The following is a 53,870-nucleotide window of genomic DNA, read 5'->3' on the forward strand; positions in this document are numbered from 1 at the left end:
AGACCCCAGCCAACCGGCTAAACCAGCTGCTACAAGCGGCCTAACCCCCAGCGTTGCTCCCACCAATTGACTTTGCCTCGCAGACATTGGTATTAAGTGTCACCTCGGCGGACAACAACCTCTGTTTCGTACGCCTGCGAGGACTTCATTGATCCTCGGAACCAACACACCGCATGCACCGCCGGATCACCGGGCACCACCATGGGCCTGAGGTTGTCCACGATGGACCCCTCGGTGATTGCCTTCCACCGCCAGCTGGCCCCGGAATCAGCCGTGGTGCCCCGGTAGATCTCGTAATGCGGTGTGGCCGAGCCTGTCCGCGGATCCACGGGTGTGGAGATGTACACGCTGTCCAGGTTGTTGGGATCCACGGCGCCCAGCCCTGTGTAGTCCTGCTCGTGCGGCAGCAAGCCGGGACCGGCGACGGCGAGTGGATGCAGCTTCCAGCCCGCGCCATCAAAGCGCGCGTACAGCAGGCGGTGATCGTCGACGTCGAGCATTTGCTCCCGCCGCAGCGGACCGTTCACGTCGTTGGCCCGGCAAGTGACGATCGCGGCGAGTTCCGTGCCCTGCCTGCGAAGGTCGGTAGTCCAGCCGTGGGTGAGGGTATCGCCGTCGAGCGTTGACCCGGCCTCGAAAACGGTGGTGAGGGAGGTCTGGTTGATGCCGGCCGCTCCGATCACGGGTTTGCTGACCACGTTGCCTTCGGCGTCGTGGAGCGCATCGCTTTGGATGTAGCCGTGGTAAATGCTGTTGTTGAAGTCGCGCGGGTGGTGGTCCGTGGTGATGAGGTCGATACGGTCAATGCCATTGGAGACGTACCGCGTGTACCCGTTGACGTAGCCAATCTTGGGGCGCGTGAAGAGTTTACCGCCGTAGTTCCAGGTGCTGCCGTCGTCGTCGGAGACCATCAGGGTGGGGTCGTCGTTGATGGCGCGGACAAAGTTGTAGACCCGATTCTCCGCCGTTAGAGCGTGAAGGTTGGAGTACGTCGCGCCGCGGCCATTGGCCAGCTCTGTCCAATCGAACTGCTGCTCAGGCTCCCACTCGGAAGCATCGTGCGGGCGAACGGAAATCCGCCACCGTGAGTAATTGTCCGTTTTGTGCTTGGCGTACATGGCCACATATCGCCCGTCCGGACGGATCAGGAGTGCCGGGGCGTTGTGGTCATCCGACTCCAGGCGTTCATGGAGAACGTTGATTTTTCGCTCGCCCGTTGCCAGGTCCAGGACCGTGATCTCGATGTTCCCTCCGCGGTCCAGCCCTCCCGGTCCCTCCGGGGAAGCGACTGACCCGAGCAGCAGGGTGTTGTTGGTGGGATCGATCAGTGCCCGCTCATCCTGGAACCAGCACCAAGCCCCATTGTTGTTGAGGACTAGTGGCTCTTGCGGGGATGGGGCGTGGTTGTCCATGGGAATCCTTTGCGGCGTTGCATCGTTTCAAAAGCCATCCTACGCACCGAGATGACAGATAGTGGCAATCCAACTCGCGGGCATTGTCATCAAGTGCCCTCTCGGCGAGGGCTGAAGCGGAGACTAGTCTGGGCGCATGACCAATCGAGCCAATGAACTCACCGCACTTGTTACTGGAGCAACTGCCGGGCTCGGTGCCGAGTTCGCCCGTCAGCTCGCCGAGTCGGGACACCACCTGGTCCTGGTGGCAAGGGACGAGCAGCGGTTGAAGGAAAAAGCCGCGGAGCTTGAACGCGACTTCAGCATCCTGGCAGAGGTGCTGCCCGCGGACCTGACCACCGACGTCGGCGTTTCGGCTGTGGCGGACCGCCTCCGGGACGCTGCGAGGCCGGTGGATGTGCTGATCAACAACGCCGGGGTGGGGCTCTTGAAGTCGTTCGAGGACAACGAATTGGCCGAGGAACGCCGCCATTTGAGGCTGCACGTCCAAACGCCCATGGAACTGTGCCATGCCGCGCTGGAAGTGATGCTGGCCCGCGGCAAGGGCCGGATCATCAATGTGGCCAGTGTTGCCGCCTTCGCCAACCGAGGCACCTACTCCGCAGCCAAGGCATGGCAGGTGACGTTCAGCCGTTGGGCCAACACCACGTACGCCAAGTCCGGGGTGTTGGTCACCGCCGTCTGCCCGGGCTTCACCCACACCGAATTCCACGACCGCATGGGCATGGACAAATCGGTGGCCCCCCGCTTCCTGTGGCTCACCGCGGAGCGTGTGGTGCGGGAAGGCCTGGAGGACAACGCAAAGGGGAAGGGCGTTTCCATCCCCACCAAACGGTACAAAGTGGTCAGCTTCTTCGCTCGCGTTCTTCCGGCAAAGCTGACCGCCGGACCACCGCGCCGGCCGCTGGAGCCCTAACTCCCGTTCGCCAACGCGTCGACAAGCCGCGCGAGTGGATCCGGAGCTTGGCCCGCTGGCAGGGCTGCCACCAACAGGGGCGCGTAGCGGATCTTGTTCCCGCTGCGTCCACCAAAGAAACGGCGTAGTTGCGACGGAACCGGTTGTCCTCGTTGCGAAGGCTGGCGTTGGAGCAGCCGGAACGACGTCAGCTCACCCTGGGCGTCGATGACACCGAGCACGGCATCAATGCCGAGGCAGCGTATGAGTTCGTCCTCAAGATCAGCACGGCAAACCTGGAATCCGAGTTCGTCCAAGGGGCCCGCGCCGAGTCCGGCCCGGCCCAGCGCGCGGGCAACGCCACGGGACTCGCCCTCGTCGCACAGCCCAAGGAGCCGGTGGTTTGCGCCGGCCGGGCCGTAAATATCGAGGTAACGGACAATGCTGGTGGCGCCTCCCATGGGGACCACCGATACATGCGCCGCGTCCAGGTCATATCCGCGACGGCGCGCGAGCATCTCGACCGCGAGCCGGTCGCTTTCGCCTTCGACCAGGACAGTCGTCGCCTGCATTGAACCAGTATGCCGCAGGCAGCTGAAGACGGGGCCCGTGGATGTCAGGCCGGGAGTGCCTTGGTGCGCGGCTTCCGCACGAACACCGCCACCGAGATTCCGACCACTGCACCTATGAACGTCTCAATGGCGCGTTCCATCACCAGCACACCCGGGTCCATCGGAGCCGCAAGCTGCGCGATCAGCAGGACTACCGGCGTGAAGAACACCATCGCCCAGCCGTAATGCCGGGCCATGAACAGCTCCGTGGGGAACTGGCAGAGCATCACCACGACGGCCAGGACCAGGGCGGAATGGCCGGGGAAGTACTGCAGTGGCGACAACGGACCAGGGAAGAGGACGACGGCGACCACCGCCAAGCCGAGGAACGTCCCCACAATGCGGTGGATGCCCCGGTGGACGCGGCTTGGGAGGTCGGCACCGGCCAGCGGCACTGCGGCTGCAGCCATGGCCCAGTGCGGGTGGCCGCTGCCGCTCAGAACACCGATGGCGCCGGCCGCGCTCACCGCCAAGGAGTAGCGCGCGGCATGGACCAGGGCTGCATGGCGAAGCGCGCCCCGGAGGGCAGGGGCTTCCCGCGCAGCACCGGCCACCCAGGTGCGGCGCCGGAACCAGCCGGCGAAACCGACCACCAAGGAGAAGGCAGCCGAGGCAGCTCCGATGAGTACCGCCGTCGTGAAGGGCACGCTGGTGGGGACGGAAGCGCAGGCGCCCAACGCGAGGATGCCAAAGAACGGTCCGATCGGTTTGAGGCGGACGCGGTCCGAGTACAGGGACCCGGCACCGGCAAACAGGGTAGCCACCAGCACCAGCCACCACGAATGGATGTGGTTCACGGACAGGAAAACGCCGATCGTAAGTCCGCCCACCAGGATCAACGCGGCCTGTGCCTGGTGCTTGAGCCGGAGTTGGTGGGGCTCGTTGCGGCCGTACATCCCCGTGAGCGCACCGAAAACTGCGTACAGCATGAGGTCGGGGCGGCCGACGAGGATCAGGAAGAGCCCAGGCAGCGCAACGCTCAGGGCGACCCTTACGGCGGAAAGACGATCGTTGTTCGCCCGGCCAAGACGGTGGAGTTCGCGGGCGTGCATCAGAAGCGCGGGCACAGGGAACACCACCAATCATTCAGGGTTTGCTTTCGAAATTATCAGGGCTGTCCGTACGCCGCCATAAGCCCGGTCACAACCCGTAGTGAACCGGGGCATGCCGAACCGGGAACGTCTGGGAAGATCGAGGTATGCCTGTCGCTTTCGTTTGCCGCACCCGCTCCAGCATGTCGCCGCAGGAGCTGTTCGACCTGTCACGGAACATAGACGCCCACGTGGGGTCGATGACCAAGAGTCGTGAGAAAGCCATCGCCGGGGTGACGTCCGGGTTGATCTCGGAAGGCGAGACCGTCACCTGGCAGGCCTGGCACCTGGGAGTCCGGTTCCGCATGACCAGCCGCATCGTGCGGATGGAGGCTCCGGCGTCGTTCTCTGACGAACAGGTGAAGGGCCCCTTCAAGTACCTCCGCCACACGCATGAGTTCCGGCCCGAGGGCAGCGGGACACTGATGGTGGACACGATCGAATTCGCGGCGCCGTTCGGACCGCTGGGCCGGCTGGCGGAAAAGCTGGTCCTCGCCCGGTACATGCAGAACCTCATTGAAGAACGTAATAAATTCCTGGTGGCTCCTCCCGCGCTGGACGCACGGCAATGATCCGGCTGGCCCACTCGGACGACCTGCAGATGATGCAGGACATCGAGCGCGCCGCGGGGGAGACTTTCCGGCAGCTCGGCATGGACCAGATCGCGGACGACGAGCCTTTTCCCGTGGAAACGTTGGGCGCCTACGCGGCAGCCGGACGTGCTTGGGTGCACGTCGACGGACTCGACTATCCGGTGGCGTACTTGCTGGCCGACGTCGTCGATGGAAACGGCCACGTGGAGCAGGTCAGCGTCCACCCCGACTACGCACATCAGGGCATCGGCCACGAACTGCTGCACGCCGCGCGGATCTGGACGCGCGGCCACGGCATGCAACGGCAAACATTGAGCACGTTCCGGGATGTGCCCTGGAACGCTCCGTACTATCGTCGGCTTGGTTTTGAAGTGCTCGACGCCGGCAGCTGGGGTCCGGAGCTCACGCACCTCATGGAACACGAGGCACAGTTGGGGCTGACCCGTTGGCCGCGTGTGGCGATGTGGCGTCCTGCTGTTCCTCCGGTGTAATTATTCAGCTACGAGTTCAACCTCGTAGCTGTCGGTGTTGAGCAGGTAGGCGGCGTAGTGGTCCGGACCGCCGGCATGCGGATACTTGGACTCGAACATCTCGTACCAGCCCGCGTCCGCACCGAGCGACCGGATCCTGTCCACGTTCTCCCGCGTGCCTGCGTGAAAGGCCACGTGGTTGACCCCGGGATCGGTCCGGCGGTGGGCCGTACCCGTGATGGCATCGGTCTGTTCCACCACCACGTACGTCCCGCCGAGCTTCCAACTGCACCCGGTGGGCCACTGCTGGAACGGCTCGTAGCCGAGCTGGCCCAGGAGCCAACCCCACTCTTCCCTGGCGCGTTCAAGGAACGGCACCCAGATTTCCAGATGGTGGATCGAGCCGACAGACCCCGGGGATTGGGCAGTTTCCTCACGCATGCGCCGAGTCTACGAGGTCCGCGCCCGTTCCACATCCGCCGCGCTCGCCGCGTCGCCGGAGGCACGGAGCCCGGCAATCACGCCGTCAACATCCGCTGGAGTACGGTTCTGGCTGAGTTTGGTCTTCGCCTCCACCCGGGTAATCACAAGTTCGACGCCGACAATCGCCCTCAGTTGTCCGGCAATGAACCGCTCGGGTGCTTCATCCACCGTCCACGGCCGGGGCATGCCGGCCTCGTGCTGCCCGGAGAGGCGACGGACATGCCGGCCCAGCCATTCGGCGTCGTCATGAACAACAAGCTCACCGTAGACGTGCGCTGTGGAGTAGTTCCAGGTTGGCACCACACGGCCGTGCTCGGCCTTCGACGCGTACCACGAGGGCGAAATGTACGCGTCCGCGCCTTGGACGATCATCAGGGCTTCACCGGTAACGGGGGAGGACCATTGGGTGTTGTTCCGGGCCATGTGGGCCTGCAGCGCCCCGTGCTCACCGACCGCCGGCTCGTACACGAAGGGCAGGAGGGTGGCGAGCAGCCCGTGCGGCGTCATGGTGACAAGGTTGGCGGCCCCGCCGTGGTTGAGCAGATTGGCCATGGCCTCATCGGATGCCGCGAAATGCGCTGGGGTGTACATGTTTTCTTCCTTTCAGTGCGTTCAGGATTTCGACGGCGGGTTGAGCCTTACGCGGACAGCGGCTCCCGCGCATAGGACCACCGCCAGTCCACCCACAACGGTGGTCCACGTCATCGGCTCGCCCAGCAACAGCCCGGCCCACGCGATGCTCATGACGGGTTGGACCAGTTGGATCTGGCTGACCTGGGCCATGGGACCGATCGCGAGTCCGTGGTACCAGGCGAAGAAGCCCAGGAACATGCTCACGACCCCCAGGTAGGCGAAACACAACCACTGGACGGGTGACGCGGCCGGCATTCCGGAACCCAGCGAGACCAGTGTCAGCACGATCATGACGGGGGAGGCCACCACCAATGCCCAGGAGATGGTCTGCCAGGCGCCCAATTCACGGGCCAGCAGTCCGCCCTCCGCGTAGCCGATGGCTGCAGCCAGGACAGCACCGAGCAGCAGGAGATCAGCCCAGTGCAGGGAGCCGAATCCGCCGGACTGGACCAGGGCGAAAACCAAGGCGGCTACGACACCTACTGCCGTGAGGATCCAGAACAATGGACGGGGGCGTTCCCGGCCGCGGATCACCGCTATCGTGGCGGTGGCGGCGGGCAGTAGCGCGATCACGACAGCACCGTGGCTTGCGGAGGTGCTGGTGAGGGCGAAGGTCGTCAGCAAGGGGAAACCTGCCACGATCCCGCCCGCTACTACGGCCAAGCGGAACCATTGACGGCCGCGGGGGAAGCGTTGACGGGTCAAGCCCAGTGCCAGCGCGGCAAGGAGGGCCGCAACCACTGCCCTTCCAGCTCCGATGAAGAGAGGAGACATGCCCTCTACAGCCACGCGGGTCAGCGGGACCGTGAAGGAAAATGCCAGGACGCCGAGGAGCCCCCACCAGATGCCGGTCGAGGTCTTGGTGGATATCACTGGCCGCGAAAGTGTAGTAGCGCTACTATTGTGACTCATGAACAACGATAGCAGTTCCCGGATCGTCTCGCGAGTAAAAGAGTGGATCGCCGGAGCCGCTCCGGGAGCAAAACTGCCATCTACCAGGCAACTCGTCGCGGAGTACCAGGCGAGCCCCGTAACGGTGCAAAAGGCGCTGCGAAACCTCACTGCGCAAGGCCTGATCGAGAGCCGGCCGGGCGTGGGGACGTTCGTTCGCGCCTACCGCACGGCCAGGCCCTCCGACTACGGCTGGCAGACAGCCGCCCTGCGATCGGCCCAAACGGCCAGGCCACTGAACTCCGCCGCCATGCGCAGCGCCTCCAACGACGTCATCGCTTTCCATTCCGGCTATCCCGCTCGGGAACTCCTGCCGGAGCGGCAGGTCCGCGCCGCGCTGACCCGCGCAGCCCGGGGCGATGCCGCGTTGTCGCGGCCCCCTGCGCAGGGTTTTCCGGAACTCCAATCCTGGTTCGCGCAGGAGCTCGGTACCTCAACGCCGGTGGGCGTCACGCCTCCCCAGCCGAGCGACGTCGTCATTCTTCCCGGGAGCCAAAGCGGACTGAGTTCGATTTTCCGCGGCCTGGTTGGCCACGGGCAGCCGCTGCTGGTGGAGTCGCCAAGCTACTGGGGAGCGCTGCTTGCCGCCGGGCAGGCGGGCGTGAACGTCATTCCTGTCCCCAGCGGCCCGGAGGGGCCGGACCCGGACGAACTGGACAGGGCGTTCGAGGAATCCGGGGCGAGGCTCTTCTATGCCCAGCCCAACTTCGCCAATCCCACGGGCGCCCAGTGGTCCGCGGAGCGCGGCGAGGAAGTGCTGCGGATCGTTCAGCGCCACGGGGCTTTCCTTGTGGAGGACGACTGGGCCCACGATTTTGGCATCACGGCGCCGTCGGTGCCCGTCGCGGCAAAGGACGACTCCGGGCACGTCGTCTACATCCGCTCCCTGACCAAAAGCGTCTCGCCATCCATCCGGGTGGCTGCGATCATCGCCCGCGGCCCCGCCCGTGAACGGATCATGGGCGCCCAGGCTGCCGAGTCGATGTACGTCAGCGGGCTGCTGCAGGCGGCAGCGCTCGACGTCGTCACCCAGCCCGCGTGGCAAACGCACCTTCGCGGGCTCAGTCATCAGCTGCAGTCGCGGCGCGACCTCCTGGTCACCAGCCTCCGCGAGCACGTACCGCAGGCGCACCTGAGCCACCTTCCCAAGGGCGGTTTGAACCTGTGGCTGCGGATGCCGGACGGGTTCGACGTCGAGCAGCTCACCAAGGATTGCGAAGCGGCCGGCGTCCTGATTGCGGCCGGGACCGAGTGGTTCCCGGCAGAACCGGAAGGCCCCTACATCCGGCTCAACTACGCCGGTCCGAATCCCGGTCGATTCCCTGAGGGGGCACGGATTATCGGCGAGGCAGTGGCTGCACAATCGGGGCTTTAACAGCCGCAGCCACCAACCTCAAGGAGAGCGCCTTGGGGCTGGTGGCTGCGGTGGGCGGCAGCTGCCGCGAACTATCCGTGACGCTTGGAGTGAGCGTCGCTATGCAGAAGTTGCAGGCAAAGGGGGCCTACGCGGGGGTCAGGTCCGACTTGCCTTTACCAAACACGGCATCATCGATCGGCTGGCCGTCGAACGGCATCTCGTCCAGGTTGATGAGCGGGTTGGTGTCCTGCGTGGCGACGAGCTCGCGTGCTTCAGCCTGGGTGTCCACGCTGGGCATGGAACCCGGCAGCGGGCGCTGGGCCGATTCGCGCAGGAAGTAGATGGCGATGGCGCCCACAATGGATGTGGCCATCAGGTAGTACGCCGGCATCATGTCATCGCCCGTGCCTTCGATCAGGCCCTGCACGATGAACGGTGTGGTTCCACCGAAGATCGCAACCGAGAAGTTGTAAGCGATGCCCATTCCGCCGTAACGGCTGGACGTCGGGAACAAGGCCGGCAGTGCCGAGGCCAGGTTGGCGATGTAGAACGTCACCGGGAAGGCGATCAGCGCAAGGCCGGCCAGCGTGGACCAGATCTCGCCGATTCCGATCAGTAGGAACGCGGGGACGGAGAACACGATGGTGCTGCCTGCGCCAACCCACAGGACCGGGCGGCGTCCGATGCGGTCGGACAACTTACCGGTCAGCGGGATGCAAACAGCCATGATCACCAGGACCGGGATGGTCAGCAAGGTGCCGTGCACGGGGTCGTAGCCCTTGGAGTCAGTGAGGTACGTGGGCATGTAGGACGTCAGTGCGTAGCCAACCGTGTTTGCGGCGGCCGCGAGGATCATGGCCAGCACGATCTGGCGCCAGTAGGCCTTGACGATGCCGATGGGGCCCTTGGCGACTGCGGCGTCCTGCGAAGCTGCGTCCTTGGCGGAAGCCTCCTGCGCGTCCAGGGTTGCCTGGAACTGGGGGGACTCTTCGATCTTGCTACGGAAGTACACCGCGATGAGGCCCAGAGGACCAGCAATTAGGAACGGAATCCTCCAACCCCACTCCTCCATGGCGGCCTGTCCCAGCGTGAGCTGCAGGACCGAAACCAGGGCGGCGCCGAGGGCGAAGCCGATGTAGCTGCCCATATCAAGGAAGCTGGCGAAGTAGCCGCGGCGCTTGTCCGGGGCGTACTCGCTGACGAAGGTTGTGGCACCGGCGTACTCGCCACCGGTGGAGAAGCCCTGGATGAGCTTCAGGATCACCAGCAACGCGGCGGCCCAGATGCCGATCTGCGCGTAGCCGGGAAGGAGGCCGACGGCGAACGTACTTGCCGCCATCAGCATCAGTGTTGCTGCGAGGACCTTCTGGCGGCCCACCTTGTCGCCGAGCCAACCGAACACGACGCCGCCGAGGGGGCGGGCGATGAAGGTTGCGGCGAAGGTGCCCAGAAGGAAGAGTGTCTGGACGGACTTGTCTGCTTCCGGGAGGAAGACAGGGCCCATGGTTGTGATGAGGTAGCCGAAGACACCGACGTCGTACCATTCCATGGTGTTGCCGACGATGGTGCCGCCGAGTGCTTTGCGCAGCATCGGCTTATCCACCACGTTGACGTCCGATTCTTTCAATCGGCGCTTCGGGCGAAGCTTCGTTTTCTTTGCTGCGGTCTTAATTGCGTTTGCTGCGTTCGTGGCGGCCGGGGTGTGGCCTGCCAATACCTGGTTCCCGGTGGCGTTCCTTGCGCCATCCGGAGAGACGGTGTTGCTTTGGTCTGTGGGCATTTGGGCTTCTCCTAGGGAGGTCATTTGCTTGCGACTTCTGCTGCCCCGCTCTGGGCAGGGTTTCAATTTTACGCGGTTCAGCCCCAAAACCCGAGTTGAGATCCTATTTTTGGCCCCTGAGAGGGTGCAAATTGCCTAGGTGTGTTGCATCTCATTACCGGCTTTTGCCCTGTAAGGACGCGGAAGTCGGGTGGTTTTTGCCCCGCGAGGCGCGTTGTTACCAAATTGTTTAGCTATGCCCACTTAACAGGGCCATTTCCGGCCCTAAAAGTGACGAATCATCCCTGGCCGGGTGCAGCCCCCACCACCAGTGTGGCATCGAGATCCTCATCCGTCACCACGTCGGCCATCAACCCCGAGGCGCTCAGGAGGGCGGCCGTTTCGACGGACTGCTGCCGCGATGTCTCGATCAGGAGCCACCCGCCCGGCGCCAACCACCCAGGCGCTTCAAGCGCCACCCGACGGTGCACATCCAAACCGTCAGCGCCGCCGTCGAGCGCCACAGCGGGCTCGTGCAGCCGCGCTTCCGGAGGCATCAGGCTGATCGACTCCGTGGGGACATAGGGAGCATTGACCAGGAGCACGTCAACCCGGCCCAGCAGCCGGCGGGGGAGCGGATCGAAGAGATCGCCTAAGTAGGCAGTGCCGCCACGAGGCTCCAGGTTGTGCCTGGCGCACGCCACCGCGGCAGGGTCGATATCCGCGGCGTGCAGTTCGCAGTCGCCCAGAATGTCGTTGAGGGCGGCACCTATCGCTCCGGACCCGCAGCAGAGATCCACGACGACGGCACGGCGCCCAACGATTGACCGACGGGCTTTGAGAGCCGCTTGTCGCACCAGGAACCCGGTGCGACGCCGGGGCACGAACACCCCCGGATCAACAGCTATCCGGGTCCCGCAGAAATCCACCCATCCGAGAATGTGCTCCAGTGGCAGTCCGGCGACGCGCAGGTCCACCATCCGGTTGAGCTCCTCCGGATGGGTGGCGGCATCGATCAGGAGACGGGCCTCGTCCTCGGCAAAAACACAACCGGCATCGCGAAGGGCAGCGACGATCGACGTAGTCCGGATCACGAGAGTCATGCTAGCCGAGGGGTTCACAAATATGGAGGATCGCGGTTAGGGTATGACGCATGGGAACACTGATTTTTGAGTAGACAGGCCCGTGCTCTGCTGTGAGCACGCCCTGCCTGACAGAAGACAAAAATCCACGCCTGTTGAGGCTTGCCTCCATGCCGTTCCCGTTGTCGACGCCTTTTCTCGAACCGAACGCCACGGGATACGTGTCTCTTCAGGACTCACTTACTTCCAGGAGTCCATATGACTGCCAACCCGACAGATAACAACAAAACCCCCGCTGCCGGCGGTATCAAATCCAAGCTGACCGACGCCCAAAGGGCGATGCTGGCCAGTAAGTCCGGCGGTGGCGCACCGGCCGGCTGGCAAAGCACCGGTAAGGGGCACAAACCCACGGCCGCGAGCGGTAAGCAGGCCAAGACCGAGAAAAAGGTCCGCTGGTAAGTCCAGCGGACAGGCGCACTGGAAAGGAAGAACCATGACTGCGAATCACAATACTGAGAGCATCGATCCTGAGGTTGCAAGCCACTTGGTGGAGTCCATGGACATGGCTCCCATGCCCGAGCCAACAACCATTGCCGTGGCCTTGGGTGCGGACCCAAGCAAGCAGTGGCCTGACGGAAACGGCAAACGCCGCCACCCGAAGGAACGCGACCAGGCCCACGGACGCATGGGCCAGGGAGCAGCCGTGACGGCGATCCACCGGACCAGCCGCCCGCAGATGCCACACTCCTCCTAGCCGCACCAAGCAGCACGGCCAGCCCAACCGGGGGGGACAGCAAACGTCGTATTGACCCGTCAGTACAGCGTTATCGATCCCCCTGGTTGGGCTGGCTGACGTCTGAGGGGGACTTGTCCGGACGCCAGCCCCGCCACACCGGATGACGAAGCCTGCCAGGGCCTGTCCAGTTGCCGAAAGTCACCTCGGCCACCAGCATCGGCTTCACCCAGTGCGCTCCGGCCGCGTCCTCCCTCGGAATGTCTTTGAACGGGGAGTCATCCACCATCAAGGGCTCCAACTGCTCCATGATGTCCCGCAGCTGCCAGTCCTTGAACCCCGTGCCCACCCTTCCCACGTAGTGCAAGGTGTCGCCGTCGGGAATGCCCAGCAGCAACGCCCCGAAAGTTCCGCTTCGGGCGCCTGCGCCGGGCCGCCAGCCGCCCACCACCACTTCCTGGCTCTGCTCCAGCTTGAGCTTGATCCACGAAGCACTGCGGCGGCCGGCCACATAGCGGCTGTCGGCTTTCTTGGCCATCACGCCCTCCAGGCCCAGATCCGCGGCGCTGGTCATGAGGTCGTCGACGTCGTGATCCAACACGGCGGAAACGTGAACCGGGCAGCCGCCGGGCATGCGTTCGGCGAACGCGTCCAGCCTGTCGCGACGCTCGACGAAAGGCAGCCCGCTCAAGTCCGCGCCGGCGTCGTACAGCAAATCAAAGAGCATGAGCTGTACCGGCACCGAGACCCGGGCACGCTCGATGTCGGCCGTTTTGACCAGGTTCATACGGAGCTGCAGCCGGCCGAAATCCGGCCTGGACCCCTTGCCGAGGGCCACGATTTCGCCGTCCGCCACGAAGTCACCTTCGGGCCAGCACGCGCGGTCCGTCAGTTCAGGGTAGGCCGCCGTGAGGTCGTTCCCATTGCGGCTCATCAGGCGGATCCGGCCCTCGGATCCGGTGATGATGGCCCGGATACCGTCCCACTTGAGCTCATACAGCCAGTTGTCGCCGCGAAGATCAGCGGTGGTCCCGGACGTGGCGAGCATCGGAGCGTAGTCGCGCAAAGGCTGTGGTTCCTGCTTGGGCTCGGGCGCTGACTCCGGTTCCGGCGGGGCCTGGCGCTGCGCTGCGGGCGCGGTTGCGGCGGCCCGCCTGGCGCCCGGCTGTTCTTTCATCAGGTGGATCAGCCAGCGGTCGCCCGTATTGATCAGGGCCAGGCGTTTGGTGCCGCCTAGTCCACCACCCGGCTCGCCCGTGAGCGTCGCGATGACTTCCTTGCCCTCGCGCCACTTCTCGCACGTGAACTCGCCGCGGTCCCAAATGGTCATGGTTCCCGCCCCGTACTCGCCCTTCGGAATGACCCCGGCGAACGTTGCGTACTCCATGGGGTGGTCCTCGGTGTGCACGGCCAGATTGTTCCGCTCGGACGTTTCCGGGACACCGCGGGGCAGCGCCCAGGAAGCCAGGACGCCGTTGTGCTCCAGGCGCAGGTCAAGATGGTAGCGGCGGGCGTGGTGCTCCTGGATCACGAAGATTCCGCCGGCCGGCGCAGGATCGCCCGGCTTGGGCTGCGCGGAGGGAGCAGGGCCCTGCGACACCGCAGAAGCAGCCGCCGACGACGGAAACGGCTCCGGGGTTTTGCCCGGATCGCGCATCCCGACGTATTTGGCGAGACGATTCCCGACCGTTACCCCGCGCTCGCGGCCACCGCCCGACACAGCGGACGCGCCGGCGTCGTCATTGTCGTCCTCGCTATGCGGCGGCAAGTGCCGGTCCGAAATGGGCGCGAAGTGGTCCTTGCCCGAACTGACCCGTTCCATCACTTCCGTGTAGTCCAACTGGTCAAGGGAAGGAGAGGCCAGCTCCTGCCACGTCCGGGGAGCCGCCACCGTTGGTTGGGCTCTGCCACGCAAGGAGTACGGCACGATCGTTGTCTTGTTCCCGCTGTTCTGGCTCCAGTCCACCAGGACCTTGCCCTTGCGCAGGGACTTCTTCATATCGCTGACCACGAGGTCAGGGTGATCGGCTTCCAGGGCGCGCGCGAGCTCATGGGCGAACGCGGACACTTGCTCGGATTTCAACGTGCCGTCGAGCCCTGTATAGAGATGGATGCCTTTGCTTCCGCTGGTGACGGGGACAGGTTCCATGCCCATGTCCTGCAGGATGGAACGGGCCAGGGTGGCCACTTCCACGCACTCGGGCAGTCCGGCGCCGGGACCGGGGTCCAGATCCAGGACGAAGCGGTCCGGCCTGAGGGGCTTGCCCGCAGCATCCACCTGCCATTGCGGAACGTGGATTTCCAGGGACGCGATCTGGGCCATCCACGTGAGCGTGGCCAGGTTGTTCACCATCGGATAGACGTTGGTGTGGTCCGAATGCTGGATGGCGGCCCGGGGGATCCAGCGTGGCGCTGAGTCCTCCAGGTTCTTCTGGAAGAACACCTCACCGGGATGTTCGGCCGTGCCCACGCCGTTGACCCAGCGTTTGCGCGTGACGGGCCGGTTGGCCGCGGCGGGGATGAGGAAGGGGGCCACGGTGGCGTAGTACTCAAGGACCTCAGCCTTGGTGGTCCCGGTTTCCGGGTAAATGATTTTGCCCAGGTTGGTGAGGGTGAGTTCGTGGCCTTCCACGGTCACCCGCTCCTGCTGCTTGCCTGCCACCTCTTCTCCTCCGCTGTGTTGTGCTGTTGACTGGGTGCATGAGGGCTATATGGAAGGGATCTATCGCGTTCGGTCTGGTCAACGTACCAGTGAAGCTCTACAGTGCCACGGAGGATCACGACATTGGCCTGCACCAAGTCCACAATAAGGACGGCGGACGCATCAGGTACCAGCGTAAATGCGAAATTTGCAGCGAAGTCGTAGCTTACGAGGACATCGACAAGGCCTACGAGGAAGAGGGCCGCACCGTGGTCCTCACCGCCGCCGAGTTGAAGTCCCTGCCGGAGGAGAACAGCCGCGAAATAGAGGTGGTGGAGTTCATCCCCGCCGAGCAGCTGGACCCGATCATGTACGAGCGCAGCTATTTCCTGGAGCCTGATTCCAAATCGCCCAAGGCCTACATGCTGCTGCGGCAGACGCTGGAGGACACGGACAGGATCGCGATCGTCCAGTATGCGCTGCGCCAAAAGACCCGGTTGGGGGCCCTTCGCGTGCGTGGAGACGTGCTGCTGCTGCAGGCGCTCCTATGGGGTGACGAAGTCCGCGAAGCCAAGTTCCCGTCCTTGGAAACAGACATCAAGATTTCCGACAAGGAACTGGAAATGTCCTCCGCACTGGTGGAATCCATGGCCCACGACTTCGACCCGGATGAATACACCGACGACTACCAAGCCCAGTTGAAGACACTCATCGAAGCCAAGCTCGAAAAGGGTGAGGCCCTGGACACGGAGGCCACCTTCGGCAACGTCGAAGGCGAAGGAGAAGGCGGCGACGTCATCGACCTCATGGAGGCCTTGAAACGCAGCCTCGACAAGAAACGCGGCAAGGAAAAAGCGTCCGACGACGACGCTGCCGCCAGCAAAACTGCCGGCAAGCCAAAGGCACGGGCGAAGAAAAAGGCGTGAGTCCGGCGTCGGGCATTTAATCGCTTGATACGCAATTGGGTAGCAGCGCCGGAAGGTACCGGCGCTGCTTTCCTCTTGCGTGCCTGGCTCAGCCCTTGACTGAGCCCGCAGTGAGACCCTGGACAATGAACTTGCTGGCGAACGCGAAAATCACCAGCGTGGGTACCACTGTCAAAACCGCGGCAGCGGACATGGAACCCCAGTCAATGTTGAAGCTGGAGATAAAGCCGGCCAACGCCGTCGGGATGGTCTTGTTGCTGTCGCTGTTCATGAGTGTCACGGACAGGAACAACTCGTTCCAGCAGTTGACGAAGTTGAAGACGAAACTTGCCGCAATGCCCGGAAGCATCACCGGAACGATCACCCTGAAGAGCGCGCTCAGCCTCGAACAGCCATCAATCATGGCGGCCTCTTCCAAAGCGTCGGGGACGTTCTCGAAGAAGCCGCGGAGCATGATGGTGCAGAACGGGATGCAGATGGCGATGTAGATCAGGATCAGGCCGGTCTTGGAATCCACCAGCCCGAAGTCGGTCATCATCAGGTACAGCGGGCCCAATGCAATGAACCCGGGAATCATCTGCGTGATGAGGAACGCGCCAAGCACAGCCCCTCGTCCGGAGAACTGGAACCTTGCCAGGACATACGCGGAGAGCAACGAGATGAGCGTGGCCACCGACGACGCCACCAGTGCTACCACCAGGCTGTTGAGCATGTACTGGCCAAAGTCGGACTTCGTGAAAAGACCGATGTAGTTGTCCAGCGACAGCTGCCGTGGCCAATAATCCAAGGGCAGCGAATAGATGGCCCCCGGCTCCTTGAGGGATGTCACCACGATCCAATACAGCGGAAAGACGGTGACGATCAGGCACAGGCCCAAAAAGACGACCTTTGAAACCCGGCCGAAGAGCGAGGGAGTGTTGATCATCGGTCTGCCTTTCGGAAACGGACAGCCATGAGGTAGAAGGCTGCAAACAGCATGAGGGTGACCATCACGATCAACCCCAGGGCGGACGCCTTTCCGTAGTCGCCCTCCTGGGTAATTTTGATCATGTACGTGGTGATGATGTGGGTCTGGTCGGCCGGTCCGCCGCCTGTCATGGCGAAGATGATGTCGGGGAAGTTGAAGATCCAGATCACCCGCAACAGGATGGTCAGCGCCAGTGTCGTCGAAATGCTTGGCAGCGTGATGCTGAAGAACGTCCGTACCTTGCCCGCACCATCCAAAGCGGCTGCCTCATACATTTCGTCGGACACCGACTGCAGCGCCACGAGGATCATGATGGCGAAGAACGTCACGCCGTACCAGATGTTGGCAATGATGATCGCTGTCATCGCGAAGCCGGGGTCGGACAGCCACGGAATAGGCGAACTGATGAGCCCCGCCTTCATCAGAAGGTCGTTGACCACCCCGAACTCCGCATTGAACATCCACCGAAACAGCATGCCGATGAGGAAACCCGACACCGCCCACGGGAAGAAGATCATGGCCTGGTACGCCCCGCGCATCCGGAACCGGCGCTTCAGGAACAGTGCCACCGCGAAGCCAATGACCACCTGCGGAACCAGGGAGCCAACAACCCACACCACCGTATTGCGGACAATCGTCCCGAACTCGGGGGCATCGAACAGGCTCTGGAAGTTCCCCAAACCTACCCAGGAGGTATCGGAAAGGTCGTTCAGGTTCCAGTTCCGGAAGGCCATCTGGCTGCCGGCAATCATGGGGTAGTACGTGAAGATCCCCACGAAGACCGCAGCCGGAGCCAGGAAAGCCAGCAGGGTCAGCGCTGTCCGGCCGCTGAACCGTCGCTTGGACGGGTTGCCCCTGCCCGGTTCCGACAGCGCGGCTTTCCGCCCGGAAGGGGGCGGTGCGGCCTGCTTGACGTCGAGAGTCACCGGAAGCTATCCCTTCATCTTTTCGGTCCAGTAACTGTCCCAACTGGACAGCAGGTCAGACGTGGACATCTGCCCCGTGAGGACGCGTTGAAGTTCACCGTCGGACTTCTTGATCCATTCAGTCCACCAGGAGACGCTGCGGGGCTGGATCGCCGAGACGTACGTATCAGGGTTCTCAGTCATCTTGACGTAGGCAGCCCATGGTCCGGTGCTGTAGAAGGTGTCCTGCGCTGCGGACTTCAGTGTGGGCACCAGGCTGTTGTCCTTGCTGAACGTAGTGGCAGCATCTCCCTGTGCCAGGTACTTGATGAGCTTGACTGCCTCGGGCTTGGACTTGGATGACTCAGCGATGCCCCAACCCGCCGAAGCCACGGGCTGGATTGCCTTGCCGCCTGGTCCTACCAGCAAGGGTGCGACGTTCCATTGGTCCTGCTTGATGGACTGTGACTCTTTGACGGTGGCAATGACTTCGGGGTCCTGGAGCAGGAAAGCCGTGGAGCCGTTGCTGAAGCCCTGCACCATTTCGGGGTAGCCCCAGGCTACCGACGACGGCGGGGAACCCTTCTTGAACAGGTCAATGTACAGATCCATGGCTTGCTGGGCCTTGGGGGAGGAGAAGATCGTCTTGCCGTTCGTCAGCTTGAAGGCGTTTTCCCGGTCGATCTCGTCTGCCACGTATGCCTCGATGATGGCGACGGCGTTGGAGTTGGCATTGGTGCCGCCACGGAAGGCGTAACCGAACTTGTTTTCGGCGGGTTTGTTAAGTGCCTCGGCCTGCTTCGCCATCTCTTCCCAACTGTTCGGAGGGCCGTCGAATCCGGCCTCCTTGACCAGGTCCGAACGGTAGAAGAGGGAAAGGCCGTAGAAACCGTACGGGATGTAGTACGTCTTGCCGTTTTGCTTCGAGTACGTGACCGCGTTGTCTGTCAGGTTGTTCCAGCCGTCCCAGCCATCGAGGTCCTTGGTCATGTCGTAGAGCCAGTTGTTGGCGCCGAAGGAACCCACTGTGATGTCACGGGCTTCCACCACATCGATGCCCTTGCCGGACTGGAGCATCTGCTGGATCTTCTGGTCCGCCTGATCGGTGGGAGGCGAAATGAGCTCCACCTTGATGTCGGGATTGGCCTGCTCGAAGCCGGAAATGAGCTTCTTCAGGGTTTCCGTCCGGGTGGGGTTCGTCAGGCTTTCCACCATCTTCAAGGTGACCTTGCCATCGGCCGCTGACTGGCCGCCTCCACACCCGGCAAGTGCAAGAACTGCCGCCAGGCCTGCTGCCGCAGACGCCATAATTCTGGATTTCACGTGGGTCCTCCGTTGATTGGTTAAGTGATTGCACCGGCTGAGCGGGTGCGGGTGGGGTCTAGAGGGAACGGGCAAGCCCGACGAGTTCCGGGACTGCCTTTTCCGCGAATATCTCGTAGTCCTTGGGGGAGTTGTACAAATGCGCCGAAAGCCGCAGGAAACCTTGTCCGTTGAACGTGGTGATGGCAGTTTCGATGTCCAGGTGGTCTGAGATGTAGCCGCGGACCGCGTGGGAATCCTCGTGGGTAGTGGCGAGCCCCTCCGGCAGGCGGATCAGGCGCAGGGGTCCCACCGGCATGCCGACGTCCACTGCCGGGTTCTGCCCTGTGGCACTGGCAAATGCCTCGCTGATCAGTGATTGGCCATAGTCGCACAACTCCTTGGCGTAGCTGCGGAAAGCTGCCCAGCCGTATCGCTCCTCTATGGTGTCGAAGGCGGTCCGGGCCGCCATCCACGAGGTCACGTCCTGGGTTCCCACGTGGTCGAAGTTCTCCGGGAAGCTGTACGGGAACCCCCACGAATCGATCAACGGTTCCAGTGCCTGTGCTTCTGGTCCGCGCGCCACCAACGCTGCAGTACCTCGTGGCGCACAAGCGAATTTGTGCAGGTTACCAACCCAAAAGCCCTCAAAATCGGGGACCGGGAACTCCAGAACTCCCGGAGCGTGGGCGGCATCCACCAGCACAGGTACACCCAGGCGGGAAGCCGCGCGGGCGATTCCCTCAACGGGGAAGGCCCGGGCAGTTGCGGAGGTGATGTGGTCCACCACGATCAGAGCTGTCCTGGGCGTTACTTCCGCCATGACCAGGGCGCAAACTGCCTCCGCATCCGCCTCGAGGGGTATCTCTGCGATCCGGACCTGGCCGCCGCACCTGCGGGCTACCCGCTCTGCGCCCTGCAGCACCGCTCCGTAGGCGTGGTTGGTGGTCACGATTTCGGCGCCGGGAGCGAAGTCCAGTGAGTTGTAGACGGCACTGACGCCCGCGCTGGCGTTGTGGACCAGCGCCACGTGTTGCGGATCGACCCTGAGGAACTCTGCAATCTCCCGTCGCGCCGTGGCTACCAGCTCGAATTGGCCCATGAACCACGGACAGGGGTTCTGGTCCATAAGCTTCTTGAGCTTCAACTGATGTGCCTGGGCAGCGCGGGGAACGGACCCATATGAACCGTGGTTGAGGTGGACCTTGGACGGTGTAAGGCTCCAGTCGGCCATTGCGGGCTGGCCCTCGGGGGTCAACATCGGGCGGGGGACTGTGAGGGGTGCTGGGAACACGGCGTCCTTCGTCGGAGGAATGGGTCAACGCTCTGTAAGTTACATCACAGCTTTGACCAAGACAACGGACAATCCAAAATAGTCATAAGATGACTCTGTCGTTTTCTGGTGATATTTCTGCCTCATCAGCCCATGTTTGAGTCTAAAGGTACGATGTCTTGAACAGAAGGCATGACAATGCCCTCACTCAGCTGCCCGGACGCCCCGGTGCGGTAGCGTGATACCGGAATCTGGAGGAGGCGACGTATTGGGTGCTGTCGAAACGGCGATGCAGGGCCTGAGGAACAAAATTGCCTCGGGTGAACTCGCGGCTGGTCAGAAATGTCCTCCGGAAGCGGAGTTGGCGGCGCAGCTGGGCGTATCGCGGAGTTCCCTCAGGGAGGCAGTGAGGGCGATGTCGGCACTGGGCGTCATGGAATCCAGGCATGGCTCGGGAACGTACGTCTCGTCCCTGGAGCCCACGGTGATCCTTCAGAACTTCGCCCTGCTGGTGGACCTGTTGCCGTTGGACGGTCTGCTGGAACTCTTCGAGATCCGCCGTCTCATGGAATCCCATGCCGCTGCGGCGGCGGCTGCCAATGCCACTCCTGAAGTCCTGGCGAAGTTGACCGCGCTTGTAGAGAGCATGGAGGCCACGGTCGACCCCGGCGAATACTCCGAGCTGGATTCAGAGTTCCATGAGGAAATCTGCCGTGCGGGCGGCAACTCGACGCTGAATGCGCTGGTCAGGCTTTTCCGCTCCCGAGGCGGGCATTTCCACATTTTCGACGGCGAGGACGGCGCGGCCGTGCGCAGGGACAGCACTGCAGGCCATAGTGCGATCGTGGCTGCGATCGCCCGGCGTGATCCCACCATGGCGGCGACAGCGACGGCCGCACATATCGCTCAGACGGAGACCTGGCTCAGGAAACTAAGGCCGGAGCCCCGGCTCTGACGTTGCCATGGCCGGGGCGGGGGACGAGTTAGTGGTTCCGGGGTCAGTGGTTCCGCAGCATTGAAATGAGTTCGGACTTCTTCTTGTCCGAGTAACCCTTCAGGCCGAGTTCTTTGGCGCGGGCTTTCAGTTTGTCGACGGTCCAATCGTCATAGTCCCCTGATTTGCCTCCCTTACGGCCCACGTCCTTGCGTCCCCGGGCTGCCGCTGCGTTGGAGATCCGGGCTGCTTTTTCCTTGGAGGCTCCGTCGTCGCGCAGTTCCTCGTAGAGTTCAGGGTCTTTGATGCTTGGGTTCTTCTTTTCCGGCATGTTCAGGTTCCTTTCCCTGAGTTTGTGGTCATGTGATACTTCGGAGTTCGTGGCAGCTTCCAGGGCGACTCACTCCTCCTTGTTGTGTCCGTTGCTGCTCATTCCCCGGCGGTAGAGCCACAGGGGCATGCCGACCACCAGCAACAGCAACGTCAGGACGATGAAGCCGCCGGCCACAATGCCTGCGGTCCTTCCAGCTGTGAAATCGAAGACCAGCGTGGCGGACCCTACGATCAGTAGTGCGACGCCTCCCAAGGCCCATTTGGTGACAATGTCGGCGCTGGAGACGAGTGTGGCCTTGAGCCCGCGGCGGAAGAGTCGCCGATGAACGCTGACCGGAATGACGATGAGCACTGTAGTGAGGGCAGCCACCATCACGTTGAACAGGTAAAGGCCGCGCTGCCAGTCGTCCAGTTCCCCGAATCGTGACTGGAACGGCAGTGTCAACAGGAAGCCACCCAGGATCTGGACGCCCGTTTGCAATACCCGCAGCTCCTGGATGAGTTCCATCCAGTTGCGGTCCATGCGTTCTTCAGTGGACTCGTTCCTGCCGATTCTGGGAACTTGTTCCTGTTCTGCCATTCGCATGCCTCCGCAGCTGTGTGGTGGACGCCGGGGATGTGCCGGACTACGGTCGGACTGTCAGCATTCCTCGAACTCTTATCGGGGCCTCAACGGATTTCCAAGGAGGAAGAAAATGAGTCAGGACGAGCACCGCGTGGACCCGGACAGCGAGCCCGGCGGCTACGGTACGCCGACTCCCGAACAGGAGATGCCCGGCAGCGGCGACGGGCGCGAAACGCCGGAGCGGCCGGCTGAAGGAGTTCCCGAAGTGCCGGGTGACGAGTTCCCCACGCCCAAGGATCCGGATGCTGCGCCGCCGTCAGAGGCTACAGGGCAGGAGCCTGAGGGAGGGTAAGGGCGCCTGAGGGCCGTCCCTGCGTGCAAATGATGGGCGCAGGTACAGCCCTCGTTGACCTGTCGGAAGTCCTCGGTGGTGGTTATACGGTATGGCCCCGGCGTCCCGACATGAAGCTCAGCAGCCACCCGATGGCCGCGATGACGAGAAGGACAACGCCTACCCACAGCAACCAGTTCAGGGCCTGCGAGAAGCCGCCCACAAGAAGAAGAACAATTGCTACTACACCAGCAATGATCAGAAGCGTATTCATGGTCAGCACATTCCTTTCCGGGGAAATCATTGAATAATCGCCGATTCCCAACTATGCATTCCGGTTTTACTTCGATTTAGTTATGCCGGTACTTGGAGGCGTTCCGCAGCCTCGAAGTGCCTTTGCCCCCGTCGGCCGGCGTTTCATCGGGTGATGAAGTTCGCCAGCTGTGAACAGTAACACTCCTCATTGTACTACTAAGCACCCTTATGAAAGGCTTATTGCAGTCGTCACCTGATGATTGGGCAGTCGCCGCAGAAATCTTGCGGCGCGTTTTTGGCTCATATGAAAGTCCATGAGAGGAACACATGAAAGCGTCACAGCAGCTTGCAGACAACCTTCAAATCGTCCTGACAGACCTCATCGAGCTGCAGCTCCAAGGAAAGCAGGCACACTGGAACATCGTGGGACCGAACTTCCGCGATCTTCACCTCCAGCTGGACGAACTCGTCCTGGCCACCCGCCAGTTCGCTGACGACACCGCCGAGCGCATGCGTGCCCTCCATGCCCTGCCGGACGGCCGCAGCGCGACCATCGCCAAGGGCACCCGCCTGGAGGAATTCCCGGCAGGCCTGGTCAACACCAAGAACGCCGTCAAGCTGGTTACCGACCGCGTGGAACGCGCTGTCCAGACCATGCGCGACGTCCATGACGAGGTGGACGAGGAAGATCCCACGACGGCGGACCTGCTGCACGCGTTTATCGCCCGCCTTGAGCAGCTGGTTTGGATGATCAACGCAGAGATCATGAACGCCGGCGCTGCCGTTACCGATCCGGACGAAGCCTGAGCATCAACCGGACCGGCTGAAGACAGAGAGCCCCGCGACCATGCCGCGGCTGAAGAGAAGCGACCTTTCCAAGCCCGGCATCGTCCGCCGGAAGGTTGGTACGGGGTTCAGCTACCGCCACCCTGACGGCAGTCTGGTCAGCAAGGAGGATCGCCAGCGCATCAACGCGCTGGCGATCCCACCTGCATGGACCGATGTGTGGATCAGTCCCTACGAGCATGGCCACATCCTGGCCACGGGAGTGGATGCTGCCGGACGGAGCCAGTACATCTACCATCCTGGGTGGCGGGAACGTAAGGACACCGAGAAGTTCATCCGTGCAGCCAAACTTGGCCTGGTGCTGCCAACGGTCCGCCGCAATGTGACGGTCCATCTCCAGGACGCCGCGGATCCCCGGCAGCAGACGCTCGCAGCAGCTGTACGGTTCATGGACCTTGGCGCGCTGCGCGTAGGTTCCGAGGTCTACATGAAGCAGAACGGTTCCTACGGACTCACCACCCTCCGATGCCGCCACGCGCGGGTGGCGGGCCCTGACGTCTTCCTTAAGTTCCCCGGCAAGAGCGGCCAGCTCTGGGATACCTCCATCCACGATCCCGCTTTGGCGGCCTTTTTGGAGCCACTGGCGGACCGTCCCGGCAAGGAGCGGCTGCTTGCTTACCAGGCCAACGGCACCTGGGTGTCGGTGGATGCGTCCATGATCAATGAATACCTCAGGGGCATCTCAGGGGAGGCGTACACCTCCAAGGATTTCCGGACCTGGAAAGGCACTGCGGCCGCCGCCCTCTGCCTCATCAAGTCCGGGCATAAGGGAACCCCCAGGCAAGCCATTGTGCGGGCCATCAAAGAGGCCTCCGAACTCTTGGGCAACACGCCCTCTGTGGCGCGTTCCTCCTATGTGGATCCGCGGATTATCGAGGGCTACCTCTCGGAGGAGCTTAAGGACGTCAAGCCAACGGAAGCGTCGGTTGCCGCCTACTTGAACGGCGAAACATCGAGTTAAACCGTGCCTCTCGAGAAGGCCTGTTCGTTTTTATGAGTACACTCGTACTAATAAAAATTGATGGACGTGGCGTCTGGGGGCCGTAAGTGATTCTGTTGGCAATCGTGGTGTGTGAAGTTGCGTTCTGGGTGGCGATCCTTGCCGGGCTCGCAGCACGGTATCTGCTGCGTCGTCCCCGCCTGGGCGGAGCCCTCCTGATCCTTGCTCCGGTTATTGATGCCATCCTGCTTGCCTTGGTCGCCGTCGATTTGCTGGGCGGCGGTACAGCCTCATGGCACCACGGACTCGCCGCGGTCTACATCGGTGTCTCTGTCGCGTACGGCAAGCGCATGGTGGCTTGGGCCGATGCGCACTTCCAGCACCGGTTCGCGGGCGGACCTGCGCCGGAACGACTCACTGGAACCCGCTACACCATCAAATGCTGGCGGGATGTGCTCCTTACCGGGTTGGCGGTTGCCATCGCAGCGGCGACCCTTGGCGCGATTATCTTCCTCGTCAACGACGCCGAAAGAACCGCAGCGCTCTCGGACTTCTTCCGCATCCTGGGCATCATCTTCGCCATCGACTTCCTCTGGGCTTTGAGCTACACGATCTGGCCGAAGAAGGCCGCCCGCGACTTGCCCGCCGCTACGCCGTCGCGCTGATTCCATGCCCCGGAGAATCGATGCAGAGGCACGCAGTTCAGCAATTGCGGAAGCTTCCCTGCGTGTCCTCGAACGTGATGGCCTTTCGGGCCTTTCAGTGCGCGGGGTGGCAGCGGAAGCGGGCATCGCAGCCGCTTCGCTACGGCGTGCGTTTGCCACGCAACATGCCCTGCGGGAGTTCTGCCTGCAACTCATTGAGGACCGGGTCACCGCCCGAATCGCCGCCCTTGAGCTCACTGGCCGGGCGTTGGTTGATGGCTTGCTCCTGCAGTTGCTTCCTCTCGACAAGGAACGGCGGCTGGAACTCGTGGCGCAGGTCCAGCTTGGTGTCCTCTCACTGACGGATAGTGCACTACGTCCTGCCGCGATCAGGCTCAGCGAGGGAGTGGACCGCGTGTGTCACGCTGCCCTCCAGCTCCTGGTCGAAGCGGGACAGTTCAACCCGACGCGCGACCCCGGCTATGAAGCCCAGCGCTTGCGTGCGCTCCTTGATGGGATCGCGATGCACGGATTGTGGAGCGGTGAACTTCCGGAGGCGGGTCCGATGCTCCGGGTGCTCTCGCGCCATCTCGACGAGCTCGCGGGTCCGTAGCACCTTAGGCAAGCAGAGCACCCCGGACGCGCAAAAGTACTTCGGACATGCAAAGAGCCTGGCGCCACCCATATCCGGGTGGCACCAGGCTCTTTGCGTGTCGCTGAGGGGTTTGGGTGTCCCTACTCGGCGTCGTGGTCCGTTTCGAGGATCTTCACCAGGCTGTCCAGTGCTGCGTCCGCACCTTCACCTTCGGCACGCAGCACCACCACGTCACCGTGGGCAGCGCCCAGGCTCATCAGGGAAAGGATGCTGGCGGCGTCCATGGCGTCGTCGGCTGGCTCTCCCGGGCGGGCGATGGTGACATCGATATCCAGGTCTCCCGCAGCCTCGGCGAAGATGGCTGCCGGGCGGGCGTGGAGGCCGACGCGGCTAGCGATGGTGGCTGTACGTTCAGGCATTGGTGCTCCTTTGTGGTGGTGGGTGGCTTTGTGGGAAGTCTAGACGCTGACGGTTGCCGGGGTGGTTTCTGCCTCTACCGGCTTCTTCACGGCCCAACGCTTGAGGGCGATGACTAGCAGCGCAGTGATGACCACGCCGACGGCGATCGAGAGGAAGAACAGGAGGAAGTTGTCGATGGCGAAGAAGACGAACAAACCGCCGTGTGGAGCCTTGGAGGTGACACCGAAGGCCATCGACAGGGCACCGGTGACGGCGCCGCCCACCATGCTGGCCGGGATGACGCGCAGGGGGTCGGCTGCGGCGAACGGGATGGCGCCTTCGGAGATGAAGGATGCACCGAGGAGCCAGGCTGCCTTGCCGTTTTCACGCTCTGCCAGGGAGAACAGCTTCTTGTCGAGCACAGTGGCGAGGGCCATGGCCAGCGGCGGAACCATGCCTGCAGCCATGACGGCTGCCATGATCTGCCAGGGAGCCTGGTTGCTGACACTCGCAGCACCGAGGCCCGCAACGGCAAATGCGTACGCAACCTTGTTGACGGGACCACCGAGGTCGAAGCACATCATGAGGCCCAGGATGATGCCGAGGACCACAGCTCCGGCTCCCGTGAGGCTGGAAAGTCCGGCATTGAGGGCGTTGGTCAGATCCACGATCGGACGGCCGAGGATCAGGAACATCAAACCGGACGCCACCAGGGACGCGAGCAGAGGGATGATCACCACGGGCATCAGGCCGCGAAGCCAGCGCGGGACGTCCAGCTTGCCGATCTGGTAGGCCACGTAGCCGGCCAGGAGACCACCAACGATGCCTCCCAGGAAGCCGGCGCCCATGAAGCCGGACACAGCACCGGCTACAAAGCCGGGGGCGATACCCGGGCGGTCAGCGATGGCGTAGGCAATGTAACCGGCCAGTGCGGGAACCAGGAACCCGAGGGACAGGGCGCCGATCTTGAACAGGACTGCGCCGATGTAGGCACCCAGCGGACCCCAGGCGTTCTCGGGGAAATCGGTGGGGAGGTTGAAGATGCTGTTTTCAACAACGATCTTGTCGGCGAAGTTGGTGATGAGGTAACCGCCCATGAGGAAGCCAAGAGCGATCAAAAGGCCGCCACCCGCAACGAACGGAATCATGTAGCTGACGCCGGTGAGGAGTGCGCGCTTCAGCTTCTGGCCGATGTGCTCGCCCTTTTCCTCCTCGGCACGCTCAGCCTGCTCTTCGGCACCGAAGTGCGGAACACGGCGTGCGTGGGGGTCGACGGCGGCAGCCAGGGCTTCCTCGACCATCTTGGTGGGCTCATCGATGCCACGCTTGACCGGAGCGTTGATGACCGGCTTGCCGGCGAAGCGCTCCTTGCCGCGGACGTCGACGTCGACGGCGAAGATCACGGCGTCGGCCGCAGCAATCACTGCCGGATCCAGCGGCTTGGCGCCGGAGGAACCCTGGGTCTCGACCTGCAGGTCAACGCCCATTTCCTTGGCAGCGGCAACCAGCGAATCAGCCGCCATGTACGTGTGTGCGATGCCGGTTGGGCAGGCGGTCACTGCGACGATGCGCTTGGGTGCGGCAGTCGTCGTCGTGTTTTCTGCGGGAGCAGCCGCAGCGGCGGGCGCAGCAGCCGGCTTGTCTGCCAGCGCTCCATCGACGAGGTCCACAATGTCCTGCTCGGTGGCTGCCGCCCTGAGTGCTGCGGTGAAGTCCTTCTTGATCAGTGAACGTGCCAGCTTGGAGAGCAGCTTCAGGTGTTCCTGGTCTGCGCCGTCCGGGGCTGCGATAAAGAAGATGAGGTCAGCCGGGCCGTCCTTGGCGCCGAAGTCCACCTTGTGGGAGAGGCGGGCCATGGCGAGGGCAGGCTCCGTGACGGCGGCCGAGCGGCAGTGCGGGATGGCGATGCCGCCGGGGACGCCGGTCGCCGTCTTCTGCTCGCGGGCGAAGGCGTCGGCAAAGAGCCCCTCAACCTCGGAAGCTCGGCCGGAGGCGGCAACTTTGCCTGCCAGGACGCGGATGACGTCGGCGGGGGAGTCGCCCAGGTTTTGGTCGAGGGTGACCAATTGTGGGGTGATCAGCTGGGTCACTGTGATTCCTTCTGGAGGGCCGTGATGGTTACGGCGTCGGGGGTTGTCTGGTGGACTGCCGGGACAGTGGAGCCCGGCAGCGAAGCAGCTGCGGCACCATGTGCCACGGCTTGACGGAGGCAGTCCTGCGCGGAACCGCCCTGGGTTGCGGCCAGCAGGTAGCCGGCAAGGGAAGAATCCCCTGCGCCCACTGTGCTGACTGCCTTGATCGGCGGATGCGTGGCGAACCACGCTCCGTCTGCGGTCACCAGGACTGCGCCCTTGGACCCGAGTGTTGCGAGAACGGCGCCTACACCGCTGGCGACGACGGCGGCTGCGGCTTGGGCGGCTTTGGCCGGGTCCGCTTCCAGTTCGTCAGCTGTGTAGACGTTGGTGAAACCGGCGGCGGCGGCGAGCTCGGCAAGCTCTTCCGCGTTCGGCTTGAGGAGGTCGGGCTTTCCTGCGGCATCGCCCACCAGGGCCGCCGCAAGCGGAGCTCCGGAGGAGTCGATGGCGATGCCGGGGGCGGCCGTTCCATCAGCGTTCGACCGGAGCCGACGCGCGATTGTGGCGTAGAAATCCGCGGGCACCCCTGGTGGGAGCGAGCCTGCGAGAACCACCCAGCTGGCGCCACGGGAGCGCTCCAGCAGCAGCCCGATCAGGGCTTCCTGCTGTTCGCCACTCAGCTCCGGGCCGGGTTCGTTGATCTTGGTGGTGACCCCATCTGGTTCGGTGAGCGTGACGTTGCTGCGCAGCGCCTGACCGATGGGCAGCGCCGCAAAGGGCACGCCGCCGTCGTGCAGTCCGGACAGGACGGGGTCTGAATCCGCGCCGGGAAGGACTGCCAACGTTTCGAGGCCCGAGGCCACGAGCGCCCGGGAAACGTTGACGCCCTTTCCGCCGGATTCCTGGTGGACGGCCACCGCGCGCTGAACTTCGCCGCGGGCCAGGGCGCCCGGGAGTTCCACCGTGCGGTCCAGGCTGGGGTTGGCGGTGAGCGTGACGATCATGCGATCACCACGTCGACGCCGGCGTCGGCCAAAGCCGCTGCAAGTTCAGCCGAGGGCTGCTGGTCAGTAATCAAGGTGTCAACATCCTTCAGGGTGGCGAACTGGACCAAGGTTTCGGCATCCAGCTTGGACGAGTCGGCCAGGGCTACAACGCGGCGGGCAGACTGGACGAAAGCGGCTTTCACCGCGGCTTCCTCGGGATCCGGCGTGCTCAGCCCGAAGACGGCGTGGATCCCGTTGGCGCCCACGAAGGCGATGTCCGGACGAAGCCTGTAAGCGGCCTCCACGGTGGACTGCCCGACGGCGGCCTGCGTGAGTCCGCGGACACGGCCGCCGAGGATCTGGAGTGCGACGCCCTGCGTGGAGGAGAGCTTGCCGGCAATCGGAATCGCGTGGGTGATGACCACGAGCTCGTCGTTCCCATTGGTGGACGGAGTCCGCTGGGCCAGCAGGTCCGCCAGGGTTTCAGTGGTGGAACCGGCGTCGAGCAGGATGCTGCCGGTGGTGGGTTCCGGGATCAGTGCAAGAGCGGCGTTCGCGATACGGAGTTTTTCGGCCTGGCGCTGCACTGCCCGCTCCAGGATGCTTTCCTCGCGGGTGCTCAGGCGGTCGGAGGGGACTGCGCCGCCGTGGACGCGGCGGAGATTTCCGGAAACTTCAAGGGCCGCGAGGTCGCGGCGGATGGTTTCGGTGGTGATGCTGAAACGGTCTGCGAGGTCCGTGACGCTCACGCGTCCGCGCTCTGCGACGAGTGCGGAGATCAGTTGCTGGCGTTCTTCTGCGAACACTTACCCTCCATTGCGGTAAAGCCAAGTTCGTTGCGGCCACTTCCGTGACTGCTGTCACAACGATGTGGAATTGCTTGACTCTATCTTTGTTTATGTTGGCAAGTCAATAGAAACCAACATAAACAAAGATCGCTGCTGCGTCCGAGGTGGTCCGGGCGCGCACCGGGAGGGCTCCGGAGACGACGAAAGGGCATGTCGCGCTCCCTGTAGCGCGACATGCCCTTCTATCGGATCCTGACTGGGGGATATGCCGGGATCCGGTCTTGTTGGGTGCGGAACAGCCCTAAAGCGAAGGGGGGTTCCCTGGTCCCGGGGGCGGTGGGACTGCCGGTCCCGGGGTGGGTTCCGGGACGGGCGGCGGGCCCGGTTCCGGCAACGGTACGGGCTCAGGCGTAGGCCCGGGTTCCCGGGTTGGATCGGGGTGTGAGGGATCCGTGGGGAAACCGCTCATCATCAAGCGCTCCTTCTCCGGGACGAATGCGTCGGGCGGAGGCTTTGCGGCGTGCTGGAAGGGTACCGGCTGGAATCCCATCCGGACCCCATGTAGTCGATGGGCAGGTTGTCCGGGTCAGGTGGATCCGGCAGCTTGTGCTTGCCGGGTTGACCATGCTGGTTATGCTGGCCAAGGCCCCGGGTGGCTGTGGAAGACTCTCTTTTCTGTGATTCTGCGTGCATGCTGTCCCTTCCTGTAGCTTCAGAATTGGTGCTGCTCCTCATGGCTGCGCCCGTCACGTTCAGTCCGGAATTTCCATCCGGAAGCCGCAGTGGCATCCAAGAATCCTCGTGTTGATGAGAACCTCGTACATCCGCAGCTGCCCACCCGGTTTCAGGACGAGGGGAGTTTGAATCCTCCGGAGCTCGCAGCTGCTGGTCTTCATGGGTTCGCCGCAGTGAAGATACTGACCGCCGAACTGAAGTACCCCCTGGGAAATACCGGGTCGGTTGAGTACCGCGGCAACCCTCTGGACAGACGCGATCTGCTGGTAGGAATACCTGCAGACATGGCACTCGTACGCCACGTCCACCAGGTTGGGCGCGGGCGGATAGTGGGACTGGATCGAATTCACCAGGAGGTGCTTGTCCGTATTGCACCGGGTACACCAAAGACGCTCATCGGGCGGTTGGTGGGCTTCGTCCGGGACTCTGGACGCTGGCTGGGCCGGCATGGGTGTCTACCTCGGCATCAAAAAATGCGGGTCGCCCGTCTGCATGAGCTGTAAAGCCTGGTCCTGAAAATGCGGGACTGTAGCTAGATTGTGCACATAGGTGCACGGCATATGCAAGGATTCTGTTGTCATTCCCCAAAGGGGTGACAGGCAGTGACCCGGCGATCGTAAACTAAGGCATGGACGAAATGAACGTTGAATTGGCGCTGCCTGATGCCGCCTCGGCGCCCGACGAAGTTTCGGTGCCCGAGCAGCTTCAGGACCTCGTTATCGATAGCGAAGACGTCGGTGGATTCCTCGGAGAGCTTGCTGTGTTTTCCGCGGCGGCAGTGTCCAACGCGGTGGGTGTGAACGTGCACTGTGGCATCACATTGAGCAGGCGGAGGCGGACGGCCACGGTGGCCGGAAGCACCCCTGAAGCCAGATTGATTGACGAAGTACAGCAGGCGTACGGGGACGGCCCATGCCTGGAAGCAATGCGTAGCCATGCCACCGTGCATGTGCCCGACACCTCCACCGAGGGGCGCTGGCCCGACTACTGCAAGGTCATCGCGGACCGTGGCCATCTTTCGGCACTCTGTGTCCCTTTGGAGCTGGACGAAGGTGCAACCGCGGCCCTTAACTTCTTCGCTCCGCGGATCGACGCTTTTGACGCGGCCACCATCCGGGACTGTGAGCTCTATGCCAGCCAGGCCGAACGCTCATTGCGCCTGGCAGTCCGGATCGGAGTAAAGCAGCAGCACGCCGATGACCTCCAGGATGCGATGCAGTCCCGCACCGTGATCGACCTCGCGTGCGGCATCATCATGGGGCAGAACAGATGCAGCCAGGACGACGCCTTCCAGATCCTCAAAAAGGCCTCAAGCGCCCGGAACCAGAAGCTGCGTGACGTCGCCGAGTCGCTGATCAAGAGCGTTGCGAAAGAGTCACCCGTGGCTCATTTCGAACCCTGAGGGATAGCGCCCCGAGGGTCTGCGGCCAGCCGGTGACTTGTGACGCAAGCCACTGGTGAACTACATTTTAGGTGGGTTAAGCAGATAGCCCTTGGAGCCTCATGACGTGGTGCCATCCCGGATGGTCCAAGAACTGCACTTTCAGCCGTGGCCATCATCGGCCGGCTCGCAGCGTCAATGCATGCGGCTCCTTGGAGTTGTAAAAGGAGAATGGCAATGACGCTTGGTTCCCTTCCTGTCCCGAAACCTTCACAAGGGCCCGAACCTGCCCAGGCCGGAGTGCGGCCATGGTGCACTGTCTGCGGCACCGATTCCTACATTTTTGTTGAGACCGTGGTGGAAGCCGAACCACACCAGACGGAAGTGGTCGACGTCAGCTACACCTGCAGCGAATGCGATACCTTCTACGCCCACCCGGTCCGCCTGGCAACGCTGGTGCCGGAGATCCAACAGGAATTCCTTTCCACTGCAGCAGCAGGACTGTGGTTCAGCTGCACACATTGCGGCGACCCCATGACGCTGGGACGTCCTACTGAACGCGTGATTGAGGCCCCCCGGAGCACTGAAGATCCTGAAAGCCCCAATCTCCTTGAGGTCTACTTGCAGACCCAGGTCCTGCATTGCCGTTGTGGTTTCCAAATGGAGGTTCCGCGCCACGTTGGGTAACCACCGTCTCTGAATAATCCATAGCGGGAGGGGTGGGTCTGTGCGCACGTTTGGTGTCGAAGAGGAACTTCTGATTGCCGATCCTTCGGACGGCATGCCATTGGCCCTCGCCACAGACATTCTGGACGTGGCGGCTGCCCACGGCGGGGATGTTGACGGTGACGCCGCTTCCCTGAAGTCCGAATTCAAGCAGGAGCAGATCGAGGTCAACTCCCGCCCTTGCCGGACGGCTGCTGAGCTCAGGGCTGAAATCCGTGCCGGCCGGGCCTTGTCCGACAAGGCGGCCAGAGCCGTGGGTGCGCGGGTGGCCGCGCTGGCTACCCCGCCGGTATTCCATGCGACGCCCACCTTGGGCAATCAGCGCTACGCTGCCATGGGCACGGAATTCGGCCTGATTTCGCGTGAGCAACTCACATGCGGTTTTCATGTCCACGTATCCATCGAGTCGCCTGAGGAAGGCGTTGGAGTCCTGGACCGCATGCGGCACTGGCTCCCCGTGCTGCTTGCCCTCAGCGCCAACTCTCCCTTCTGGATGGGGGCCGACACCGGCTTCGCGAGCTATCGAACACAGATCTGGAACCGGTGGCCTACTGCCGGTCCCATGGACGTATTTGGTTCGGCCGATGGATACCGCGCAGTCCTGGGGGCGCTGCTGGGCACGGGAGTTCCCATGGACGAGGGCATGATCTACTTCGACGCCCGCCTTTCCAGGGGCCATCCAACTGTCGAACTCCGGATCGCGGACGTTTGCCTCTACGCAGAAGACGCGCTCACCCTGGCGGTGATCGCGCGCGCCCTGGTGGAAACCTCGGCCGCTGAATGGCGGCGGGGCGATCCGCCGTCGAGTGCTTTGACCCAGGTCATCCGCATGGCCAACTGGAAGGCGAGCCGCTTTGGCATCAACCGCGAGCTGCTTCACCCGCAGGACCAGAGCCCGGTTGCTGCTCCGGAAGTTGCCGGCGCCTTGCTGCGCCACATCAAGCCTGCCCTGGGCAAGGCCGGAGACCTGTCGCTGGCGCGGGCCGGGGTGGCCTGCATCCTCCGCCGCGGTTCAGGCGAGCGGCTGCAGCGCCAGGCGTACGCGCGCCGGCGGCGGCTGTCCGACGTCGTGACCGCAGCCATCGCCTCCACGCACGAGTACGGGGAACTTTCGGACGCCGGGCTGCTCAGCCACTAGCAGTCGAAGGCCCGACGACGGCGGGCCGGGGAGCCGCCGTCGTCGCGCCTTGTGCGGGCCGTAGCCTCCGATGAAGTGCCCGGACGGTCAGCCCTGGTTGATGCGGATCATGTTGCCGGAGGGGTCGCGGAAGGCGCAGTCGCGCGGTCCCCACGGCTGGTCGATCGGTTCCTGGAGGACCTCTGCGCCGGACGCCCGAAGTTTCTCGAAGGTGGCGTCGAGGTCGTCCGTGCTGAAGACGAGCATCGGCATGACGCCCTTGGTGAGGAGTTCCTGGATGGCGTCGCCGTCAGCCTGGGAGCGGCCGGCGTGCGGCGGGGAGAGGACCAGTTCGAGGTCGGGCTGGGCGTCGCTGCCCAAGGTCACCCAGCGCTGGCCATCGGAGCCGACGTCGTTGCGGACCTCCAGGCCGAGCGCGTCGCGGTAGAAGGCGAGCGACTCATCGACATCGTTGACAGTGACGTGTGCGTACTTCAATGAAATGTTCATGAACCACACGCTATTGCAGCTTGGGAGCCTGCGCTTCTTCAATCCTGCTCAGGTTGGTGTTGCCCTTCCTGTCGGGGCGAGTGTGCTGTTTGGCGATGCAGTTCGGCATGGCTTTCACGGCGTGGTGCTCCCGGGAGCGGTACTCGCTGGGCGTGATCCCTACGATTTCAGTGAAGCGGCTGCTGAAGGAGCCCAGGGAGGTACAGCCGACTTCCATGCAGGCATCCGTAACGCTGGTCCCGGCACGAAGGAGGGCCATGGCCCGTTCTATCCGCCGGGTCATCAGGTAGTTGTAGGGCGATTCGCCGTATGCGGCCTTGAACTGGCGGGAGAAGTGCGCCGGTGACATGAGGGCGCCGGCTGCCATGGTGGGCACGTCCAAAGGACGCGCGTACTCGCGGTCTATGAAGTCGCGGGCGCGCCGCAGATGGGCCAGATTGGCCAGTTCCTGCGGTGTCATGGCGTCAGTCTACTAGGCTCATGCCCATGGAATCAGTGGTCTGGTCAAAGCCCGAAAACCAGCGCAAGGGCACTCCTTTGCTGGTGATGCTGCATGGTTACGGCACCAGCGAGCAGCGCATGGTCAACCTTTTTGACCAACTGCCCACGGAGTTCACCTGTGCTGCGTTGCGGGGGCCCAAGGTTATCGGCGACGATTACGGGTGGTTCCTGCTGGACTACTTCCTGACCAACGACTTCGCGGATGTGATTGCCTCCACAAATGCGGTGTTCGACTGGATCAACTCCGTGAAAGACAACCACAGCAGCGTGAGTTTGCTCGGCTACTCACAGGGCATGGCCATGGCCAGCACGCTTCTGCGGTTGCGGCCCGCGTCGTTCAAAGCCACCGTCGGCTTGTCCGGATTTGTCCTGGACAACGACCTGCTTGCCCTGAGTGAATCATTCGACACCCCGCCGCCGTTCTTTTGGGGAAGGGACAAAGCGGACCCCGTGATCAACGAGGACGCGATCGCCCACACGGAGGAGTGGTTGAACGCCAACACGGCATTGACGGTACGTACTTATCCCGGGATGGGGCACCGGATAGACCCTGTCGAATTGGTGGATGTCAGTGCTTTCCTGAAGTACTACGTGCTGGGCTAGGGCTGGATTAGAAGGCATTCCCACCCCGGAATCAAACCTGCTGGTGAGATTCGCGTCACAATTTCGCATTCAACCGCACTCTATTGAATGACAAAATTGTAAGCGCTTACACTTTTGGCTGGTGACCCGGTCCGGGACACACGCCAAAGCGTCAGGCGAGCATGGAAAGGGTTGAGGCCGTGTTGCATGGTTAGGACTCACAGGGTGACAATCCAGGACGTAGCCGTCCTTTCCGGGTTGTCCATTTGCACGGTATCGCGGGCACTCAGGAAGCTCCCCAACGTTTCCGAAAAGGCCCAGTCGCGGGTGGCTGAAGCTGCCAGCAAGCTCGGCTATAAAGCCTCGGCCGCCGCATCCAGATTGGCCGGCGGAAACACAGGGTCGGTGGCGATCGTCGCCCCCACCGCCACATCGTGGTTCTTCTCCCAGGCCGTGGAAGCTGCAGAGGAGGTTCTGGGTGACAGTGGCTACGACACGGTCCTGATCAGCCTCCGCAACAAGGCCACTGTCCGGAAGCAGTTCTTCGCGGATCTTGAAAACCTCGCGCAGAGGGTCGACGGACTGCTGTTGCTCAACATTGACCTCGACCCCGGAGAACTGGAAGCGTTGGAAGCCTGCGGACTGGCAGTGGCCAGCGTGGGCATGCGAAATGTTCCGTGGGACAATGTAGGTATCGATGACGAACACGCTGCCTGGCAGGCAACCCAACACCTGCTGGGGCTGGGCCATTGGAACTTGGCCGTTCTCTCGAGCAATGAACACTCCGTTGTGACTGAGACTCCTCGGTTCCGTGGCTTCCGGCGTGCGCTGGATGAACACCACCTCACCGTTCACCCGGACCTTGTGGTGGCTTCAGGGCCAGGTATCGACGACGGGCGGCGGGCCATGACTGAGCTCATCACCCGCGGCGCGAAGCCCACGGCAGTGTTCGCCCACTGTGACGAGGCCGCGTTCGGTGCATTGACCGCGCTCCGGGAATACGGCTTGTCCGTGCCGAAAAACGTGTCCGTGATCGGAATAGATGACCACCCGATGAGCTGGTTCCTGGGTCTCAGCACCGTGGCGCAGCCGGTAGCTGACCAGGGCGCCTTCGCTGCGAACCTGCTGTGCGAACGACTCCTGAATAACGAATCCCCCCACCAACCCTCCACCCACTTGCTCGATACCAAGCTCATCGAACGCAAAACCACGCGCCACAAGCGCTGAACGGAACTATGCACATGACTGACCTTCGTAATGCCTGGACCGGCGCCTCGGCGCTCCTGTTCGATCTCGACGGCGTGCTGACGCCCACTGCCGTGGTGCACGAGCAGGCGTGGCAGGAACTGTTTGACGGTTACCTGGCCCGGATCGGGCACCAGGAGGGCTACCAGGAGAGCGACTACTTCGACCACATCGATGGCAAGCCGCGCTTTGACGGCGTCCGGGACTTCCTCACCTCCCGGGGCATCACGCTCCCGGAAGGCCCAACGGACGACTCGCCCACGAACCAGACCGTCCAGGGGCTCGGCAACCGCAAGAACGCCATCTTCAACGAAATCGTGGACACCCGGGGAGTGGAGCCCTACGAAGGTTCCGTCAAATTCATCAATGCGGCCTTGGAACGGGGACTCAAGATCGCAGTCGTCTCCTCGTCAAGGAACGCTCCTGCCGTGCTGAAGGCAGCGGGACTCGACCACAACTTCGAGGTAGTCGTCGACGGCCAGGTGGCCGCCGCCGTCGGACTTCCCGGCAAGCCGGACCCGGCCACCTACGTGTATGGAGCAGGCCTGCTGGGCGTACCCGTGGAGGAATGCATCGTGGTGGAAGACGCCGTGTCCGGGGTGCAGGCCGGCGCGGGAGCTCCCTTCTACGCCGTGATCGGCGTGGACCGTGGTGCGGGCCGCCAGACCTTGCTCGATGCCGGCGCCACGCTGGTGGTCGACGACCTCAACGAACTTCTCTGACCCTACTTTTTCGAAGGACTTCAACAGCCCATGGCACTCATCAGCTCCGATCGGCTGCGTTTCCCCTGCGAGCCCTGGAAGCTTGTGGAAAACATCCACGTACCCGGTGACGAGGGAACGTTGGAAACGCTGTTCGCGCTCGGCAACGGCCACCTCGGCATCCGTGGATCCCATTCCACGGCGGGAGACAGCGAGCTTCCCGGCACGTTCATCAACGGTTTCCATGAGATCTGGGACATCAAGCATGCCGAAAACGCCTATGGATTCGCACGGACGGGCCAACGGATCGTGTACGTACCGGATGCCAACAACTTCACGGTGTCCATTGATGGCGAAGCCCTGAGCCTTGCCGAGTCCACGGTGTTGGACTATCACCGCAGTGTGGACTTCTCCACAGGCGTTTACGAGGAACGCATCGTGTGGTCCTGCCGGTCCGGCGCGACCGTCACCACAGTGGAGCGCCGCGCGGTCGGCTTCGATTCACGCGGATGCCTCGGCCTTGAACTGTCGTTGTCAGCGGACCGCGACGTGTCCGCGGACATCACCTCCGGCGTCGTGAACCGCCAGGACCAGCCTGTGGAGGACCACTCGGTCCATGACCCGCGGCGTTCGGGGCGGCACGCCGGGCGGGTACTGCTGCCACTTCACCTCCAAGGCGCCGATGGTTCGCTCCGCCTTGCCTGGGAAACGTCGGAGTCGCGCCAGCGCGTGGCGATGGCCGTCGACCACTGGATTTCGGCCGAAGGCCAGCCGTTCGAAACGCTGGTGGCGGAGGACGAGTCCTCCGTCCGTTACGTTCTGGCAATCCACGACGGCGGCACTTTCCGTTTGGAGAAGACGGTCAGTTACGTCGTGGCCGGGTCGGCCGGGGATGCCGAGGACCGTGGCGAGAGCCTGGCCGCTGAGGCGGAGGCCAACCTGGTCCCGTTCTCCGAGATCCTGGCCCAGAGCAAAGCGCATTACGACGAGTACTGGACCACTGCTGATGTATCGATCGGCGGCCAGGCCGAGATGCAGCAGGCAGTGCGCTGGGGTCTGTTCCAACTCGCGCAAGCCACTGCCCGTGCCGGTGTGGCCGGCATTCCCGCGAAGGGGGTCAGCGGCTCCGGCTACGAGGGCCACTACTTCTGGGACCAGGAGATCTACCTCCTGCCTTACCTGACCTACACCAACCCCTGCGGCGCCAGGAAAGTGCTCGAATCACGCCACGCGATGCTGCCGGATGCGAGGGTACGGGCCAAGGAACTCAGTGTGGACGGTGCGTTGTTCCCGTGGCGCACTATCAACGGCCTGGAAGCGAGTGCCTACTATGCGGCGGGAACTGCCCAGTTCCACATCGCCGCCGCCATTGCGTTCGCTGCCAACCGCTACCAGTGGGCCAGCGGCGATGACACGTTCAGCGCAGAGCTGGGTGCCGACCTGCTGATCGAGACGGCCCGCATGTGGGCCTCGCTGGGGTTCTTCGGCAAGGACGGAATGTTCCACATCCACGGCGTCACCGGGCCGGACGAGTACACGGCTGTGGTGAACGACAACCTGTACACCAACGTCATGGCACGCTTTAACCTCCGGGCAGCGGCCGCGCTGGAACACGAGGGCATCGCCGAAACCGAGCGCATGGTGTGGAGGCAGGCCGCTGAACGGATGTCCCTCCCGTACGACCCCCACCTCCAGGTCTTCAGCCAGGACAACGACTTCATGACTCTGGAACCCTGGGACTGGAATACGCCCAAGTCCAAGTACCCGTTGCTCCTGAACTTCCACCCGCTGGTGATTTACCGCCACCAGGTCCTCAAGCAGGCTGACACGGTGCTGGCCATGTTCCTCCAGTGGCAGGACTTCACCGCTGAAGAGAAGCAGCGCGCTTTCGACTTCTACGATCCCATCACGACCGGCGACTCCACCCTGTCCGCGTGCGTGCAGGGCATCATGGCGGCCGAGGTCGGTTACGGGGACGTCGCGTTGCAGCACTTCACCGAGGCCTTGTTCATCGACCTCGACAACTCGCACGGCAACACCATTGACGGCGTCCACATTGCCTCCACCGGCGGCATCTGGAGCTCCTTGGTCTGTGGTTTCGCAGGAATGCGGGACCAGGGCGAGGTGCTGCGCTTCGATCCCCGGCTGCCTGTTGAATGGGACGGCTTGTCCTTCCGGCTCAAGGTGCAGGGCCGCCTGCTGGCCGTCGAGCTGGAACAAGGGTCCATTGCGTTGACCCTCGTGCCTGGCCCCGACTACAGCGAGGAGCCGTTGCAGGTGAAAGTGCGGGACTACGACGTCACCGTTGGTACCGCCACCGTCCAGGTGCCGCTGGAGGACGTTCCCGTCCCGCCGCCGTCGATCTTCCCCAGCGTTTTCCCGACGGCGGGTCTTCCGATCATCCGGTAACCCGTTCAGGAAGCCCGCGACGTGTGGTCTTCAATCAGGCCACTCGCCGCGATTTCCCGCAGCGAATAAATGGCTTTGGCGGCCGTGGCCCTGTCCTGGAAACAGATGGAGAGCGCGAGTTCAGTCCCGTCGGCATCGACGAGGCGGACCCGGCAATCACCGCCTGATTCGTCGAACAGTTCAAAGTGGCCGGCCATTTACGCCGCCCCCTTCCTGGTGGCGGGTGCCTCTGCTGCGGGCGCCTGCGGGCGGCCTTCCGCGGTTCGACGCCGGTCCAACTCGCTGTTGATCAGTTCCAGCAGCGCTTGGGCCGGCTCGGACAGGTGGTGGGTGTCCGGGGAACCCAGCTGGTCGCAGTGAAGGAGGACGTGGCGGATCCTCTCCAGTTCGCGGGAGGGCACCAGCGGCCAGCGGTGAAAAAGCTGCCTTACGGCTATGGCACCCAGCAGGGCGTCGGGTTTGTTGGCTGCACCATGGCTTCCTTGGGTGACTGCTGCTCTTCGTCGAGCAACGGAGGCCGCGGAAGCTGCGACACCATGGGTGAGAAGAATGTTGGCTTTGAAGGAATTGGGGGCCATGAGGACCTCCCTGATGAGAGCGATGAAAGCCGACTGCGTGACTCTGAATCCAGCTTACAGAATGTGAGTTATGTCATGTCAATCGTTACGCGCGGTTGCCGGGACCTGCAATAGTGGCAGGATGACCGACCAGCAGGAGCTCTGGAACGAAGAAACCGCGCAGCAGTACGACACCCCCGGTGAAGGCATGTTCTCGCCCGACGTGCTGGGTCCCACCGTTCAGGTGTTGTCGGAACTCGCCGGTGACGGTGCCGCCGTCGAATTCGCGATCGGTACCGGCAGGGTGGCGGTGCCCCTCGTCGAAGCAGGCGTGCCCGTGAGTGGCATAGAACTTTCCCACGCGATGATCCGGCGGCTGCGGTCGAAGGCAGACGCGGCCACCATCCCGGTGGTTCAGGGCGACATGGCCGAAGCGCAGGTGCAGGGCGAGTTCACGTTGGCGTACCTGGTGTTCAACACCATCGCCAACCTCCTGACCCAGGAGGAGCAGGTCCGCTGCTTCCAGAACGCGGCCAGGCATCTGGCGCCAGGCGGTCGTTTCGTCATTGAGCTGTGGGTGCCGCAGCTGCGCTCACTGCCGCCCGGACACGGTGGAACAGTTGAAGTGAGCCAGCCTGGTTACCTCTTGGTAGACAGCTATGACGTTCTTCGCCAGCATGTCATCTCCCACCACGTGCGCTTCGGGCCGGGCCTGTCCGACGGCAGGGATGCGCGCATCAGCCGGACGCCACACCGCTACATCTGGCCCAGCGAACTGGACCTCATGGCGCGGATAGCCGGGTTCCAGCTCGAATCCAGGTGGGCGGACTGGGACCGCAGCGACTTCACGGCCGAGTCCAGGAGCCACGTGTCGGTGTACCGGCTCGTGCACCGTTAGGGTCAACCTGGCTCTGACCAAGCCCATCACGGGTTGTCCGGGTGCGGGCCTGTCAAGCGGTCTGCAGTAAGGCTTCCGGGCCTTGCCATAGGCCCGGTGCCCTGTGCAGTCGCCACGGACCCGGGTATAGTCGGCCCATGCCTTCATTGCGTCGATTTACTTGCCTCCGACCGGTCTCCGGTCGCGAGGGCTGTTTGGCGCGCGCCTAGGTCCTGGCACGGAGAAGGTCGGGGGAGGAGACCTCCACCCACACCGAACCCAAGGACCAGCCATGCCTTCATATCTCAAACCCACAGAACTCCATGAAGCCCTGACCATCCGGGACCTCTCCAATCCGGACCAAGGCCCGCACGCCATGCAGCAACTCCTCCATGACACCGTGCGCGGCCTGTGCGGGCAGTGGAACGTGTCGGAGCGGATCATCCGCCATAGTCCGTTGGTCAGCGTTTCCGACAATTACGATCGGCTCGGGTTCAGCGCCGCGGACGTCACGCGCGACCAGAAGTACTCCCGCTACATCAGCCCTACCGTCATGCTGCGCAGTCACACCTCCGCGTCCATCCCGTCGTTGCTGCGTTCGCTGGATCCGGATGGGTCCCTCGACGAGCTCTGGGCAATCCCCGGCGTGGTTTATCGTCGGGACGCCATTGACCGGACCCATGTAGGGACGCCGCACCAAGTGGATTTGTGGCGCGTCTCTTCCAAGGAGACGCTGACGGCCTCCCATCTAGGGGAAATGGTTGCCTCGCTGGTGAACGCTGTGCTGCCGGGCGCGGACTGGCGGACGGTTCCGGCAACCCATCCCTACACGCACAACGGCCTGCAGCTCGATGTGCGTATGAACGGTGAGTGGCTGGAGCTAGCGGAGTGCGGGCTGATGGCCCCACAGCTGTTCCTGGATGCCGGGATGAACCCCGGTCACTGGTCGGGACTGGCTCTCGGGATGGGCATGGACCGGGCCCTGATGCTCCGCAAGGGCGTTCCCGACATCAGATTGCTCAGCTCGGACGATCCCCGGATTCAACAGCAGATGCTGGACCTCTCACCGTGGAGACCGGTGTCCCACATGCCGTCCATCAGCAGGGACATCTCAATCGTCGTTGCCGCGGATATGGATGGCGAAGTGCTCGGAGACCGGGTGCGGACGGCTCTGGGTTACCGGGCGGAGGACCTGGAAAGCGTCGAACTGATGGCCTTGACTGCGTACCACGAGCTTCCTGCCAGAGCGCGGGACCGTTTGCAGATCCTCGCCGGGCAGGCCAACGCGCTGATCCGGCTCGTCTTGCGGCCTCTCGGCCGCACGATGACGGATCCGGAAGCCAACCAAGTCCGGGACGATGTCTATCTGGCGTTGCACGAAGGCCCGGTGAAGGAGCTCATCGCAGGCTGAAGCAACCCGTGCCAAGGCCGCCGGGCTATTGCAGCGGTGAGGAGGAACTCCGGGCACCTGCCCCGGCCAAGGCCACCCGGGTCCTTACCGCGATCGCAGCACCCAGGACCAGTGCAGCTGCGACGGCGGCCGCGACCGCCGTCGGAAATGACTCAGGTGCGTCCGAGCTGCGCCCAACCGTGATCCATACCAGGCCCCACGCGATGGCCCCAGCGAGGGCGAGACGGCCATGGCCCTTGATGGCCAATGCGATACCAATGACCGCCACCACCACCAGCACGGCAACGGACCACACCTCGGGTTGCAGGCCGAATCCGGAGAATCCGGCAGCCTTCAAAGCGGCAGCGATATTGGCGCACACCGCCACGCTGGTCCACCCAAGATAGAGGCCCAAAGTTCCGTCCACCACAACGGCCTCCACCCATGAGGACGCGCGGGTCCGGCTGTAGCGGAGAAACGCCAGGACGAGGGTCGCAAGGAGTGCCAGGATCACCAGGACGCTGACAAAAAGCCATCCCGCCTGCACTGACAAGATCCATGCCGCATTCAGGATCATCGACGCGGCAACCACCCAGCCCAACGCCCGCTGCCGGTTACTGGAACGCTGGGACGGCAACCACTGCCACACGGTGTAAGCAACCAGTCCGGTGTAAACCACGGACCAGATGGAGAACGCGGGCGTGGCCGGCGCCAGGAGGGTGGAATCAGCGGCCAAGGCACCGCCCGCGGCCTGGGCAATGGGTGTGCCGCCAAAGACTCCGACTCCGATCATCGAGCCAACAATGCAGACAACCAGACTCGCCGTTACAGCGATCTGTCGTGTGGGATCGGGGCTTCCGGTTGCCATATGCTGCGCCTCTTTCCTGATGGGATGTGCGGATTCATGCATTCGGGGTGTCCGTGACTTAGTATCAAATTGCTAGTGAAGCGAGCTTTATGCTTATCGAAGGAACATCGGATGGATTCGGAAGGCCACGCAAAGGGCTATTGGTACGGGAAAGACCCCGGGCAGAAGGCCATCGCCATCGATGTCCTGAACGCGCTGCGCGACTATCGAGCCTCCGAACAAGCGATGCGCCGCAGGACCCGCTCGTCCATGGGGATGGGCGAGAAAGACTTGCTGGCCCTGCGGTACCTTTTTGAGGCGGAAGCCGACGGCAAAGTGATGAAGCCGAAGGACCTGGGCGACAAGCTGGGAATAACGTCGGCGTCCATGACCACCTTGATTGACCGTCTGGTGGAGTCCGGCCACATCCGCCGTGAACCCCATCCCACCGATCGTCGGGCGCTGATCCTGAAGGCCACCCCGGGATCGGACCAGGAAGTCCGGCACACCCTGGGCGGAATGCACCGCCGGATGTTGGACGCAGCGTCTGCGCTGAGCCCGGACGAGTCACGGGTCGTGGTGGATTTCCTGCAGCATATGCGGGAGGCGTTGGACACCATCGACGAAGAGCCCGGAGAACCGTCCGGGTCATGACGTCAGGCTCCACTGCAGGATGAAGATCAGGGTCACCAGGAATCCTGAACCGTAGTTGAGCCAGATAAACCGCCGCCATGCCACATTGGTGCGTGCCGCCGTCGTATCCGTGACGTTCCAGTACGGTGCGCAATTAACGATGTACGGGACGGCGATGATCGCCGCCAGCGGCCCGGGCCACGGCGTGGCCAGCATCGCGAGTCCCGCAACAAACCACAGGACGACGGCGAGCCGCACCGTCCGGCGGGCACCGATGACCGTTGCGATGGAGCCGATGCCCGCCTGCCGGTCGGGCTCGATGTCCTGTACGGCGCCGAAGGCGTGGGCAGCCATGCCCCAGAGGAAGAACGCGGCCAGCAGAAGGAGGAGGCCGGGCGTCACCTCGGCACCGGCGAGGGCCAAACCGACGACGGCGGGACTCACGAAGTGCGTACTCGACGTCAGCGAGTCCAGGACGGGGCGTTCCTTGAAGCGGAGTCCCGCCACGGAGTAGGCCACCACGGCGAAGGCACTCACGGCCAGGCTCAGCCACACTGCCGGTCCGCCGGCGAAGGCGAGGACCAGCAGGAACGGCACGTTGGTGATGGCGGCGAGCCACAGCATTGGCCGGTGCAGCTGCGGCCGGAGGAGTGCGCCTTCGATGCCGCCCTTGCGCGGATTCTTGAGGTCCGATTCGTAATCAAAGACGTCGTTGATGCCGTACATGGCCAGGTTGTAGGGGATCAGGAAGTAGAACGTGCCCACGATCAGGACCCAGTCGATTTCGCGGGTGGTCAGGAGCATGGCCGCGGCAAAGGGATACGCCGTGTTGATCCAACTGACCGGCCGGGACGCCAGTATTGCCTGCGGAACCAAGCCTGTGAGGTCGGATTTTGCTCCGGCACTCCGACGGCGGGTCAGCCACATCCACAGCCCGGGAAGCACCACGACGCCTGCCAGCGGATAGGCGAAATCCTCGATGGGTGCCAGCCCGGCCTTCAAGCCAAGAATGTGCGAGGCGTCGTAGTGGAAAAGCTCCATGCCGATCATGACGGAGTCGAACACCGCGGTCAGCACAGCCAGGGCGGCGAACGCCAGCCCCACGGCTTTCCAATGCCTGGAGGTCTCGCCCTGCCGTGTACCCCGGCGGGCGAAGATCACGCCGGCGACGGCTGCCGCGGCGATGAATGCAAGTGCGAGCCACAGGTACGTCATGCGTTCTCCCGCTCCCGCTCCGTTTGCCTCGCGGGAGACCGTTCCAGCAACCGCCGGGCGCCCGTGTACAGGACCATGGTGCACAGGGTCAGGAAGAGCAGGAACACGGGCTCCTCAATGGGCAGTTCGGGAGCGATCAACAGGCCCGTGGCTATGGTTCCTTCGCCGCGGAGGAAAATCCCCAGTCCGATTCCGGCCGCGTCCCAGCCGAGGAAGAACAAAACCCCGACGGCGGTTACGATCGCCGCTGCCTTCGCGTCATGCCAGAAGAACAGGCGGAATCTGTGATCCAGCAGCAGCATGCAGGTGATGCCGAGCAGCAACGAGGCCAAGTAGAGGACTCCCATCAGCCAATCCTGCTGGCTACAGGCCTCACGGTGACAGGGCCGGTGCTGTGGTCGCCGCGGATCCTCTTCAGCACCAGCTCGGCGCTGATCAGGCACATGGGCACCCCCACGCCAGGGGCCGTTGTGGCGCCGGCGTAGTAGAGGCCCTGCACGCGCTTGGAGGCATTCTGGGGCCGGAACATGGCGCTTTGTCCCAGTGTGTGGGCCGGTCCCAGCATGCCTCCGCGCCATGAGTTGTAGTCACGGGCGAAGTCCGCTGGTCCTGTTGTCTGCCGGACCACGATCCTGTCGCGAAGGTCCGGGATGCCTGCCCATTGGGCGATCTGGTCGATCGCAGCGTCGGCGGTTCGTTCTATGAGCACATCTCCCGCTCCGTCCGGCCCGCCGGCTCCCAGTGCGGGATCGGCCGGGATGGGAACCAGGACGAAGAGGTTCTCGTGGTCCGTGGGCGCTACGGCGGGATCGGTTGCGCTGGGTTTGCAGACATAGATTGACGCCGGGTCCGGAATGGCCGGGTTTTCACCGAAGATGGAAGCGAAGTTTGCCTCCCAATCACGGGTGAAGAACAAAGAGTGGTGCGGCAATTCAGGGAGCTTGCCCTTGACTCCCAGCATCACCAGGACTGCTCCCGGACCGCTGGTACGCCGCTGCCACCAGGAACCGGGGTAGCTGCGGTCCCGCACGCCCAGCAGTTGGGTTTCGGTGTGGTGCAGATCGGCGCCGGAGACCACGAGGTCCGCCACGCTGTAGTGCTCGTTCCCGGAGGTGTCACGCCAGGTCACACCGGTGACTTCACGGCTGTCCTTGCCGGTCAAAGCGGCCGGAAGCTTGACGCCGTCGAACCGTCCCACCTTCTTGGTCCTGCTGACGGCGCGGGTGGTGATCTTGAGGGCCTCGGCGCCGGTGTGGATCCGAACCCCGGCCTGGACTGCCAGATCCTCAAGCCGGCCCACGAGCTCCCAGAAGCCGCCCATAGGGTATTGCACCCCGTCGCCGAGGTCCAGCGCACTCATCAAGTGGTACATGGCAGGAGCATCGGAAGGGCTGGTGCCCAGGAAGACGGCCGGATAACCCAGGACCTGCCGCAGCACAGGATGCTGGAAACGCCGGGCAACGTATTTGTCCAGGGGCGTCAGCAGAAGCTGCGCAAGCTTGGGCAGGCTGCGCAGCACCTCGGGTTGGAGCAGTCCTTGCAACCTGGTGAAGGGGTTGTAGAGGAAGAAGCGCTCCGCCATGTCGGTGGTGTGCCGCGCCGATGCCAGATAGGTGGCCAGCTTCCTGGCGCTGCCGGGTTCCACGTCCTCGAACGTTTCCAAAACCTGTTCGCTGCCCAAGGGGACGGTCAGCGTGTCCGGCCGGACGCCGTCGAGGTTTGGTTCGCTGAACACGCGGTACGCGGGACTGAGCGTGCGGAGATCCAACTGTTCCGCAGTGCTGGTGCCCAGAAGCTCGAAAAAATGGTCGAAGACGCCGGGCATCAGGTACCAGGAGGGGCCCGTATCAAAGCGGAAGCCGTCGCGCTCGAGGCTGCCGGCGCGCCCGCCAACGCGGTCACGCTGCTCAAGGAGTTGGACTTCGTGTCCTTCGTGGGCGAGGAGGGCGGCGGTGGCAAGCCCAGCGATGCCACCGCCGATCACTACTGTCCGGGTCATCGGTGCAGCTCCATCCAGGTTGAGGTGACTGCCCGCGCGGCAAGGCCGGCCTTCACGGCATCCGGGACGCGTACCCGTGAACGGTAGAGCTCGTCCACGGTGGTCTGCTCGATCCTGTCCGTCAGGGCTGTGAAGAGGGAAAGGGCGCTGCGGACAGCGGCCCGGGCATCGCGCGGCAGCAAGGGGATGACGGCGTCGGCGTCGGCCAACTGGGCGCGGATGGTGCTTACCCATTCCACGCGGTCGCGGTCCTCAAGGTGCTCGGAGGTGCCCAGGTAATTGCGTCCCAGACGGGTGGTGTCATCGGCCAGGTCGCGCAGGAAATTGATGTTCTGGAAAGCAGCCCCCAGCCGGCTGGCGCCATGCTGCAAAGCCGCGGCGTCGCCGTCGTCGATGTTTTCATCCCGCATGAAAACGCGCAGGCACATCAGCCCTACAACCTCGGCGGAGCCGTGGACGTAACCCTGGTGGGCGTCGGCGTCGAAACGCAGGGGGGTCTCCGGGGTCCCGGTGCGCCCGCCGAGGTCCGTGCGCATGGAGTCGAAGAACGGATCAATGAGCGACTCGTCAATACGCGCCGCGCGGGCAGTCTGCGCGAAGGCATGGATGATGAGGTCGCTGCTGTAGCCCAGCTTGACGGCCCGGTGGGTCTCGTCGATGAAGTGGGCCAGGGCATCGCACTGTTCCTGGTAGCTGAGGCCGGCCTCCGCGGTGACACCATCCACGAGTTCGTCCGCGACGCGCACCAAGGCGTAGATGTTCCGGACATGTTGGCGGTGCCGCCGCCCGAGCAGCCTGCACGCCAGCCCGAACGAGGTGGAATACGCGGCGATCACCTGGTTGGCGGCCCGTTCGGCCGTCCGGGTGAAATGGGTGAATGATGTGTCTGAGGCGAGGCTCATGACTGCCGTCCTTCCAATTGCCCGGCAAGGTCCAGCAACACATTGCACACGCCCTGCGGGATGGTGCTGGTCAGCAGCTCGTTGAAGGCCCGCATCTGCTCCTCGATGAGTCCGTTGACGAACGTTTCCGCCCCGCAGTCGGCCAAGTGTCGGCGAACGTATTCGCATTCCGAGCCGTTCAGCTCCGGCCTGCCGAAGAAAGGCTCAATGTCCGGCCAGGCCGCCGTGGTTCGTGCATGGGCGATGATGGCCGTTTCTTTTCCCTCCCGCAGATCCGAAAAGGGATCCTTGCCGTGCCGGCGGGGGTCCCCGAACGTTGACAGGAGGTCGTCCTGGAGTTGGAAGGCGAGGCCCAGATGGCGGCCTGCCGTGGCGAGCGCATTTTCGACGGCGAAGTCCGCGCCTGCCAGCGCGGCTGCGGCCCGCAGGGGAAGTTCGAAGGTGTAGGTGGCGGTTTTGTAGCCGCACATCACCAGGATGGTCTCGAGGTGGGGGTCGATGATGCCGTCCCCGAGGCCCACGTCCAGCTGCTCACCGGCCACTGTTTCGTTGATGGTGTGTTCCAGGAGATCCAGGAGCCGCAGCCTCAGTGCATGCGGGAGGTCTGCCCTGGCGAAGGCCTGGTGGGTGGCGGCGAGGAGCATGTCCCCCATGAGGATGCCACCGGTTTGGGCCCAATGGAGGTCGCTGCCTTCCCGGGCGCCTTCACCACTGTTGGTCCGGGGAAGTGACTGGGTTTCTGAAAGCGACTTTGCTTCTGCGAGGAGGGAGCCGATGAGGTTCGGGTGCCCGCGCCGGACCAGGTCTCCGTCGATCACGTCATCGTGGAGCAGGAAAGAGTAGTGGAGGAGTTCGATCGCGGCCGCAATGCTGATGGCCGTTTCGCGGTGGCCCGTGTCCGGCGGGCTGGCTTGGGGCTGGTTGGTGCGGGGCTGGCTTGTCCCGTCCGTGCCGCGCCCCCTGAGGGCATCGTAGGTCTCCATGAGCAGCAAGGGACGCACGAACTTTCCACCCAGGACGTTGTGGCCGGCCAGTTCCCAGAGTCTGGTGAAATGCCGCCCATACGTTGTTGCGGCGGCGGCCCGCTTGCCGATGAGCCCGCTGAGCTCGTTCTCAATCGCCGTGCAAAGGTCGGTGCGGCTGCGTAAAGCACCGGAGGTGACGGTCATGCTTTGGCTCCGGTCCCGAGGGGGAGTACCCGCGCTTCAAGCAGCTGGGGGAACTGGAGTCCCAACCACGGGCTGAAAGCGGAGGGGGTGCGCTCCAGGGAGTTGGCCAGCAGGGCCGGTGACATCCAGGCCCAGTCCGCTACCTCTGAAGGATTGGGTTTTAGATCGCCGGCGATCCTGGCGACGTAGACCGGGCAGATTTCGTTTTCCACAATCCCCGTGGGGTCCACGGCCCTGTACCGGAAGTGGGGGAGCGCCATTTCAACCTGGTTGGCATCCACCCCGAGTTCGAACTGCGCCCGGCGGGCTACTGCGTCCAAGGGGTCCTCGCCGGGTGCCGGGTGTCCGCAAAAGCTGTTGGTCCACACTCCGGGCCAGGTTTTCTTCTCCGGCGAGCGGCGGGTCAGGAGGACCTCGCCGTCATCGTTGAGGAGGTAGCAAGAGAATGCGAGGTGGAGGGGCGTTTCCTGTGTGTGGACCCCTGCTTTGGGGGCTTCGCCTATGGGTGTGCCGGCGTCGTCAAGGAGGACAACCATCTCTGTAGCGTTCATACTGCGCCTTCCTCCTGCAACCTGAGTCTTTACAGCAGCCCGAATATTGCTAGACAAGCTAGAAGAAAGGCTACCATGTAGGAAGTTAGGTGTAACATACTCAGCATGTCCAGTCTTGAAGAAATGCCTGAAGAAGCCGGGTTCCCGGTCTCATCCGGCCTCTATCATCTGGACGCCAACGATCCCCATGAGCAGTTGATTGACCGCTCCCGGTTCTCCGAAGCCGACATCGAACAGATCAGCGAACTCATGGCAGCGCTCGGGAGGCTCCGCGACGCCGAACAGCGCCTGGCGGAGGCTTCACTCCGGTATATGAAACTCAACCAATCGGACATGCGGGCGCTGCATTACCTGATCGTCTGTGCCAACCATGGCGTCATCGCCACGCCCGGAGCCATAGCTTCCCACCTGAACATCTCGACGGCGTCAACCACCAAATTGCTGGACCGGCTGGAACGTGCCGGCCACGTCACCCGGCAGGCGCACCCCTCCGACCGTCGGGCCCTCGCGATCGCCATTACCCCGGAAACGCACGAAGCCGCGATGCGTACTGTGGGCAAGCAACAGGCGAAGCGGTTCCTGGCGGCCGCACGCCTCACTCCCGACGAGCGCGTGGCCGTGATGCGGTTCCTCGATGACATGGCGCGGGAGATCGAAGTGGCGGACGAGCCATGGGCTGCGGCTCCACGCTGAAACCTTCCTGTGATTCGAGTGATAAGTGTGAGCCAAGTGACACTTTTCTCTGTAAGATTCGAGGCAAGGCCCTCATGCGGCGGGCCGGCAGTTGTCTGGCCTGGCCAGCGGGGGATACACAAAGGAATAATTGATGGCTCAAGAAGCGGGCTCTCTATCACCGGGTAACGACGCGGACAGCAGCAACCACGACGGCGCAGGGGACACACCGTTCGCGGATGAAGTGACCATGCGGGCACAGGTCCTGGACATCATCGAGTCCATTCTTGAGGACGCTGAACCGCGCAGTGAGGGGGCCAGGAACAAGCTCCGTGAGCTTCTTGACGCGCGGCCGGACGACCCCGAGGGTGCATTGCTGAAGCACCTGCTCCTCACCCGGAAAACATCCCAGCCGGCGTCCAACGTGCCTGTTCACTTGGAACACGCCAGCCTGCATCTGGAATCGTCCGACGCGTCACGAACCGTGCTGGTCCCTGTCAGCCACGACGTCCGCGCCGGCATTCAATCGATCCTGGCCGACAAGCTTCTCCTGACGGCGTTCCAGCCGATCCACTCCCTTCCCAAGGGCGACCCGATCGGCGTCGAGGCCCTGACAAGGTTCATCGGTGAGGACGGTGCGGGCGCCGACGTGTGGTTCAGTGAAGCTGCTGCTGCCGGTCTGGGAACTGAGCTGGAGATTGCAGCGCTGCATTGCGCCCTGATGGCTGCGCACGACGTCCCGGAAAACATGTTTGTCACTCTGAATCTCACCCCGGCCACCTCGCACGATCCCCGGGTGCGGAACCTTCTGGCCGCTGCCGCCTTGGCCCCCGAGAGGATCATCGTTGAGCTGACGGGCAGCCTGGAATCCATGGCGGCCCAGCCGGCCGGCGAAGGCCTCGAACAACTGCGGGCCTTGGGGTTGCGGGTGGCGATCAGCGCCTCGGGTGCCGCATTGGTCTCGCTGGACAGAATCGAGCAATTGCGCCCCGATATCATCAAATTGGACCGCCACCTGATTGAAGGAATCGCCGGAAACGACGGCCAGAAGCTCCGTGCCAAGGCCATCGTTGAGCTGGCCCGTGAGATCGGGGCAGATGTCCACGCGCAAGGCATCGAAACGGCCGAAGAACTGCACGAAGTCACTGCCTTGAAGGTCACCGCTGCGCAGGGATACCTTTTGGGCCGTCCCTCGGTGCACCCGCTTGATTGGTCGGCCTGGAGCGTCCGGGCGCAAACGGAACCGCAGCCTGCCAGCTGACCGTCGTTGAATCGACGACGCCGGTCCACGCCCGGGGTGCCAGGCGGCAGGCCGCGTGGCCGGTCAGTTGTTCGGCGGCCGGTCAGTTAGTTGGTCAGTCCGTCATACGGCGGGGATCGTTCCCGACATAGCTGCCTGGCGGCATCGCCGCACCGAAAACCGGCCCGGGTTGTGGACGCTTGGGGTGCCGACCGCCGTCGGCGTTCCGCTGCGTCAACCTCCGCACAACCCAAGGAAAGAGGTGCTCCCGGGCCCACACGATGTCATCCGCGCGGGCCTCGCGCCAACGGCGCTCGGGAAGTGGCCGCGGAGCCAGCGGTTCAAGGGAATGCGGGACGTTCAATGACTCCAGGACCATGATGGCGATGATGTGCTGGCCGAGCGGAGAGAAATGAAGCCGGTCCGGATCCCACATCCGGGGATCGGTGAGTTGGCGCAAAGCCCAGAGATCGGCAATCACGGCATCATGACGGGCGGCCACCACGCGGATGTTCTCGTTGAAAACAGCCACTTTGCCGCGGGTCCTGCCAAGCACCGGGGTCGCGCCCCAGTCCGGGCCGGTGAAGAGGACGATGGTGGCGCCCGTTGAGGCCAGCGTTTCCACGCCACGATCCAGTTCCAGTGCCAGCTTGTCGGGGTCGCTCCTATGAAAGAGCAGGTCGTTGCCGCCGGCGTTGAGAGTAATGAGATCGGGTTTGAGGTCCAATGCCGGACCCACTTGCTCCTCCAGGATCTGATGGAGGAGCCTCCCGCTGATCGCCAGGTTGGCATAGGCGAAATCGTGGTGGTCCGTACTCAACTCTTCAGCAACACGGTCCGCCCATCCCCGGAGTCCGCCCGGGCTGCGGGGTTCGGGGTCGCCCAGCCCCTCCGTGAACGAGTCCCCCAATGCCACATAACGGCTCCACGGGTGCAGTCCAGCCCGGAAGCTACCGGAACCGTCCTGCGCCAAACCGCCGGCATCAGGAGCGTCCATCCCTCCATAGTGCGCCACATCCTGAAAATGTGTGCTGAAACGGGGATTCTTTTATTCAGCTGCGGAACCTCGGTCCGCCGTCCATTTCCTGCGCTGTTGGGTACGGTAAGCCTATGGCTGCCTCACGAAAGCGATCGGACTCCAGCTCCACCCTGCTGACCGTCGTCATCGCTTTCGCGGCGAACGCCCTGGTTGCAGCGGCCAAATCAGTGGCCGCGGCGCTGACCGGTTCGGCGTCCATGACTGCTGAGGCGGCGCACTCCTGGGCCGACACCGGCAACCAGGTGTTCCTGTTCCTGGCCGAACGCCGCTCCCAACGTCCGCGCGATACGGGACATCCCATGGGTTACGGCCGCGAAGCGTACGTCTGGTCCATGTTTGCCGCTTTCGGGCTGTTCACTGCCGGCGCCGTGGTTTCCATCATGCACGGGATCCAGCAGATCATTGAGCCGGAGCCTGCGTCCGACTTCCTGATTGCGTATGTGGTTCTGGCAGTGGCCTTTGTCCTGGAAGGGTTTTCCTTCGTCCAGGCCTTCCGCCAGACCCGAAAGGCGGCCAGGAAGCTGGAACGGCGGACCTTGGAACAGGTTCTTGTCAGCTCGGATCCCACGCTGCGTGCCGTCTTTGCGGAGGATGCCGCAGCCCTGGTTGGGCTGGTGATCGCATTCACTGGCGTCTTCCTCCATCAGGTCACGGGTTCGCCCTTGCCCGATGCTGTCGGATCGATTGTCGTCGGTGTCCTCTTGGCGGTTGTTGCCGTCGTTCTGATCGACCGCAACCGCCGGTTCCTGGTAGGGCAGGGGGTCACGCCGGACATAGAACGGTCCATGGGGCGGCAGCTCCTGGAACACCGGGACATTGCACGGCTGACGTACCTCCACCTGGAATTCGTGGGCCCCCGCAAGCTCTATCTTGTAGCGGCCGTGGACTTGCAAGGCGACCACCCGGAACACGAGGTTGCCGTGGTGCTGCGCAGGATCGAGAGGGAGTTGGAGGACCACGAGACTGTGGAGGAAGCAGTGCTGACGCTTGCCACTCCGGACGAATCGTCCCTGCAGTTGTAGGAACGCCGGGTTACGACCGCCCGGTCTCCAGCAGCCGCTCCATCTGCTCACCGGCGTCACTGCCTGGTGCCGGGG

At 63.5% G+C, this 53,870-nt stretch carries 60 protein-coding genes (1 of these 60 running past the window's edge); 26 read left to right on the forward strand and 34 right to left on the reverse strand.

What is annotated here, in order from left to right:
* Positions 1-92: 92 nt before the first annotated feature.
* Complete coding sequence (locus tag PV760_RS17025) at positions 93-1,412, reverse strand: BNR-4 repeat-containing protein (protein ID WP_193590703.1); 1,320 nt, start codon at positions 1,410-1,412, stop codon at positions 93-95.
* Between the two features lie 136 nt (positions 1,413-1,548).
* Here PV760_RS17025 and PV760_RS17030 point away from each other — a divergent pair, with 136 nt between their 5' ends.
* Positions 1,549-2,328: an SDR family NAD(P)-dependent oxidoreductase gene (locus PV760_RS17030; protein WP_354628302.1), complete on the forward strand. Its 780-nt coding sequence runs from the start codon at positions 1,549-1,551 to the stop codon at positions 2,326-2,328.
* On the opposite strand, the gene PV760_RS17035 is transcribed toward PV760_RS17030, so the two are convergent.
* A complete protein-coding gene (locus tag PV760_RS17035) occupies positions 2,325-2,879 on the reverse strand; it encodes a TOPRIM nucleotidyl transferase/hydrolase domain-containing protein (RefSeq protein ID WP_354628303.1) in 555 nt (184 codons plus the stop codon). The genes PV760_RS17030 and PV760_RS17035 overlap by 4 nt on opposite strands.
* A gap of 44 nt (positions 2,880-2,923) precedes the next feature.
* Positions 2,924-3,994 (reverse strand): FUSC family protein, encoded by a 1,071-nt coding sequence (locus tag PV760_RS17040; RefSeq protein WP_354628341.1) that lies wholly within the window; start codon positions 3,992-3,994, stop codon positions 2,924-2,926.
* 122 nt (positions 3,995-4,116) lie between these two features.
* On the opposite strand from PV760_RS17040, the gene PV760_RS17045 reads away from it, so the two are divergent.
* Together PV760_RS17045 and PV760_RS17050 are read left to right on the forward strand one after the other, a co-directional pair.
* Entirely contained in the window at positions 4,117-4,581 is a 465-nt protein-coding gene (locus PV760_RS17045; protein ID WP_039239308.1) for an SRPBCC family protein, read from the forward strand.
* Positions 4,578-5,093, forward strand: coding sequence for a GNAT family N-acetyltransferase (locus tag PV760_RS17050; RefSeq protein ID WP_354628304.1), 516 nt, complete (start codon positions 4,578-4,580; stop codon positions 5,091-5,093). Before PV760_RS17045 ends, PV760_RS17050 begins: the two co-directional genes overlap by 4 nt.
* Here the strand turns inward: PV760_RS17050 and PV760_RS17055 are convergent, their stop codons facing one another.
* Genes PV760_RS17055 through PV760_RS17065 form a run of 3 tightly spaced genes read right to left on the reverse strand, consistent with a single transcriptional unit; the run spans position 5,094 to position 7,100 of the window.
* Positions 5,094-5,513 carry a VOC family protein gene (locus tag PV760_RS17055; protein WP_079582378.1) on the reverse strand — a complete coding sequence of 140 codons (420 nt, stop codon included), beginning with the start codon at positions 5,511-5,513 and terminating at the stop codon, positions 5,094-5,096.
* A gap of 9 nt (positions 5,514-5,522) precedes the next feature.
* On the reverse strand, positions 5,523-6,146 hold the full coding sequence (locus PV760_RS17060; protein WP_055977253.1) for an FMN-binding negative transcriptional regulator: 624 nt from the start codon (positions 6,144-6,146) through the stop codon (positions 5,523-5,525).
* Positions 6,147-6,167: 21 nt separating this feature from the next.
* Positions 6,168-7,100, reverse strand: a complete 933-nt coding sequence (locus tag PV760_RS17065) for a DMT family transporter (RefSeq protein WP_055977256.1) — start codon at positions 7,098-7,100, stop codon at positions 6,168-6,170.
* Between PV760_RS17065 and PV760_RS17070 the strand changes: the two genes are divergently transcribed.
* Complete coding sequence (locus tag PV760_RS17070; RefSeq protein WP_354628305.1) at positions 7,099-8,514, forward strand: aminotransferase-like domain-containing protein; 1,416 nt, start codon at positions 7,099-7,101, stop codon at positions 8,512-8,514. The two genes, PV760_RS17065 and PV760_RS17070, sit on opposite strands and share 2 nt — an antisense overlap.
* Before the next feature lie 127 nt (positions 8,515-8,641).
* On the opposite strand, the gene PV760_RS17075 is transcribed toward PV760_RS17070, so the two are convergent.
* Together PV760_RS17075 and PV760_RS17080 are read right to left on the reverse strand one after the other, a co-directional pair.
* Entirely contained in the window at positions 8,642-10,276 is a 1,635-nt protein-coding gene (locus tag PV760_RS17075; protein ID WP_018778952.1) for an MFS transporter, read from the reverse strand.
* Between the two features lie 278 nt (positions 10,277-10,554).
* Positions 10,555-11,358 (reverse strand): putative protein N(5)-glutamine methyltransferase, encoded by an 804-nt coding sequence (locus tag PV760_RS17080; protein ID WP_354628306.1) that lies wholly within the window; start codon positions 11,356-11,358, stop codon positions 10,555-10,557.
* 237 nt (positions 11,359-11,595) lie between these two features.
* On the opposite strand from PV760_RS17080, the gene PV760_RS17085 reads away from it, so the two are divergent.
* Both PV760_RS17085 and PV760_RS17090 read left to right on the forward strand, forming a co-directional pair.
* The gene (locus tag PV760_RS17085; protein ID WP_039239315.1) at positions 11,596-11,796 is read left to right on the forward strand and encodes a hypothetical protein; all 201 of its coding nucleotides are present in this window, start codon (positions 11,596-11,598) and stop codon (positions 11,794-11,796) included.
* A gap of 34 nt (positions 11,797-11,830) precedes the next feature.
* Positions 11,831-12,091 carry a hypothetical protein gene (locus tag PV760_RS17090; RefSeq protein WP_018778949.1) on the forward strand — a complete coding sequence of 87 codons (261 nt, stop codon included), beginning with the start codon at positions 11,831-11,833 and terminating at the stop codon, positions 12,089-12,091.
* A 70-nt stretch (positions 12,092-12,161) separates the two neighbouring features.
* Here the strand turns inward: PV760_RS17090 and PV760_RS17095 are convergent, their stop codons facing one another.
* On the reverse strand, positions 12,162-14,732 hold the full coding sequence (locus PV760_RS17095) for an ATP-dependent DNA ligase (RefSeq protein WP_354628307.1): 2,571 nt from the start codon (positions 14,730-14,732) through the stop codon (positions 12,162-12,164).
* A 38-nt stretch (positions 14,733-14,770) separates the two neighbouring features.
* Between PV760_RS17095 and ku the strand changes: the two genes are divergently transcribed.
* Complete coding sequence (ku, locus tag PV760_RS17100; protein ID WP_026267323.1) at positions 14,771-15,637, forward strand: non-homologous end joining protein Ku; 867 nt, start codon at positions 14,771-14,773, stop codon at positions 15,635-15,637.
* Positions 15,638-15,725: 88 nt separating this feature from the next.
* On the opposite strand, the gene PV760_RS17105 is transcribed toward ku, so the two are convergent.
* The 4 genes from PV760_RS17105 to PV760_RS17120 are packed head-to-tail and all read right to left on the reverse strand — an operon-like array spanning position 15,726 to position 20,072.
* On the reverse strand, positions 15,726-16,562 hold the full coding sequence (locus PV760_RS17105; RefSeq protein WP_039239318.1) for a carbohydrate ABC transporter permease: 837 nt from the start codon (positions 16,560-16,562) through the stop codon (positions 15,726-15,728).
* A complete protein-coding gene (locus tag PV760_RS17110; protein WP_354628308.1) occupies positions 16,559-17,530 on the reverse strand; it encodes a carbohydrate ABC transporter permease in 972 nt (323 codons plus the stop codon). Before PV760_RS17110 ends, PV760_RS17105 begins: the two co-directional genes overlap by 4 nt.
* 6 nt (positions 17,531-17,536) lie before the next feature.
* Positions 17,537-18,832 (reverse strand): ABC transporter substrate-binding protein, encoded by a 1,296-nt coding sequence (locus PV760_RS17115; protein ID WP_026267322.1) that lies wholly within the window; start codon positions 18,830-18,832, stop codon positions 17,537-17,539.
* A gap of 58 nt (positions 18,833-18,890) precedes the next feature.
* A complete protein-coding gene (locus PV760_RS17120; protein WP_354628310.1) occupies positions 18,891-20,072 on the reverse strand; it encodes an aminotransferase class V-fold PLP-dependent enzyme in 1,182 nt (393 codons plus the stop codon).
* Between the two features lie 280 nt (positions 20,073-20,352).
* Here PV760_RS17120 and PV760_RS17125 point away from each other — a divergent pair, with 280 nt between their 5' ends.
* Entirely contained in the window at positions 20,353-21,039 is a 687-nt protein-coding gene (locus PV760_RS17125; RefSeq protein WP_018778942.1) for a FadR/GntR family transcriptional regulator, read from the forward strand.
* 43 nt (positions 21,040-21,082) lie between these two features.
* Here the strand turns inward: PV760_RS17125 and PV760_RS17130 are convergent, their stop codons facing one another.
* Positions 21,083-21,349 (reverse strand): DUF7218 family protein, encoded by a 267-nt coding sequence (locus PV760_RS17130; protein WP_055977300.1) that lies wholly within the window; start codon positions 21,347-21,349, stop codon positions 21,083-21,085.
* Positions 21,350-21,418: 69 nt separating this feature from the next.
* A complete protein-coding gene (locus PV760_RS17135) occupies positions 21,419-21,931 on the reverse strand; it encodes a DUF6328 family protein (RefSeq protein WP_018778940.1) in 513 nt (170 codons plus the stop codon).
* Positions 21,932-22,046: 115 nt separating this feature from the next.
* Between PV760_RS17135 and PV760_RS17140 the strand changes: the two genes are divergently transcribed.
* A complete protein-coding gene (locus PV760_RS17140) occupies positions 22,047-22,268 on the forward strand; it encodes a hypothetical protein (RefSeq protein WP_018778939.1) in 222 nt (73 codons plus the stop codon).
* Between the two features lie 82 nt (positions 22,269-22,350).
* Here PV760_RS17140 and PV760_RS17145 read toward each other — a convergent pair whose 3' ends face one another.
* A complete protein-coding gene (locus PV760_RS17145; protein WP_018778938.1) occupies positions 22,351-22,521 on the reverse strand; it encodes a hypothetical protein in 171 nt (56 codons plus the stop codon).
* A gap of 308 nt (positions 22,522-22,829) precedes the next feature.
* Here PV760_RS17145 and PV760_RS17150 point away from each other — a divergent pair, with 308 nt between their 5' ends.
* The 4 genes from PV760_RS17150 to PV760_RS17165 all read left to right on the forward strand — a co-directional run bounded on the left by PV760_RS17150 (position 22,830) and on the right by PV760_RS17165 (position 25,545).
* Positions 22,830-23,309, forward strand: a complete 480-nt coding sequence (locus PV760_RS17150) for a Dps family protein (RefSeq protein WP_014920468.1) — start codon at positions 22,830-22,832, stop codon at positions 23,307-23,309.
* 40 nt (positions 23,310-23,349) lie between these two features.
* Entirely contained in the window at positions 23,350-24,309 is a 960-nt protein-coding gene (locus tag PV760_RS17155; RefSeq protein WP_354628311.1) for a DNA topoisomerase IB, read from the forward strand.
* Positions 24,310-24,395: 86 nt separating this feature from the next.
* On the forward strand, positions 24,396-24,953 hold the full coding sequence (locus PV760_RS17160) for a hypothetical protein (protein WP_354628312.1): 558 nt from the start codon (positions 24,396-24,398) through the stop codon (positions 24,951-24,953).
* A gap of 4 nt (positions 24,954-24,957) precedes the next feature.
* Complete coding sequence (locus tag PV760_RS17165; RefSeq protein ID WP_354628313.1) at positions 24,958-25,545, forward strand: TetR/AcrR family transcriptional regulator; 588 nt, start codon at positions 24,958-24,960, stop codon at positions 25,543-25,545.
* A gap of 122 nt (positions 25,546-25,667) precedes the next feature.
* On the opposite strand, the gene PV760_RS17170 is transcribed toward PV760_RS17165, so the two are convergent.
* The 5 genes from PV760_RS17170 to PV760_RS17190 form a co-directional block, all read right to left on the reverse strand.
* Positions 25,668-25,946, reverse strand: coding sequence for an HPr family phosphocarrier protein (locus PV760_RS17170; protein ID WP_018778934.1), 279 nt, complete (start codon positions 25,944-25,946; stop codon positions 25,668-25,670).
* 39 nt (positions 25,947-25,985) lie between these two features.
* Positions 25,986-28,016, reverse strand: coding sequence for a PTS fructose transporter subunit IIABC (locus PV760_RS17175; protein WP_018778933.1), 2,031 nt, complete (start codon positions 28,014-28,016; stop codon positions 25,986-25,988).
* Positions 28,013-29,005: a 1-phosphofructokinase family hexose kinase gene (locus PV760_RS17180; protein WP_110505955.1), complete on the reverse strand. Its 993-nt coding sequence runs from the start codon at positions 29,003-29,005 to the stop codon at positions 28,013-28,015. Before PV760_RS17180 ends, PV760_RS17175 begins: the two co-directional genes overlap by 4 nt.
* A complete protein-coding gene (locus PV760_RS17185; RefSeq protein ID WP_018778931.1) occupies positions 29,002-29,793 on the reverse strand; it encodes a DeoR/GlpR family DNA-binding transcription regulator in 792 nt (263 codons plus the stop codon). The genes PV760_RS17180 and PV760_RS17185 overlap by 4 nt, the downstream gene beginning before the upstream one ends.
* A gap of 734 nt (positions 29,794-30,527) precedes the next feature.
* A complete protein-coding gene (locus PV760_RS17190; protein WP_229778650.1) occupies positions 30,528-30,860 on the reverse strand; it encodes a hypothetical protein in 333 nt (110 codons plus the stop codon).
* A 278-nt stretch (positions 30,861-31,138) separates the two neighbouring features.
* Between PV760_RS17190 and PV760_RS17195 the strand changes: the two genes are divergently transcribed.
* The 3 genes from PV760_RS17195 (at position 31,139) to PV760_RS17205 (ending at position 33,755) form a co-directional block, all read left to right on the forward strand.
* On the forward strand, positions 31,139-31,912 hold the full coding sequence (locus tag PV760_RS17195; protein WP_018778929.1) for a GAF and ANTAR domain-containing protein: 774 nt from the start codon (positions 31,139-31,141) through the stop codon (positions 31,910-31,912).
* A gap of 216 nt (positions 31,913-32,128) precedes the next feature.
* The gene (locus PV760_RS17200) at positions 32,129-32,578 is read left to right on the forward strand and encodes a hypothetical protein (RefSeq protein ID WP_018778928.1); all 450 of its coding nucleotides are present in this window, start codon (positions 32,129-32,131) and stop codon (positions 32,576-32,578) included.
* Positions 32,579-32,618: 40 nt separating this feature from the next.
* Positions 32,619-33,755, forward strand: coding sequence for a glutamate--cysteine ligase (locus PV760_RS17205; RefSeq protein WP_354628314.1), 1,137 nt, complete (start codon positions 32,619-32,621; stop codon positions 33,753-33,755).
* 87 nt (positions 33,756-33,842) lie between these two features.
* Here PV760_RS17205 and PV760_RS17210 read toward each other — a convergent pair whose 3' ends face one another.
* The gene (locus PV760_RS17210; protein WP_026267320.1) at positions 33,843-34,244 is read right to left on the reverse strand and encodes a VOC family protein; all 402 of its coding nucleotides are present in this window, start codon (positions 34,242-34,244) and stop codon (positions 33,843-33,845) included.
* Between the two features lie 10 nt (positions 34,245-34,254).
* Complete coding sequence (locus PV760_RS17215) at positions 34,255-34,704, reverse strand: helix-turn-helix transcriptional regulator (protein ID WP_018778925.1); 450 nt, start codon at positions 34,702-34,704, stop codon at positions 34,255-34,257.
* 26 nt (positions 34,705-34,730) lie between these two features.
* Here PV760_RS17215 and PV760_RS17220 point away from each other — a divergent pair, with 26 nt between their 5' ends.
* The 4 genes from PV760_RS17220 (at position 34,731) to PV760_RS17235 (ending at position 39,682) form a co-directional block, all read left to right on the forward strand.
* The gene (locus tag PV760_RS17220; protein ID WP_354628315.1) at positions 34,731-35,348 is read left to right on the forward strand and encodes an alpha/beta hydrolase; all 618 of its coding nucleotides are present in this window, start codon (positions 34,731-34,733) and stop codon (positions 35,346-35,348) included.
* 204 nt (positions 35,349-35,552) lie between these two features.
* The gene (locus tag PV760_RS17225; protein WP_354628316.1) at positions 35,553-36,554 is read left to right on the forward strand and encodes a LacI family DNA-binding transcriptional regulator; all 1,002 of its coding nucleotides are present in this window, start codon (positions 35,553-35,555) and stop codon (positions 36,552-36,554) included.
* An 8-nt stretch (positions 36,555-36,562) separates the two neighbouring features.
* Entirely contained in the window at positions 36,563-37,294 is a 732-nt protein-coding gene (locus tag PV760_RS17230) for an HAD family hydrolase (protein ID WP_039239331.1), read from the forward strand.
* 30 nt (positions 37,295-37,324) lie between these two features.
* Positions 37,325-39,682, forward strand: coding sequence for a glycoside hydrolase family 65 protein (locus tag PV760_RS17235; RefSeq protein WP_354628317.1), 2,358 nt, complete (start codon positions 37,325-37,327; stop codon positions 39,680-39,682).
* A gap of 5 nt (positions 39,683-39,687) precedes the next feature.
* Here PV760_RS17235 and PV760_RS17240 read toward each other — a convergent pair whose 3' ends face one another.
* Both PV760_RS17240 and PV760_RS17245 read right to left on the reverse strand, forming a co-directional pair.
* On the reverse strand, positions 39,688-39,879 hold the full coding sequence (locus PV760_RS17240; RefSeq protein ID WP_018778920.1) for a YegP family protein: 192 nt from the start codon (positions 39,877-39,879) through the stop codon (positions 39,688-39,690).
* On the reverse strand, positions 39,880-40,260 hold the full coding sequence (locus PV760_RS17245; RefSeq protein WP_018778919.1) for a hypothetical protein: 381 nt from the start codon (positions 40,258-40,260) through the stop codon (positions 39,880-39,882).
* 121 nt (positions 40,261-40,381) lie between these two features.
* Here PV760_RS17245 and PV760_RS17250 point away from each other — a divergent pair, with 121 nt between their 5' ends.
* Positions 40,382-41,137: a class I SAM-dependent methyltransferase gene (locus tag PV760_RS17250; RefSeq protein ID WP_018778918.1), complete on the forward strand. Its 756-nt coding sequence runs from the start codon at positions 40,382-40,384 to the stop codon at positions 41,135-41,137.
* Between the two features lie 271 nt (positions 41,138-41,408).
* Positions 41,409-42,527, forward strand: coding sequence for a PheS-related mystery ligase SrmL (gene srmL / locus PV760_RS17255; protein WP_354628318.1), 1,119 nt, complete (start codon positions 41,409-41,411; stop codon positions 42,525-42,527).
* A gap of 25 nt (positions 42,528-42,552) precedes the next feature.
* On the opposite strand, the gene PV760_RS17260 is transcribed toward srmL, so the two are convergent.
* On the reverse strand, positions 42,553-43,374 hold the full coding sequence (locus PV760_RS17260; protein WP_354628319.1) for a TspO-related membrane protein: 822 nt from the start codon (positions 43,372-43,374) through the stop codon (positions 42,553-42,555).
* 111 nt (positions 43,375-43,485) lie between these two features.
* On the opposite strand from PV760_RS17260, the gene PV760_RS17265 reads away from it, so the two are divergent.
* Positions 43,486-44,007 (forward strand): MarR family winged helix-turn-helix transcriptional regulator, encoded by a 522-nt coding sequence (locus tag PV760_RS17265; RefSeq protein ID WP_018778915.1) that lies wholly within the window; start codon positions 43,486-43,488, stop codon positions 44,005-44,007.
* On the opposite strand, the gene PV760_RS17270 is transcribed toward PV760_RS17265, so the two are convergent.
* Genes PV760_RS17270 through idi form a run of 6 tightly spaced genes read right to left on the reverse strand, consistent with a single transcriptional unit; the run spans position 44,002 to position 49,822 of the window.
* On the reverse strand, positions 44,002-45,201 hold the full coding sequence (locus PV760_RS17270; RefSeq protein ID WP_064723567.1) for a prenyltransferase: 1,200 nt from the start codon (positions 45,199-45,201) through the stop codon (positions 44,002-44,004). The genes PV760_RS17265 and PV760_RS17270 overlap by 6 nt on opposite strands.
* The gene (locus PV760_RS17275; RefSeq protein ID WP_110505964.1) at positions 45,198-45,548 is read right to left on the reverse strand and encodes a lycopene cyclase domain-containing protein; all 351 of its coding nucleotides are present in this window, start codon (positions 45,546-45,548) and stop codon (positions 45,198-45,200) included. Before PV760_RS17275 ends, PV760_RS17270 begins: the two co-directional genes overlap by 4 nt.
* Positions 45,548-47,200: a phytoene desaturase family protein gene (crtI, locus tag PV760_RS17280; protein WP_354628320.1), complete on the reverse strand. Its 1,653-nt coding sequence runs from the start codon at positions 47,198-47,200 to the stop codon at positions 45,548-45,550. Before crtI ends, PV760_RS17275 begins: the two co-directional genes overlap by 1 nt.
* Positions 47,197-48,102 carry a phytoene/squalene synthase family protein gene (locus tag PV760_RS17285; RefSeq protein ID WP_354628321.1) on the reverse strand — a complete coding sequence of 302 codons (906 nt, stop codon included), beginning with the start codon at positions 48,100-48,102 and terminating at the stop codon, positions 47,197-47,199. Before PV760_RS17285 ends, crtI begins: the two co-directional genes overlap by 4 nt.
* Entirely contained in the window at positions 48,099-49,271 is a 1,173-nt protein-coding gene (locus PV760_RS17290; protein WP_354628322.1) for a polyprenyl synthetase family protein, read from the reverse strand. The genes PV760_RS17285 and PV760_RS17290 overlap by 4 nt, the downstream gene beginning before the upstream one ends.
* Entirely contained in the window at positions 49,268-49,822 is a 555-nt protein-coding gene (gene idi / locus PV760_RS17295; protein ID WP_018778909.1) for an isopentenyl-diphosphate Delta-isomerase, read from the reverse strand. The genes PV760_RS17290 and idi overlap by 4 nt, the downstream gene beginning before the upstream one ends.
* A 105-nt stretch (positions 49,823-49,927) precedes the next feature.
* On the opposite strand from idi, the gene PV760_RS17300 reads away from it, so the two are divergent.
* Both PV760_RS17300 and PV760_RS17305 read left to right on the forward strand, forming a co-directional pair.
* On the forward strand, positions 49,928-50,515 hold the full coding sequence (locus PV760_RS17300) for a MarR family winged helix-turn-helix transcriptional regulator (protein WP_354628323.1): 588 nt from the start codon (positions 49,928-49,930) through the stop codon (positions 50,513-50,515).
* Between the two features lie 133 nt (positions 50,516-50,648).
* Entirely contained in the window at positions 50,649-51,755 is a 1,107-nt protein-coding gene (locus tag PV760_RS17305) for an EAL domain-containing protein (protein WP_354628324.1), read from the forward strand.
* A gap of 94 nt (positions 51,756-51,849) precedes the next feature.
* Here the strand turns inward: PV760_RS17305 and PV760_RS17310 are convergent, their stop codons facing one another.
* Positions 51,850-52,731, reverse strand: coding sequence for an SGNH/GDSL hydrolase family protein (locus tag PV760_RS17310; protein WP_354628325.1), 882 nt, complete (start codon positions 52,729-52,731; stop codon positions 51,850-51,852).
* A 113-nt stretch (positions 52,732-52,844) separates the two neighbouring features.
* Here PV760_RS17310 and PV760_RS17315 point away from each other — a divergent pair, with 113 nt between their 5' ends.
* Positions 52,845-53,795, forward strand: coding sequence for a cation diffusion facilitator family transporter (locus PV760_RS17315; protein WP_018778905.1), 951 nt, complete (start codon positions 52,845-52,847; stop codon positions 53,793-53,795).
* A gap of 10 nt (positions 53,796-53,805) precedes the next feature.
* On the opposite strand, the gene PV760_RS17320 is transcribed toward PV760_RS17315, so the two are convergent.
* Positions 53,806-53,870: the 3' portion of a helix-turn-helix transcriptional regulator gene (locus tag PV760_RS17320; protein WP_281445118.1), read on the reverse strand. 772 nt of this gene lie beyond the right edge of the window; 65 of the gene's 837 nt are visible here — the last part of the coding sequence; the start codon falls outside the window, past its right edge; the stop codon is at positions 53,806-53,808.

Origin of the sequence: Paenarthrobacter sp. CC6 (assembly GCF_040560085.1) — a bacterium.
GTDB classification, from domain to species: Bacteria; Actinomycetota; Actinomycetes; order Actinomycetales; family Micrococcaceae; genus Arthrobacter; species Arthrobacter nicotinovorans.

What these genes read in the sequence shown, in the direction of transcription:
- PV760_RS17025 (WP_193590703.1), bottom strand. Translation starts at nt 1,412, where the DNA reads ATGGACAACCACGCCCCATCCCCGCAAGAGCCACTAGTCCTCAACAAC.
- PV760_RS17030 (WP_354628302.1), top strand. Translation starts at nt 1,549, where the DNA reads ATGACCAATCGAGCCAATGAACTCACCGCACTTGTTACTGGAGCAACT.
- PV760_RS17035 (WP_354628303.1), bottom strand. Translation starts at nt 2,879, where the DNA reads ATGCAGGCGACGACTGTCCTGGTCGAAGGCGAAAGCGACCGGCTCGCG.
- PV760_RS17045 (WP_039239308.1), top strand. Translation starts at nt 4,117, where the DNA reads ATGCCTGTCGCTTTCGTTTGCCGCACCCGCTCCAGCATGTCGCCGCAG.
- PV760_RS17050 (WP_354628304.1), top strand. Translation starts at nt 4,578, where the DNA reads ATGATCCGGCTGGCCCACTCGGACGACCTGCAGATGATGCAGGACATC.
- PV760_RS17055 (WP_079582378.1), bottom strand. Translation starts at nt 5,513, where the DNA reads ATGCGTGAGGAAACTGCCCAATCCCCGGGGTCTGTCGGCTCGATCCAC.
- PV760_RS17060 (WP_055977253.1), bottom strand. Translation starts at nt 6,146, where the DNA reads ATGTACACCCCAGCGCATTTCGCGGCATCCGATGAGGCCATGGCCAAT.
- PV760_RS17070 (WP_354628305.1), top strand. Translation starts at nt 7,099, where the DNA reads ATGAACAACGATAGCAGTTCCCGGATCGTCTCGCGAGTAAAAGAGTGG.
- PV760_RS17065 (WP_055977256.1), bottom strand. Translation starts at nt 7,100, where the DNA reads ATGAGTCACAATAGTAGCGCTACTACACTTTCGCGGCCAGTGATATCC.
- PV760_RS17075 (WP_018778952.1), bottom strand. Translation starts at nt 10,276, where the DNA reads ATGCCCACAGACCAAAGCAACACCGTCTCTCCGGATGGCGCAAGGAAC.
- PV760_RS17080 (WP_354628306.1), bottom strand. Translation starts at nt 11,358, where the DNA reads ATGACTCTCGTGATCCGGACTACGTCGATCGTCGCTGCCCTTCGCGAT.
- PV760_RS17085 (WP_039239315.1), top strand. Translation starts at nt 11,596, where the DNA reads ATGACTGCCAACCCGACAGATAACAACAAAACCCCCGCTGCCGGCGGT.
- PV760_RS17090 (WP_018778949.1), top strand. Translation starts at nt 11,831, where the DNA reads ATGACTGCGAATCACAATACTGAGAGCATCGATCCTGAGGTTGCAAGC.
- ku (WP_026267323.1), top strand. Translation starts at nt 14,771, where the DNA reads ATGAGGGCTATATGGAAGGGATCTATCGCGTTCGGTCTGGTCAACGTA.
- PV760_RS17105 (WP_039239318.1), bottom strand. Translation starts at nt 16,562, where the DNA reads ATGATCAACACTCCCTCGCTCTTCGGCCGGGTTTCAAAGGTCGTCTTT.
- PV760_RS17120 (WP_354628310.1), bottom strand. Translation starts at nt 20,072, where the DNA reads ATGTTGACCCCCGAGGGCCAGCCCGCAATGGCCGACTGGAGCCTTACA.
- PV760_RS17130 (WP_055977300.1), bottom strand. Translation starts at nt 21,349, where the DNA reads ATGCCGGAAAAGAAGAACCCAAGCATCAAAGACCCTGAACTCTACGAG.
- PV760_RS17135 (WP_018778940.1), bottom strand. Translation starts at nt 21,931, where the DNA reads ATGGCAGAACAGGAACAAGTTCCCAGAATCGGCAGGAACGAGTCCACT.
- PV760_RS17140 (WP_018778939.1), top strand. Translation starts at nt 22,047, where the DNA reads ATGAGTCAGGACGAGCACCGCGTGGACCCGGACAGCGAGCCCGGCGGC.
- PV760_RS17145 (WP_018778938.1), bottom strand. Translation starts at nt 22,521, where the DNA reads ATGAATACGCTTCTGATCATTGCTGGTGTAGTAGCAATTGTTCTTCTT.
- PV760_RS17150 (WP_014920468.1), top strand. Translation starts at nt 22,830, where the DNA reads ATGAAAGCGTCACAGCAGCTTGCAGACAACCTTCAAATCGTCCTGACA.
- PV760_RS17155 (WP_354628311.1), top strand. Translation starts at nt 23,350, where the DNA reads ATGCCGCGGCTGAAGAGAAGCGACCTTTCCAAGCCCGGCATCGTCCGC.
- PV760_RS17165 (WP_354628313.1), top strand. Translation starts at nt 24,958, where the DNA reads ATGCCCCGGAGAATCGATGCAGAGGCACGCAGTTCAGCAATTGCGGAA.
- PV760_RS17170 (WP_018778934.1), bottom strand. Translation starts at nt 25,946, where the DNA reads ATGCCTGAACGTACAGCCACCATCGCTAGCCGCGTCGGCCTCCACGCC.
- PV760_RS17180 (WP_110505955.1), bottom strand. Translation starts at nt 29,005, where the DNA reads ATGATCGTCACGCTCACCGCCAACCCCAGCCTGGACCGCACGGTGGAA.
- PV760_RS17195 (WP_018778929.1), top strand. Translation starts at nt 31,139, where the DNA reads ATGGACGAAATGAACGTTGAATTGGCGCTGCCTGATGCCGCCTCGGCG.
- PV760_RS17200 (WP_018778928.1), top strand. Translation starts at nt 32,129, where the DNA reads ATGACGCTTGGTTCCCTTCCTGTCCCGAAACCTTCACAAGGGCCCGAA.
- PV760_RS17210 (WP_026267320.1), bottom strand. Translation starts at nt 34,244, where the DNA reads ATGAACATTTCATTGAAGTACGCACACGTCACTGTCAACGATGTCGAT.
- PV760_RS17215 (WP_018778925.1), bottom strand. Translation starts at nt 34,704, where the DNA reads ATGACACCGCAGGAACTGGCCAATCTGGCCCATCTGCGGCGCGCCCGC.
- PV760_RS17220 (WP_354628315.1), top strand. Translation starts at nt 34,731, where the DNA reads ATGGAATCAGTGGTCTGGTCAAAGCCCGAAAACCAGCGCAAGGGCACT.
- PV760_RS17230 (WP_039239331.1), top strand. Translation starts at nt 36,563, where the DNA reads ATGCACATGACTGACCTTCGTAATGCCTGGACCGGCGCCTCGGCGCTC.
- PV760_RS17235 (WP_354628317.1), top strand. Translation starts at nt 37,325, where the DNA reads ATGGCACTCATCAGCTCCGATCGGCTGCGTTTCCCCTGCGAGCCCTGG.
- PV760_RS17240 (WP_018778920.1), bottom strand. Translation starts at nt 39,879, where the DNA reads ATGGCCGGCCACTTTGAACTGTTCGACGAATCAGGCGGTGATTGCCGG.
- PV760_RS17245 (WP_018778919.1), bottom strand. Translation starts at nt 40,260, where the DNA reads ATGGCCCCCAATTCCTTCAAAGCCAACATTCTTCTCACCCATGGTGTC.
- PV760_RS17250 (WP_018778918.1), top strand. Translation starts at nt 40,382, where the DNA reads ATGACCGACCAGCAGGAGCTCTGGAACGAAGAAACCGCGCAGCAGTAC.
- srmL (WP_354628318.1), top strand. Translation starts at nt 41,409, where the DNA reads ATGCCTTCATATCTCAAACCCACAGAACTCCATGAAGCCCTGACCATC.
- PV760_RS17260 (WP_354628319.1), bottom strand. Translation starts at nt 43,374, where the DNA reads ATGGCAACCGGAAGCCCCGATCCCACACGACAGATCGCTGTAACGGCG.
- PV760_RS17265 (WP_018778915.1), top strand. Translation starts at nt 43,486, where the DNA reads ATGGATTCGGAAGGCCACGCAAAGGGCTATTGGTACGGGAAAGACCCC.
- PV760_RS17270 (WP_064723567.1), bottom strand. Translation starts at nt 45,201, where the DNA reads ATGACGTACCTGTGGCTCGCACTTGCATTCATCGCCGCGGCAGCCGTC.
- PV760_RS17275 (WP_110505964.1), bottom strand. Translation starts at nt 45,548, where the DNA reads ATGGGAGTCCTCTACTTGGCCTCGTTGCTGCTCGGCATCACCTGCATG.
- crtI (WP_354628320.1), bottom strand. Translation starts at nt 47,200, where the DNA reads ATGACCCGGACAGTAGTGATCGGCGGTGGCATCGCTGGGCTTGCCACC.
- PV760_RS17285 (WP_354628321.1), bottom strand. Translation starts at nt 48,102, where the DNA reads ATGAGCCTCGCCTCAGACACATCATTCACCCATTTCACCCGGACGGCC.
- PV760_RS17290 (WP_354628322.1), bottom strand. Translation starts at nt 49,271, where the DNA reads ATGACCGTCACCTCCGGTGCTTTACGCAGCCGCACCGACCTTTGCACG.
- idi (WP_018778909.1), bottom strand. Translation starts at nt 49,822, where the DNA reads ATGAACGCTACAGAGATGGTTGTCCTCCTTGACGACGCCGGCACACCC.
- PV760_RS17300 (WP_354628323.1), top strand. Translation starts at nt 49,928, where the DNA reads ATGTCCAGTCTTGAAGAAATGCCTGAAGAAGCCGGGTTCCCGGTCTCA.
- PV760_RS17305 (WP_354628324.1), top strand. Translation starts at nt 50,649, where the DNA reads ATGGCTCAAGAAGCGGGCTCTCTATCACCGGGTAACGACGCGGACAGC.
- PV760_RS17310 (WP_354628325.1), bottom strand. Translation starts at nt 52,731, where the DNA reads ATGGACGCTCCTGATGCCGGCGGTTTGGCGCAGGACGGTTCCGGTAGC.
- PV760_RS17315 (WP_018778905.1), top strand. Translation starts at nt 52,845, where the DNA reads ATGGCTGCCTCACGAAAGCGATCGGACTCCAGCTCCACCCTGCTGACC.